The 57671-nt window shown below is 39.4% G+C and carries 50 protein-coding genes and 1 riboswitch (2 of these 51 cut by a window edge); of the genes, 1 reads left to right on the plus strand and 49 read right to left on the minus strand.

Annotated features, from left to right (window positions below; translation table 11 throughout):
- From ACLRYO_RS08415 to ACLRYO_RS08620, 42 genes are all read right to left on the minus strand, one after another.
- Positions 1–170, minus strand: the 5' portion of a protein-coding gene (locus ACLRYO_RS08415; RefSeq protein ID WP_004698446.1) for a lysophospholipid acyltransferase family protein. It extends 763 nt beyond the left edge of the window; only the first 170 of its 933 coding nucleotides appear in the window; its start codon is at positions 168–170; its stop codon lies beyond the left edge, outside the window.
- Positions 171–184: 14 nt separating this feature from the next.
- Entirely contained in the window at positions 185–706 is a 522-nt protein-coding gene (locus ACLRYO_RS08420) for a KdsC family phosphatase (protein ID WP_024061567.1), read from the minus strand.
- Positions 706–1677: a KpsF/GutQ family sugar-phosphate isomerase gene (locus tag ACLRYO_RS08425; RefSeq protein ID WP_278618545.1), complete on the minus strand. Its 972-nt coding sequence runs from the start codon at positions 1675–1677 to the stop codon at positions 706–708. Before ACLRYO_RS08425 ends, ACLRYO_RS08420 begins: the two co-directional genes overlap by 1 nt.
- An 11-nt stretch (positions 1678–1688) precedes the next feature.
- Positions 1689–2507, minus strand: coding sequence for a 3-deoxy-8-phosphooctulonate synthase (gene kdsA / locus ACLRYO_RS08430; RefSeq protein ID WP_278618547.1), 819 nt, complete (start codon positions 2505–2507; stop codon positions 1689–1691).
- Positions 2508–3239 carry a 3-deoxy-manno-octulosonate cytidylyltransferase gene (gene kdsB / locus ACLRYO_RS08435; protein ID WP_004695494.1) on the minus strand — a complete coding sequence of 244 codons (732 nt, stop codon included), beginning with the start codon at positions 3237–3239 and terminating at the stop codon, positions 2508–2510. It lies immediately after the preceding gene.
- Between the two features lie 44 nt (positions 3240–3283).
- Entirely contained in the window at positions 3284–4396 is a 1113-nt protein-coding gene (gene lpxK, locus ACLRYO_RS08440) for a tetraacyldisaccharide 4'-kinase (RefSeq protein ID WP_004695492.1), read from the minus strand.
- A gap of 54 nt (positions 4397–4450) precedes the next feature.
- Positions 4451–5755, minus strand: a complete 1305-nt coding sequence (locus ACLRYO_RS08445) for a 3-deoxy-D-manno-octulosonic acid transferase (protein ID WP_012864072.1) — start codon at positions 5753–5755, stop codon at positions 4451–4453.
- Positions 5756–5757: 2 nt separating this feature from the next.
- On the minus strand, positions 5758–7488 hold the full coding sequence (locus ACLRYO_RS08450; RefSeq protein WP_024061012.1) for an ABC transporter ATP-binding protein: 1731 nt from the start codon (positions 7486–7488) through the stop codon (positions 5758–5760).
- Positions 7481–8623: a lipid-A-disaccharide synthase gene (gene lpxB, locus ACLRYO_RS08455; RefSeq protein ID WP_278618549.1), complete on the minus strand. Its 1143-nt coding sequence runs from the start codon at positions 8621–8623 to the stop codon at positions 7481–7483. The genes ACLRYO_RS08450 and lpxB overlap by 8 nt, the downstream gene beginning before the upstream one ends.
- Positions 8623–9459 (minus strand): LpxI family protein, encoded by an 837-nt coding sequence (locus ACLRYO_RS08460; protein WP_278618550.1) that lies wholly within the window; start codon positions 9457–9459, stop codon positions 8623–8625. Before ACLRYO_RS08460 ends, lpxB begins: the two co-directional genes overlap by 1 nt.
- Positions 9460–9788: 329 nt before the next feature.
- Positions 9789–10601 carry an acyl-ACP--UDP-N-acetylglucosamine O-acyltransferase gene (lpxA, locus tag ACLRYO_RS08465; protein WP_004695481.1) on the minus strand — a complete coding sequence of 271 codons (813 nt, stop codon included), beginning with the start codon at positions 10599–10601 and terminating at the stop codon, positions 9789–9791.
- A gap of 20 nt (positions 10602–10621) precedes the next feature.
- Positions 10622–11047 carry a 3-hydroxyacyl-ACP dehydratase FabZ gene (fabZ, locus tag ACLRYO_RS08470; RefSeq protein WP_004695477.1) on the minus strand — a complete coding sequence of 142 codons (426 nt, stop codon included), beginning with the start codon at positions 11045–11047 and terminating at the stop codon, positions 10622–10624.
- The gene (lpxC, locus tag ACLRYO_RS08475) at positions 11044–11883 is read right to left on the minus strand and encodes a UDP-3-O-acyl-N-acetylglucosamine deacetylase (RefSeq protein ID WP_004695472.1); all 840 of its coding nucleotides are present in this window, start codon (positions 11881–11883) and stop codon (positions 11044–11046) included. The genes fabZ and lpxC overlap by 4 nt, the downstream gene beginning before the upstream one ends.
- Positions 11884–12146: 263 nt before the next feature.
- Entirely contained in the window at positions 12147–13049 is a 903-nt protein-coding gene (locus tag ACLRYO_RS08480) for a lysophospholipid acyltransferase family protein (protein WP_012864066.1), read from the minus strand.
- 6 nt (positions 13050–13055) lie between these two features.
- Complete coding sequence (lpxD, locus tag ACLRYO_RS08485) at positions 13056–14087, minus strand: UDP-3-O-(3-hydroxymyristoyl)glucosamine N-acyltransferase (RefSeq protein ID WP_012864065.1); 1032 nt, start codon at positions 14085–14087, stop codon at positions 13056–13058.
- Between the two features lie 30 nt (positions 14088–14117).
- Positions 14118–14645, minus strand: a complete 528-nt coding sequence (locus ACLRYO_RS08490) for an OmpH family outer membrane protein (RefSeq protein WP_012864064.1) — start codon at positions 14643–14645, stop codon at positions 14118–14120.
- A gap of 11 nt (positions 14646–14656) precedes the next feature.
- The gene (locus ACLRYO_RS08495) at positions 14657–15628 is read right to left on the minus strand and encodes a hypothetical protein (protein WP_156696969.1); all 972 of its coding nucleotides are present in this window, start codon (positions 15626–15628) and stop codon (positions 14657–14659) included.
- 29 nt (positions 15629–15657) lie between these two features.
- Positions 15658–16146: an OmpH family outer membrane protein gene (locus ACLRYO_RS08500; RefSeq protein ID WP_004695463.1), complete on the minus strand. Its 489-nt coding sequence runs from the start codon at positions 16144–16146 to the stop codon at positions 15658–15660.
- Positions 16147–16252: 106 nt separating this feature from the next.
- Positions 16253–18421 carry an outer membrane protein assembly factor gene (locus ACLRYO_RS08505; RefSeq protein ID WP_012864062.1) on the minus strand — a complete coding sequence of 723 codons (2169 nt, stop codon included), beginning with the start codon at positions 18419–18421 and terminating at the stop codon, positions 16253–16255.
- A gap of 176 nt (positions 18422–18597) precedes the next feature.
- Entirely contained in the window at positions 18598–22887 is a 4290-nt protein-coding gene (locus ACLRYO_RS08510) for a translocation/assembly module TamB domain-containing protein (RefSeq protein WP_156696968.1), read from the minus strand.
- A gap of 178 nt (positions 22888–23065) precedes the next feature.
- Positions 23066–24526: a TolC family protein gene (locus ACLRYO_RS08515; RefSeq protein ID WP_012864060.1), complete on the minus strand. Its 1461-nt coding sequence runs from the start codon at positions 24524–24526 to the stop codon at positions 23066–23068.
- Between the two features lie 42 nt (positions 24527–24568).
- Positions 24569–25828 (minus strand): MlaD family protein, encoded by a 1260-nt coding sequence (locus tag ACLRYO_RS08520; RefSeq protein WP_174892351.1) that lies wholly within the window; start codon positions 25826–25828, stop codon positions 24569–24571.
- Positions 25828–26586 carry an ABC transporter ATP-binding protein gene (locus ACLRYO_RS08525; protein ID WP_004695454.1) on the minus strand — a complete coding sequence of 253 codons (759 nt, stop codon included), beginning with the start codon at positions 26584–26586 and terminating at the stop codon, positions 25828–25830. The genes ACLRYO_RS08520 and ACLRYO_RS08525 overlap by 1 nt, the downstream gene beginning before the upstream one ends.
- A gap of 21 nt (positions 26587–26607) precedes the next feature.
- Entirely contained in the window at positions 26608–27369 is a 762-nt protein-coding gene (locus ACLRYO_RS08530; RefSeq protein WP_004695453.1) for an MlaE family ABC transporter permease, read from the minus strand.
- A gap of 30 nt (positions 27370–27399) precedes the next feature.
- The gene (locus tag ACLRYO_RS08535) at positions 27400–29382 is read right to left on the minus strand and encodes a SpoIVB peptidase S55 domain-containing protein (protein WP_156696966.1); all 1983 of its coding nucleotides are present in this window, start codon (positions 29380–29382) and stop codon (positions 27400–27402) included.
- Between the two features lie 12 nt (positions 29383–29394).
- Positions 29395–29679, minus strand: a complete 285-nt coding sequence (locus ACLRYO_RS08540; protein WP_004695449.1) for a biotin/lipoyl-containing protein — start codon at positions 29677–29679, stop codon at positions 29395–29397.
- A gap of 88 nt (positions 29680–29767) precedes the next feature.
- The gene (locus tag ACLRYO_RS08545; protein ID WP_156696965.1) at positions 29768–31108 is read right to left on the minus strand and encodes a phosphodiester glycosidase family protein; all 1341 of its coding nucleotides are present in this window, start codon (positions 31106–31108) and stop codon (positions 29768–29770) included.
- 227 nt (positions 31109–31335) lie between these two features.
- Entirely contained in the window at positions 31336–32721 is a 1386-nt protein-coding gene (locus ACLRYO_RS08550) for a rod shape-determining protein (protein WP_156696964.1), read from the minus strand.
- Positions 32702–33967, minus strand: a complete 1266-nt coding sequence (murA, locus tag ACLRYO_RS08555; RefSeq protein ID WP_156696963.1) for a UDP-N-acetylglucosamine 1-carboxyvinyltransferase — start codon at positions 33965–33967, stop codon at positions 32702–32704. Before murA ends, ACLRYO_RS08550 begins: the two co-directional genes overlap by 20 nt.
- 200 nt (positions 33968–34167) lie before the next feature.
- Positions 34168–35130, minus strand: a complete 963-nt coding sequence (glpX, locus tag ACLRYO_RS08560) for a class II fructose-bisphosphatase (RefSeq protein ID WP_024060969.1) — start codon at positions 35128–35130, stop codon at positions 34168–34170.
- A 59-nt stretch (positions 35131–35189) separates the two neighbouring features.
- Positions 35190–35834 carry a fructose-6-phosphate aldolase gene (gene fsa / locus ACLRYO_RS08565; protein ID WP_413084814.1) on the minus strand — a complete coding sequence of 215 codons (645 nt, stop codon included), beginning with the start codon at positions 35832–35834 and terminating at the stop codon, positions 35190–35192.
- A gap of 13 nt (positions 35835–35847) precedes the next feature.
- The gene (gene serS, locus ACLRYO_RS08570; protein WP_004695438.1) at positions 35848–37128 is read right to left on the minus strand and encodes a serine--tRNA ligase; all 1281 of its coding nucleotides are present in this window, start codon (positions 37126–37128) and stop codon (positions 35848–35850) included.
- Between the two features lie 125 nt (positions 37129–37253).
- Positions 37254–38207 (minus strand): cation diffusion facilitator family transporter, encoded by a 954-nt coding sequence (locus ACLRYO_RS08575; RefSeq protein ID WP_278618561.1) that lies wholly within the window; start codon positions 38205–38207, stop codon positions 37254–37256.
- A 152-nt stretch (positions 38208–38359) separates the two neighbouring features.
- Positions 38360–39646, minus strand: coding sequence for a guanine deaminase (gene guaD / locus ACLRYO_RS08580; protein WP_021147867.1), 1287 nt, complete (start codon positions 39644–39646; stop codon positions 38360–38362).
- 129 nt (positions 39647–39775) lie between these two features.
- On the minus strand, positions 39776–41125 hold the full coding sequence (locus ACLRYO_RS08585; RefSeq protein ID WP_024060965.1) for an NCS2 family permease: 1350 nt from the start codon (positions 41123–41125) through the stop codon (positions 39776–39778).
- 53 nt (positions 41126–41178) lie between these two features.
- A riboswitch (purine riboswitch) is annotated at positions 41179–41277 on the minus strand.
- A gap of 150 nt (positions 41278–41427) precedes the next feature.
- The gene (potE, locus tag ACLRYO_RS08590) at positions 41428–42747 is read right to left on the minus strand and encodes a putrescine-ornithine antiporter (protein WP_021147865.1); all 1320 of its coding nucleotides are present in this window, start codon (positions 42745–42747) and stop codon (positions 41428–41430) included.
- Between the two features lie 62 nt (positions 42748–42809).
- Positions 42810–44984, minus strand: coding sequence for an ornithine decarboxylase (locus tag ACLRYO_RS08595; RefSeq protein WP_021147864.1), 2175 nt, complete (start codon positions 44982–44984; stop codon positions 42810–42812).
- A 556-nt stretch (positions 44985–45540) separates the two neighbouring features.
- On the minus strand, positions 45541–47055 hold the full coding sequence (lysS, locus tag ACLRYO_RS08600) for a lysine--tRNA ligase (protein ID WP_021147863.1): 1515 nt from the start codon (positions 47053–47055) through the stop codon (positions 45541–45543).
- Positions 47056–47084: 29 nt separating this feature from the next.
- Complete coding sequence (greA, locus tag ACLRYO_RS08605) at positions 47085–47558, minus strand: transcription elongation factor GreA (RefSeq protein WP_004695428.1); 474 nt, start codon at positions 47556–47558, stop codon at positions 47085–47087.
- Between the two features lie 123 nt (positions 47559–47681).
- Entirely contained in the window at positions 47682–48668 is a 987-nt protein-coding gene (gene dusB, locus ACLRYO_RS08610) for a tRNA dihydrouridine synthase DusB (protein ID WP_021147862.1), read from the minus strand.
- Positions 48669–48762: 94 nt separating this feature from the next.
- Complete coding sequence (locus ACLRYO_RS08615; protein WP_004695423.1) at positions 48763–49530, minus strand: type III pantothenate kinase; 768 nt, start codon at positions 49528–49530, stop codon at positions 48763–48765.
- 9 nt (positions 49531–49539) lie between these two features.
- Entirely contained in the window at positions 49540–50514 is a 975-nt protein-coding gene (locus tag ACLRYO_RS08620; RefSeq protein WP_008715815.1) for a biotin--[acetyl-CoA-carboxylase] ligase, read from the minus strand.
- Positions 50515–50685: 171 nt separating this feature from the next.
- Between ACLRYO_RS08620 and ACLRYO_RS08625 the strand changes: the two genes are divergently transcribed.
- Positions 50686–52029 carry a threonine/serine ThrE exporter family protein gene (locus ACLRYO_RS08625; protein WP_012864044.1) on the plus strand — a complete coding sequence of 448 codons (1344 nt, stop codon included), beginning with the start codon at positions 50686–50688 and terminating at the stop codon, positions 52027–52029.
- A 53-nt stretch (positions 52030–52082) separates the two neighbouring features.
- Here ACLRYO_RS08625 and ftsH read toward each other — a convergent pair whose 3' ends face one another.
- The 7 genes from ftsH to ACLRYO_RS08660 all read right to left on the minus strand — a co-directional run.
- Positions 52083–54011, minus strand: coding sequence for an ATP-dependent zinc metalloprotease FtsH (gene ftsH, locus ACLRYO_RS08630; RefSeq protein ID WP_004695418.1), 1929 nt, complete (start codon positions 54009–54011; stop codon positions 52083–52085).
- 88 nt (positions 54012–54099) lie between these two features.
- Entirely contained in the window at positions 54100–54645 is a 546-nt protein-coding gene (gene hpt, locus ACLRYO_RS08635; protein ID WP_287507789.1) for a hypoxanthine phosphoribosyltransferase, read from the minus strand.
- A 23-nt stretch (positions 54646–54668) separates the two neighbouring features.
- A complete protein-coding gene (tilS, locus tag ACLRYO_RS08640; RefSeq protein WP_287507791.1) occupies positions 54669–55667 on the minus strand; it encodes a tRNA lysidine(34) synthetase TilS in 999 nt (332 codons plus the stop codon).
- A complete protein-coding gene (locus ACLRYO_RS08645) occupies positions 55636–56532 on the minus strand; it encodes a phosphatase (protein ID WP_287507794.1) in 897 nt (298 codons plus the stop codon). The genes tilS and ACLRYO_RS08645 overlap by 32 nt, the downstream gene beginning before the upstream one ends.
- Positions 56533–56629: 97 nt before the next feature.
- Positions 56630–57031 carry a S1 RNA-binding domain-containing protein gene (locus ACLRYO_RS08650; protein WP_012864039.1) on the minus strand — a complete coding sequence of 134 codons (402 nt, stop codon included), beginning with the start codon at positions 57029–57031 and terminating at the stop codon, positions 56630–56632.
- A gap of 69 nt (positions 57032–57100) precedes the next feature.
- Complete coding sequence (locus ACLRYO_RS08655; protein WP_004698500.1) at positions 57101–57433, minus strand: FtsB family cell division protein; 333 nt, start codon at positions 57431–57433, stop codon at positions 57101–57103.
- Positions 57434–57610: 177 nt separating this feature from the next.
- Positions 57611–57671, minus strand: partial view of an L-lactate dehydrogenase gene (locus ACLRYO_RS08660; RefSeq protein ID WP_287507797.1) — the 3' end only. The gene runs 887 nt beyond the window's last position; only the last 61 of its 948 coding nucleotides appear in the window; its start codon lies off the right edge, out of view; it ends in the stop codon at positions 57611–57613.

A 57671-nucleotide genomic window follows, 5' to 3' on the forward strand; every position in this document is an offset into this window, starting at 1 on the left:
ATATTCATGCCAATTTTAATATTATTTATGCCTCTAAGCTTTTGCTTCTTCGCTATTAGCCCATATACAGGACCTAAACAAGCGCCTATGAGCAAAATGAGCTTGTATGGTAGTCGACAAACAAGCCAACTAATGCCTTTAACTAAATGGTATTGCCATTCGTTATTCATTCTGCCCACCTCCTTTATTGTCCATGAGCATGGGCCTCTCGCGCATAATCTGCAACAACAGAATCCCATAAACCTTGATTCTTCAGGATATATTCTACAGCCTCTCTAACAGCACCATGTCCACCATTGACGGTAGAAATAAATTTAGCTATTGATTTAACCTCTAATACCGCATTATTTGGTGCCATCGGCAAACCTACGAGTTGAAGAGCTCCTAAATCATTAAGATCATCACCCATGTAAGCAACCGAAGCTAAGTCGATTTGATGTTTTTTACAAAGAGCTCTTAATGCTTCAGTTTTATTAGCATGCCCCATAAGAAGTTCATCAAAATGCAATTCCTTTGCACGGCGCTCTACCATAGGAGATACACGAGCCGTAATAATTGCTAACTTTATCCCTGATTTACGAGCCGCAGTCAAGCCTAAACCATCTTTTACAGAAAAGGCTTTGAGCTCTTCTCCAGTCGATGTATAAATTAGAGTGCCATCTGATAAAACTCCATCAACATCGAGAACAATCCATTGAATATTCATTATACAATGCCTCTACGCAATAAATCCGTAATGTGAACAATGCCAAGACATACATTATTAGTATCAACCACAGGTAATACGGTGATAGGGCGAGGTTGATTTTTCTCCATCAAATGAAGCGCTTCTGCGGCCAATTTATCCTTTGTAATCGTACGCGGCATAGACGTCATCATATCCTCTACGGGCCATTCTAAAAAATTGCTGCCAGAATCAAGTCCACGTCGAACATCACCATCAGTCACTAGACCTAACAAATGTCCTTCTTCATCAATAACATTTGTAGCACCTAACCCTTTTTCTGTCATTACAAAGAGTGCATCACGAACGGTAGCCCCTTTAAATACTGTTGGATTATCCTCGCCACCATGCATGATATTTTCTACAGTCAACAATAATTTGCGACCTAAGGAACCACCTGGATGGAATACAGCAAAGTTTTCTGGAGTAAAATGATGGCGTTCCAATAAACATACCGCTAACGCATCACCTAGTGCTAGAGCAACAGTAGTACTTGTAGTAGGTGCTAAACCCAATGGACAAGCTTCTTGTTCTACCTCTGCCAACAATACAATATCAGAATTTTTTGCTAATGTAGACTCTGGTTTCCCTACAACACAGATTAATTTAGCTCCTATGCGGCGCAGAGACGGCAAAATACTAATGATTTCTCCTGTTTCACCACTATTAGAAAATGCTAACACTACATCATCTTCAGTAATCATACCAAGATCACCATGCACGCCTTCACCAGGATGCATAAAAAGTGCCGGTGTCCCTGTACTAGCCAAGGTAGCCGCAATTTTACGACCAATATGACCAGATTTTCCCATTCCTGTACATACTACACGGCCCTTACAAGCCAAAATCATATTTACAGCATTTACAAAATTGTGATCCAAACGAGAACTTAACTCTTCAATAGCACGAGCTTCCTCATGAAGCACCTGTGCCGCTTGTTCTAAAATAGTCACAAATACCGCCCCTAACCTTTTACGATTTTATCAATAGCTACTAAATCACGAAGCACATCTTCGAATTGATCTAAATACAACATATTAGGACCATCAGACAATGCTTCCTCAGGATTATCGTGCACTTCAAAGAATAGCCCATCTACACCACTAGCCACAGCCGCACGTGCCAAATTTGGTACAAATTCACGGTTACCACTAGATTTAGTCCCTGCACCACCTGGTAATTGAACGCTATGAGTAGCATCAAAGATTACTGGATAGTCGAAAGAACGCATAATTGGGAAGGATCTCATGTCAACTACGAGATTATTATAACCAAAGCTAAAACCACGTTCGGTAAGCATAAGATTTTCATTACCTGTTTCTTTCATTTTATTAAGAACATTTTCCATGTCCTTAGGAGCCATGAATTGACCTTTTTTAACATTTACGCATTTACCAGTTTTAGCAGCGCCGTAAACAAGATCAGTTTGACGGCATAAAAAAGCTGGAATTTGTAGAATATCTAATACTTCAGCTGCAGGTTCAATTTGCTCGATAGAGTGAATGTCACTGACAACGGGCACATTGAGTTCCTTCTTAATAGAAGCAAGCATTTTTAACCCTTCCTCAAGACCTGGTCCACGGAAGGAACTAAAGCTAGAGCGATTAGCTTTATCAAAGGAAGCTTTAAAGATATAGGGAACACCTAAACGTTCGCATATCTCTTTTGCTCGTTTACCGATAGCTAATGTGCGGTCATAGTCCTCAATAACACATGGACCTGCAAGGACAAATAAACCCTTGCCGCCACCCACAGTAATATTTTTAATTTGAACTGTTTTCATTTATTTCTCCTCTTGCTCGTAAATTGCATTAACACGAGCTAAGTCTTCAGGTGTATCAACACCGATAAATCGTTTATTTGTCAAAATAACACGAATTGTATAACCGTTCTCTAGAGCACGTAATTGTTCTAGAGATTCTGTTTGCTCCGCCGGAGTTGGCTCCATCTTAGCGTAGTTTAATAAAAACTCTCTACGATATGCATAGATGCCAATATGTTTTAGTGGCGGACGCACAAAATCATGGCGAGGATATGGGATTAAAGATCTAGAAAAATACATCGCATCATTACGATTATTTAAAATGACCTTTACCGCTGATGGCTCCTCGTACTCTTCCTCTAATAAAGGAGTAGCTACTGTGGCCATCTGCAAGTTTGGATCTTCCTCAAATAGACGTGCCAAGTCATCAATAAGATTTGGATCAATCATCGGTTCATCACCTTGGACATTGATAACAACATCCAAGTCTGTATAATGACTCGCAACCTCTGCTAATCGATCCGTCCCTGTAGGATGATTAGGATCTGTCATCATAACAGTTCCCCCAAACTGTTGTACTGCAGAATATACGCGGTTATCATCAGTGGCTACAATTGTACATACTGTCTTTGTAGCTTGTGATACCCTTGCATAAACCCGTTCAATCATAGGTTTACCTGCAATATCAGCTAATGGTTTGCCCGGTAATCTTGTAGAACCATAACGCGCAGGAATAACACATCCAAACTTCACGATAAAACCCCATTTCTGTTATTCGTGTATCTTATTATTATACACTAAATCTCTAAATTTTCTATGAATTCTTGTTTTCCAGAAACAAATTCAATTCCTATAGATAGCACCAGAATCGGTATTTTCAAGTCTTCAATTGCATGCAACTGACTTAACTTAACTGCATCCTTTTCTGTAATGCAAATAGCATCAGCTTGATGAGCAAATGCTTGTTTCCAAATCTCAACTACATCATCATTTGAAAAGTCATGATGATCTCCAAATGGCAAGGTATGAACAACGTTATACCCTACATCAGTTAACGTTTGTGTAAAGGATTGAGGGTTTCCAATTCCACTCACAGCCATAATGCGTTGTTCCTTGTAAGCATCTACAGAAGCCCCAACAGAACCATTAGCCCACTCATCTAAGGTGTACATAAATTGCGGCTTATGTGTTGTTTCATAGACAGGTATATTGGGAATCATCTGAGTTAATCGCTTTCGAATGCCGGATACAATACCTGGTGCTACTTGATCAACCTTAGTAAGAACGATAATATCCGCACGCTGTAAACCACTAAGGGGTTCACGTAATAGTCCCCGTGGCAATACATGTTCATAGCCAAACGGATTGGATGCATCGATTAGTACAATATCAATATCTCTTGCTAGTGCACGATGTTGAAAGCCATCATCCATAATAAGACAATCGGCACCTAGCTCATTAATAGCGATTTCTGCAGATTTGGAACGTTCACGTCCAATGATTACATTAGATTTTTGTAAAACCTTAGCCAGTAACCAAGCCTCATCACCACTGATAGATGGCTCTACAAGCATTGTTCCGTCTTTAGAAATAATAATATTTTTGTTATTATCTTCTGCACGGTATCCACGACTAAGAACAGTAGGATGAAGGCCCTTCTGAGTAAGCACATCACAAATAAATCGCACCATCGGTGTTTTTCCAGTACCACCAGCCGTAATGTTGCCAACGCTGATTACAGGCACTGTAACTTTCGTAACGCCTTTACCCTCATCAAATCGAGCATTGCGTATTGATACAGCTTTCTCATAACCTTTACTCAAAAGGCCTAAACTGGAGCGAGCTATATCACCTAATACGGATTGATCTTCACCACTAACGATGGATTTGAATAATGCTTCCCCACTCATAGGTGACGCCTCCTATTATGTAATACAGTAAACTAATCTACAAATTTAGTCTTACTACGGAATAATTTGATGTTTCTCAAATAGCAAACGTAACTCTTGTGTATTACGCCGCGTAGCACCACGATTTTCTTTAATGATATCCAGGCAGTTTTGCCCCATCTTTTTAGCCAAGTCTCTATCCTTACATAAACGCAAGACCATAGCGGTTAACTCTTTTCCATTCTTCACTTGCTCACAAGCATTTCGAGAGTTTAATAAGGCGAAAATTTCTTTAAAGTTAAACATATGAGGCCCAACCAAAATTGGCTTACCATGTGCAGCTGGTTCCAAAATATTATGGCCTCCAGTTTTAACAAGGGAACCACCAACAAAGATAATATCGCCTAAGCTATACAGTCGGCCAAGTTCACCAATGGTATCTAAAACGACAACGGGAATACCTTCATGAACAGGCTCCTTCATATCGCTACGACAAATAGCACTCAATTCATAACGCTTTGCAATATTTTGCACATCATGACCGCGATAAATTTCACGAGGCGCAATCAATAAACGAGCTTGTGGATACTCTTTCAATACTTGCTTGAAGGTTTCAAAAATAGCCTCTTCTTCACCTTTGTGAGTACTACCTGCAATAATGATAGGATGATTATTTCCAAAGCCAAATTCATCGAGCAGAGCTTGTTTTTCTTCATATGATACGGTGGCATATGTTTGATCGTATTTCATATTACCTGTTACGGTAATATCAGGTGTATGAGCACCTAAACTTTCAATATACGCCGCATCAAATTTGGACTGCATGCAGAAACGCTCAATAGAACGTAACATTTCACGCGTAAAAGCACTGATATACTTATAACGTTTCATACTGCGATCTGAAATGCGTCCATTAACCATCATAACTGGAATATTTTCCGATTCGGCGATACGCAAGAAGTTTGGCCAGATTTCAGTTTCTACAAGTAAAATAGTAATCGGCTTAATAATATGTAAAATTTTACGAGTTAAATATGGTAAATCAAGGGGAAAGAAAATAATTCCTTCTGCTTCAGGAATGATACGATGAGCCATAGCATGACCAGTAGCAGTAACTACAGACACAACTACAACAGCTTCTGGAAACTCCTTTTTGACTTCTTTTACCAATGGACTGGTAGCCACAATTTCCCCTACAGAAGCGGCGTGAATCCAAATAGCACGACGCCCTTCAATTTTCTTTAATAGTGAAGCTGGCATATAGCCTGCACTCTGTTTGATACGCTCATAAAATCCATCTTCAAAGGCAAGTCGGTATAAAATAACCGGAATCAAGCCAATCCAATAGAATATGAGCAATACGTTATATATCCAGTACATGGTTATCCTTTATTGGAGAATTGAACGGAATAAAGATGGTTGTACAATCCGCCGTCAATAGCTAATAGCTCTTGGTGAGTCCCCTGCTCTACCAAGCGGCCTTGATTGAGTACAACAATTTGATGAGCATTTTGAACAGTGCTCAATCGATGGGCAATAACAAATGCCGTACGCCCTTTCATAAGGCGATCTAACGCCTCTTGTACAAGTTTTTCACTCTCCGTATCTAAAGCAGATGTAGCTTCATCTAGAATTAAAATACGAGGGTCTTTTAAAATAGCGCGTGCGATGGCAACGCGTTGACGTTGTCCACCAGATAATGAACTGCCTCGTTCGCCTACAATTGTATCGAGACCATCAGGCATCTTCTCAACGAACTCAAGTACGTTAGCCGCTTTAGCCGCTTCATACACGTCTTCATCAGTAGCATCTAAACGGCCATACAAGATATTCTCTTTAATTGTAGCATTGAATAATACGGTTTCCTGTGGTACAAGACCAATTTGTTCACGCAAGGATTTAAAAGTAACATCTTTTATATCGTAACCATCAATTGTAATAGAACCACCTGTTACATCATAGAAACGTGGTAATAAGTTAGCGAGAGTTGTCTTACCTGCACCAGATGGACCAACGAGGGCCACACTTTCACCAGCCTTAACAGACAAGGTAAAATGTTCTAAGGCAGCCTTTTCTCCATCATAGGAGAAAGAAACATCATTAAACTCCACATTGCCGGTAATAGCAGGCAATGTAATAGCATCAGGTTTCTCCACAACATCTGTTTTAGTATCTAAAATTTCAAATACACGATCAGCAGCAGCCAACGCCTTTTGAATATTACCATATACTTGACTCAAACGTTTTACAGGATTTGACAAGTTAATAGCATAAATCAAGAAGGCAATCAAAGAACCTGCAGTAATAGCACCTGTTACTACGGAGTAACCACCGTACCAAAGGATGACCGCTACAGCGATTGCCGCAGAAAACTCAACCATTGGGCTTAACAAACTAGTCAATTTAGTAGCTTTGATAACTGCTTTAAAATTGCGATCATTTTCATCTTCAAAGCGCTTACGCTCAAAATCTTCACGAGCAAAGGATTTTACAACGCGAACTGCACTAATTACCTCTTGTAAAAGTGCCGTAATATCAGCTACACGCCCTTGGACATCATGCCCCGCCACGCGAAGCTTCTTACCAAAAACATTGATAATCACTAAAACTACGGGAACCGTAATAAAAGTAACTAACGTCAATTTCCAGTCAATGAGAAGCATGGACACCAAGGAACCGATAAGTGTTACAGATTCAGTGATAAAAGAAATCAAGTTATCTACCACCGCCGTTTGCAATGCAGCTACGTCATTTGTAAGATTACTCATGATAACGCCCGTCTTACGACGATCGAAATAGGATAAGCTTAATTTTTGTAGATGATTAAAAATAGCCTCACGTACATCGATAATCACGCGCTGTCCGATGTAGGACATGTTATAAGTTTGACCATAGGTAGCAAAGCCACGAATTAGGAAAATGAGTATAATAGCACCTACAATAAGGTTCAACATAAACATATTCTTTTCATCTAATACTTGGTCTACTACATTCTTAATTAGCCAAGGTACTACCAAATAGGCAGCAGCAGCGACAATCATGCAGAATACTGCAAAAAGCATTCGCTTATAATAAGGCTTTACAAAGTATAAGAGCCTAGAATAACTATTCATTACATTTCTCCTTACCGAGATTATATACAAGATGTGCTACCCGTTTTACTGCACCCGGTTCACCTAATTTATGACGTACTTCGCGCAATTCACTGCGCATAGCTTCATTTTTCTCTACATCACTAATCAATGGTTCTACCAAAGACACAATCGCTTCTGGCGTGACAGCATCTTGTAATAATTCAGGAATGACTTCTTTACCAGCTACAATATTAGGTAAGCCCACATGTGTTACATTTACAACCATCTTACCAATACCATACGTAATTGGAGATACGCGATACAATAACACCGTTGGCAATTCCATCATAGCCGTTTCTAATGTAGCGGTTCCTGATGCAGCAAGGCACACATCACAAATCTGCATCAAGTCATATGTATGGTCTTCCGTAATCGTAACAGGCACTTTATGAGCATCGATAAAAGCTTCTAGCTCACTTCGATCAATTGTATGCGCTCGTGGCAAGAAGAATTGAATATCTTCATGCTTCGCCATCAATTGCTCACCACTTTTTAACATCGTATCAAGCAAGGATAAAACCTCTTGTTTACGACTGCCCGGCATGAGCAATACCTTTTTAGCCTCTTTACGAGCCCCAAAGTATGCTTCGGCCGCATCCTTAGTCATCGTAGGATGTACGATATCGAGTAAAGGATGCCCTACAAAATCTACATTACATTTATACTTGCGATATGCTTCAGCTTCAAATGGGAAGATAGATGCTACTTTAGTTACATACTTACGGATTGTATTACCTCGACTACTATGCCATGCCCAAATCGTTGGAGCAATATAATACAAAACAGGAATCCCCAGTTCATGAGCCACCGCAGCTAATTTCATATTAAAACCTGGATAATCTACACAAACGAGAATATCTGGTTTTTCCTTCATCATGACACATTTCAAGTACGTGCGCAGCTTAAAAAATTTTGGCAATGATTTCACAATCTCTACAATACCAATGACACCAAGGTTCTTAATGTCATAAACGATACGAACACCAGCGCGTTCCATCAGGGTGCCACCCATACCAAACATCTCTACAGAAGGATCTATTTCTCTCAATGCATTGGCTACACTTGCCGCATGAGTATCGCCGGAAGCTTCACCGGCGGAAAACATGACTTTCATTATGTATCCTTTCTGGAATTTACAAATTCTTGGTCTACAGCACAGATAACAATACCATGACGATCTGCCATATTAAGCACATCTTGTTGTTGTACGAAAATAGTCTTTTCCGCTTCTACAGCTAGCACCTTACAACCGCTATCAATCATAGACATGAGAGTTTTTATGCCTACTGCTGGCACATCAAAGCGTACGTCTTGATTTGGTTTTTCGGTTTTAACGACAACCGCATCTCCACGACCGAGTTCGCCACCTCGTAAGATACACTTATCAGTCCCTTCAATGGCTTCAATAGCCATGGCCGCCTTATGCTTAACAACAACGGTTTGACCTATATCAAGGGCCCCCATTTGTTTAGCTAATTCAAAACCAAAACAAATGTCAGCCCATTGCTCATCTGTAGGTTGTGCTTTTGAAAGCACTCCTACCTTTGGCATAAATGGTTTCAAGTATGCTGTTTGATCTAATACTTTAAAGCCTTCTCGTTCGATTTCATCAACGATGGCAAGCATAATCGTATCATCTTTACGATTTTTGAGCCGCTTTAAAACGCCTAATGTTTTTAAATCAGGAAATGTAAGGCCTTTAAAGAGAATCTCTTTAGTGACTTTTCCAAGCATAGTTAACTCTTGAACCTCTTCTTTTTTCAAGGTTTTAAAGATTTTACCTAGTTTAGCAACACCAATATCATAGAAAGCATCAGCCTCAGCCTTTAGAGCTGGGTCTATATCAGGTACTACACCGATAACAACCACCTCGTGGCCCAATACATGAGCGGCACGCATGAATTCTACAGGCAAAACACCAATGCCCGCAATTAATCCTACCTTTGCCAAGACTATACCTCCTAGATGACCTCACGGCCTATATATCAATTAGTAATTTCAAGTTCACTATGAAAATGCCTAAAAATAGACATAATCATATACAATATATTTTACTATAAATAGCTACTTTTTACCATTAAAAAGCCAAGGTTTATGCCCTTTTCTTCATCATTTTATTAAAATTTCCTTATTACTTTTAACTACTAAAACATCTACGAATATATCTATAAAAATATTTTTATAATTATGAAAATATAATGCAAATTATCATTAATATAAAACTCAACCAGTTATAATGTACACAAAAAGACCTCGTACATTGTACGAGGTCCTCATAATTAATCGCGACGAGTACGCATAATTCCCCTATCGGCATTGCGTAAGAAGCGTAATAAATTTTCAATTTCTACGGAAGAATCCAATTGTAATTCCATTTCTTCAATCGCCTTAGATAAGCTGAATCCAGAACGATAAATAATACGGAATGCTTGTTTCAAATCACGTCGAACATCTTCGGAAATTCCTGCACGAGATAAGCCTACAGAGTTTAGACCGATAACACGTGCTGGTTGACCATCGGCAATCACGTAAGGTGGGATATCTTGTACCACCTTAGCCATCCCGCCAACCATTGCATTACGACCGATTTTAACAAATTGATGAATACCTGCAAGGCCGCCAATAACCACGCGATCTTCAACGATAGCGTGCCCTGCAAGACCAGCACAATTACTCATTATTACATTATTACCAACGATACAGTTATGAGCCACATGTGTACAGGCTTGAAGTAAACAATTATTGCCTACACGTGTTTCTTCACCTTCACCAGTAGCGCGGCTAATAGTTACGAATTCACGAATAACCGTTTCATCGCCAATATTACAATAGCTTTTTTCGCCTTTAAATTTTAAATCTTGCGGTTCCAACCCAATAGATGCGTTAGGATAAATTTCACAACGCTTACCAATGGTTGTCCAACCACCAATTACAACATGTGCACCGATTTGTGTGCCATCGCCAATCTCGACATGTTCGCCGATAACAGCGCCAGGACCTACGATTACATCTTTGCCCAATTTAGCATTTGGATGGACTATGGCTGTACTATGGATGTTGGATTCCGCATTTTCCATGCCTACAACTATCACTACAATCACTCCTCATTCTATTATACAAGGGCAAACATGTATTCACCGCTAGCGCACAATTTGTCGCCAACATAGGCACGGCCTTCAACCTTGCCCATTTTACCTTTAATTTTAACAATATCTACCTCCATGCGAACTTGATCGCCAGGTTTTACAGGATGGCGAAAACGCACTTTATCAATACCTGTAAACATAGGAGTAAGACCACGATTTTCCTCAGGGTACAATAATGCAATACCACCAACTTGAGCAATAGCTTCAGTCAATAATACACCTGGCATAACTGGGTTTCCTGGAAAGTGACCTTGGAAGAACAATTCGTTGAATGTAGCATTTTTAATACCCACAGCACGTTTCATAGGTTCTAACTCAACAATACGATCAACCAAAAGCATTGGGTAACGATGAGGTAAAATTTCTAAAATATCTTCGTGATTAAGAATCATGGCTGTGTCTCCCTTATTTCTTCCATTATACTGCGAGCCAATCTTGAATTTAATTCATGACTCGATTTCAAAGCAATTACATGGCCTTCAATCGGTCCTAACAAGAATAAATCCCCTATAACATCTAATGCTTTATGGCGAACTAATTCATCCTCAAAGCGTGGTATAGATAGACATTTCTCATCATCATAGACTAATGCATTATCTAGGCTACCGCCTTTTGCAAGCCCCATGGCCTGTAATTGTTCCAATTCCTTCATAAATCCGATAGTCCTAGCCGATCCAATGTGTGCTTTGAAATACTCAGGCGATACTTCAAAATCACATTGTTGTGTACCAAGCAACGGATGGCTGTTAATTGATGTAAAAGTCATGCGATAGCCATCATATGGCAAAATCACAATAAAACGATCTCCATCATAAACAGCATGAGATCGAGTCACTTTGTATATATGACGCGACGCTATTTGTTCTTCAATGCCAGCCTCTTCAATAAGATTGACAAAAATAGCACTACTACCATCACCTACAGGAGGTTCTGGAGAATCCATTTCAATATAACAGTTATCAATATTCATAGCACTGAACGCTGCCATCACATGTTCAACAGTAAATACCTTTGCTTCACCATTTTCCAACGTGGTAGCGCGCATAGTGTTCGTCACATTATCAATGTGTGCTCGCACAGAAGGATGCCCTTCAATGTCCGTGCGGACAAACACAATTCCTGTATCTTCAGGTGCAGGCTTAAAAACCATATGTACTGGTTCACCGCTATGAAGGCCAATCCCTTGATATGAAACAGCCTTTTTTATTGTTTGTTGTGGCTTACTCATAAGAATGTCCTTTCATAATCCGAATTCACGTTTACTATACACCAATATGTATTATACCCTATTTGCATAGGGGTTACAAGAAATTTACCATATATTACGCTAATTGGAAAGACTATTCTTAGTCTTTAAAATTTTAATAGATTATTTTTAAACACTAAATTATAAGTTACAAAATAAAAAGAGATTTCATCCATGCTAATAGGAATCAGTTTCATCTTGGATATTCCACAATCGCATAAACAAAATCTCTTTAAAATTATTAACTATTGAAAAACATCAGGTGGTGTATCTATTTGTTCACCATAAAAACGACGAGTCCATTTCCAACGGTTATGAAGCCAAAACCAATCTTCAGGATATCGCCGAATATAATCTTCAATAAACTCATTTAGACGAGTTGTTGTTACCGCTATATCACGCTTTTTATCATCTGTGCGTTCCACATAAATTGGTGGATGCGCTTCAATCTCATGTTTCTCAGAAAACGGACTATAATGTATGGTTACAAAAATAATGGGCACATCTTGCATACGAGCCAATACAGCTGGTCCCGCAGCCGTCAATGTTTCATAACCAAAGAATGGTACAAGAAGGCCATCATCACCAGGGTCCTGATCCATAATAAGGCCTAAAAATGCACCTTTTTTTAGTTCATTAATCATTTCACGAACACCTGTTTTATAGGTCACATGTTGATGCATAATCCGACGATATTCATTGATAAACTTATCGGCATCACCATTTTGTTTCATAGCCACAGAAATCAACGGATACCCTTCAGAAGCAAGAACGGCACCTAGGAGTTCCCAGTTACCACTATGAACAGCGGCTAAGATTGCACCTCGACCATTTTCTAAGGCATCATCTAAGTACTCTCGATTAATAAACTCCACCATATCTTTGTATGCACCATCTTTAATTTCAGGATAGCGCAATACATCAATAATCATACGGCCAAAGCGTGTAGTGCTAGCTTTCGCAATACGTCGAGCTTCTTTAGGATCATCTGTAATATTACAGAATAAAATTTGGCCTATCGCTAGGCGCTTGCGTTTAGGTGGCACCACTAACCACGCAATTTCACCTAGCAATGTACCAATAGCATATTGCAAACCTTTAGGTAATAAGCAAATAAAGGCACTAAAGATTTTCATAAACCTATACATGGATTATTAGCTCTCCTTAAGCTGTGCTTTCAAAGCGTCAATTTCTTTTTGTAATTGTTTTACAGTTTTCACCATTTCTGGCAAACGATTCTCGTAAGCAGCCAATTTTAACCATTCTTTATGAGGTCTCATTGGATACCCAGCCATAACAGAATTAGATGGTACATTGCCAGTAATTCCTGTTTTACCTGCAAATTGTACATTATCTCCAATTGTAATATGACCAGTACAGCCTGTTTGTCCTGCAAAGATTACATGGTTACCACATTTTGTACTACCTGCAATCCCAACCTGTGCAATCAAGAAACAATCTTCTCCAATCTCAACATTGTGGCCAAGGTGAACAAGATTGTCAATTTTTGTACCGCGACGTACCAAGGTAGATCCCATTGTAGCATTATCAACAGTAGTGCAAGAACCAATTTCTACATCATCTTCAAGAATAACATTGCCTACTTGAGGAATATGCGTATGAATACCATTTTCTGTGGCAAAGCCAAAACCTTCACCACCGATAACTGCTTTAGCACGCAATACAACGCGTTTACCCAAAATACAGTTCTCATGTACGATAGCACCTGCATAGATATCAGAATCTTCCCCAATTCGTACATTATGACCAATATATACATAAGGTCGAATTGTTACATTATCACCGATAACAGCATTATCATTAATAACACAATAGGCACCAATAGCTACATTTTTACCAAGTGTAACATTCTTGCCAATAATAGCTGTACTATGCACTTCACGGGGAACTACAACAGGTGGATGGAATACTTCTAGCACTTGGGCGAATGCGGCTTTTGCATTATCAACTACGATTTGTGCCATCGGTGCATTTTTTACTTCCGATTCAACGATAACAGCACCCGCTTGGCATAATGCAATATGTTCAACATATTCACCTATTGCAAAAGTTATGGATTGTTTTACTGCTTGCTCAAAGCTACGTGTCTCAGTAATGACAATAGACTCATCCCCTATAAGTTGACCGCCTACTAAATTTGCGAGTTCCTGTAAAGTTTTTTCCAAGGCAAACTCCTCCCCCGTGATAATCTTCAATTATTGTGCAGCTTCAGTTGTACTTGTTGCAGCTTGATCTGCTTGTTGTGCATTTTGCTGAGCATCTTGTTGCTCTTGGGCTTTAGCTGCATTTTCAACTTCTTTGATTTGGTCGTCAGAAGCTTTACCCATTTTTGTAATCAAATCATCAGTTACATCAGAGCCACCGCCAACAACAGCGCCTTTCTCAATAATAACATCAAGTTTTTTCTCTTTCACAAGTTCATTGATTTTTTGTTCTTGATATTGACGATATTCTTGCGCTTTTGCATTCGCAAAGGCATTTAATTCTTGATTCGCTTGATTAAATACATTTTGTTTAGATGCTTCATCGGCAGCAGCAATTTTAGCATCTAATTCCGCTTTTTTAGCATTGATTTCTTTAGTAATTTCAATACCTTTTTCAGTACTGTTTGCTACTTTCACGCTATCAACATAACCAACATTATTAGAACCACAACCACCTAAGATAGCCATAGAAGCTACTAAAGATGCACCTAATACTAAAGATTTAATACGTTTATTCATAATATAACTCCTTATTGAACTCGATAGGACGCCTTCACTGCATCAGTAATATCAAGCCCTTTAATATTACCACCATCATCGATGATGACTAAATCTAAATGTTGTTCCTCCGCAATAATTGCTACGCGCATACGAACATCTTCTAAAATGGCCTCATGAAGTGCACTCACTTCAGCTTCTTTATCTGAAAGCTTTTTTGCCCATGTATCATTCCACTCTTGCGCCACAGGCAGGTTATTATTAGCAATGATGGCTTGTGCTTGTTGTTGTACCATGGAGTCTCGTTTCTCAGCTAATTCCTTCTGTAGGGATGCAGCGTATTGATTGAGCTCTTCCTGCCCTTTTTGTTGCATTGGAGCAAGCTCAGCCTGTACCTTTGCTTTAATTGAATCCACATCGAAATCCGATGGTTTTCTCTTAGCTAATAAGTCCTTTAATCTTTCTTCTTTTTTAGCTTTTTCAGCCATAGCCGCTGCTCTTTGTGCATCATCTATATATACACGTGCATCATAGGTATATAAGTCTAGTTGAAGGTTTACGATTTCCAGATCATATTCATTAGTACTAACCTTTAACTCAGCTAAATACTTTTGAGTCAATTCATTGCGTTTCGCATTTAATTGCTGATTTAGTTCATTCTCTTTTGTTGCAATACGAGTTTGCAATTCGACCGTAAGAGCATCTGACAAGGTTGAATCCAGTGCAAGCGTTTTCAACTGTTTATCTTGTGTCTCTGACTTGGCATTTAAGGCTTGTTGTTCAAGTTCATATTGACGTTGTAAAAGTTCCAGTTCATTTTTGGCTTGTTTATAATCCTCATAGGATGGATTAAACTCTAGTACATCATCAATGCGTACAACACCTATTGACATACCATCAGGACCCTGTTGGCGATTTGTTACAAAACCATAGGCCCAAATCATAGCACTTATTGCAGCAACGAGAAATATGACTAGTCCTATATATCGTTGTTTCCCGTTCATTGTCGTTCTCCCTTACATAGAACTACAGTTTATTTTTTTGCATCAGTAGCTAGTTTTTTCAATACTTGATCTGTAATATCAACACCACCGTATAGTACAGTGTCTTTAGTCATAACAACGCTAAGACCTTTAGCATCACCAACCGCTTTTGCAGCCTCCATAGCTTTATCTTGAACGGATTTAGCAATTTCTTGATCTTTTTTAGCTAGGTTTTGACGAGCTTCTTCAGCAATTTTTTGTTTAGTAGCATCATCTTGTGCTGCATCAATTTTAGCTTGCGTTTCTTGTTGTAATTGGCTTTGATAGCTCATATATTCTTGAGCTGCAGAGATATAAATTGGATTATCTTGAGACAACATACGAGATGTATCGATAACCCCAATAGTACTAGTCCCACTATTACTACTAGGCGAAGCCATTTGCGTATAAGCTAACGCACCAATACCAACAATAAAAATAGCAGCAATGACGATGGAAAAAATCTTTACATTCGCCTTGTTGTTCATCATTCGCATCATAATAGAGTGCCCTCATTTCTTTAAATCACTGCATCAAAGGATGCCATATAGAGATATTGGTGAAAGCCTCTTTAAAAAGAGGCCTTCACCATATACATTTACAATATTAGAATTGTGTACCGAAGCTGAAGTGGAATTTATTTTTGTGTTTACCCACACCATAGTCAAGTTTAACAGGACCAATTGGGGTTGTAATACGAACACCAGCACCAACGCCATAGTTAAAGGATTTTTTGCTGTTATACCATGTAACATTTGGTGCATCCCATGCATCACCAATATCACCGAATAACACACCGCTAACTTTCTTAACAATTGGGAAACGGAATTCCAACGTAGCATTGTACATCTTTTTACCACGGAATTGATCATCTTCATAACCACGTAAGGAATCAGCACCGCCCAACGTGAACAATTGGCTATAAGGAGCATCACCTTGGATGAAACCAGCACGTGCACGGAATGCCAATACATTCTTAGCACCCAATTTCTTGTACATACGAGTTTCAGCTGTGAATTTGTAGAAGTCGAAGTCACCGCCCAAGCCATGACCAGCCCATTGTGTAGTATAAGAAATACGACGACCACGAGTTGGTTCATAGATATTATCACGAGAATCGTATACTTTTTGCCATGTTACGGAGTTAATGCGACCGAAGTTATTTTTTACATAGTTGTCAGATGCGAAGTTATAGGAACCATTATCCCAGTTTGTACCTTTACCCGCATTTTTATCATAACGGAAGCCAGAGCTATCATCATCATCCCATTTATAAGAATCTTTACGGGATTCTAATGTCAAGTAATCACGAGTATATTCCCCAGTTTGACGTCCGAACGAAATATTAAAGCCACGAGATTTCTTATTGTATTCTGCTACTTCATTACCATCTTCATTGTAATCTGTGTATTCATCTTCGCGGTTGAAGAAGGAGAAGCCAAGGGATGTACCTTTGCTATCGATCCAAGGTTTCAAGTAGGAGATTTGGTAGTTCTTATATTTTTTCTTACCACCGATTTCCCAGTGAACTTTAAATTTATCGCCAGTACCACGGAAGTTATCTTCACCGAATTCAACGATACCCATCAACCCATCAGATTTAGAGTAACCAGCACCTAATGTGATGGTACCAGTCTTATGTTCCAATACATCGATTTCAATAATTACATTATTTGGATCTTGTTCACCTGGCAACATACGAACGTTTACGTCATCAAAGAAACCTAAGTTATATACGCGTTCTACAGAACGACGTACCAAGAATTTATTAAAAGGTTTTCCTTTCTTTTGAACAAATTCACGAGTAATAACTTTATTGCGAGTTTTCTTGTTACCTGCTGGAATGATATCTTCTACGATACCTTCAACAATGTGTATATGAAGTACGCCTTGGTCATCTACACGGACACCATCAACGTGTGCTAACATATAGCCATCACGAGCATATGCAGCATTAATACCTTGGACTTTTTGCCCTACAGATACAGAGTTAAGAACTTGACCTGGTTGAATATCCATGAACTTAGTCAATACTTCGGAGGAATATACAGTATTACCTTCAAAGGAAACGCCAGTAGTAACTGGATTTACGGTTACGGCAAAGTCCAATTTTACGCCTTCAGGCACGGAAGTAAATACAGGATTTACTTCAGAGAAGTACCCAGTATTACCAAGATTAGTTACATCTTTAAATACGCCATCAACAGATACGGCATCGCCAACTTTTTCAGTTAAAATTGGCAACAAATTTGCTTGCTGTTCAGCTGTAACGCCAGATATAGATAAACCGGTAATCAATTTACCTACGTAAGGATTAACAGATTCTGCACTAGCAGATGTGACATATTGTGCTTCTACTGTTGTAACAGCTTGAGTTTGGCCATTTTCAGCAGCCTTATCAAGATCAGTACCACCAGTAGTTTTAGATACCATTTTTACTTGTTTATCATCAGTTTTTAAAGCAGCATTATTGACTGTAACAGTTCCATCAGAACCTTTTACTACAGTGCCGTCACTAGATATAGTCGTATCACCACGAGCAGCTAAGATAGCTGCATCAGTTTCATCTTGTATAGTTGTAGTAGTTGCATCAGCATTATAAACAGCTTGTGTAGTAGCTGCATCATTTGCTGTAGCAGCATTAGTCGTCGTTGTGCTATTTAAATCTGGAGTATAGCCAGCTTGTACCTCAGCAGCAAATACACTGCCTGTCCCCATGACAGCGGTCAACACGGACGCTGCAAGCATACTTTTATAAGCTTTTGGTTTAAACATAAATTCCTCCTAGAACTCATCCCCATAAAGAGTTTACATCTTATTTATAAAGACTAATAAATCTTTATCATTATAGCATAAATTGCTTGGAATGAGTACTATATTAAACAAATTTTATGAAATTAATATGACTAGAATGTGCATACCTAAGGGGTTTACACATTCTAGCCATACTCTTAAAAGCTACGTGTCCAACGACCACCTATATAATTGTTCCCTTTTGATGTATGCCATCCCGTGAACTTAAGGTTTCGTTTAACAGAATATTCTATACCATATTTATTTTGTTTGTTATTAATACCTTGAGAATAAGTCAACATGACTCTCGGTAATACATATTTACCGATTTCAATATTATAATTACTTGCCGTATCCCTATTGGTTGGCTCATCGGGATCAATTGACCCTGTTGTAATATTGATGCGGTCTAACCCAAGTGTATTTTGTAATGCATCTTGTACATAGCCAAAAGCAAACATTTGAAGCCCTGCTGTAGCCACAGCATTCACATCTTCATTTGTCAAAGTACTACTATTTGAATCTGCACCGCGGCCGAAGGTCAACATGGAAATGATTTGCTTTCTAGACAATGTAGGATTAGAGGACAATGATAAGTCCATATGATCCACTGTCCCTTTTACGCCAAGCATAATAGTGTAATTACTTACATTTGTTTCAGCCTCTAATTGTAAGTTTGGTAAATAAGAGCCACCTACGAAATGGGCATTCCCTTTTGTAATATTAAATACATGGCTCAAATACTTAAACGTGCCATTTCTAACATCGAATTGACCACTAGCAGTTGGATTTTGTAAGGATCCACCAAAATGAACATCGCCACTGATAAACATGTTGTATAAGGTGCGATCATATAAGCGTACTCCTTTACCAGCATGAACAGTAACATCCACCCCCATATCTTTGGTACTTTCACTAGATTGTAAGGAAAGAGGAATTTTGAATTGAATCTTTTCAAGATTTAAAGTACCAATAAGGGTCGGCAATCCATCTCGGTCAGCAATATAAAGTTCACCATTCAACGGTCCTCTTACATATTCACTGCGAACCTCTAAGTCTTCTAGCTGAACTGCCGCCTTATAATTAGTAAGAGTATGTCCAGACCAATTTACTTTAGCAGCCAAACCAGCTGAGCCTTTGCCCATATTAATACGGGATTGGAAATCACCTTGTTGACCAGAGAAAATTAAGTCACCATCAATACCAGTAATTTGATTTTCTACACTTGACAATTTCATCGTACCATTACGTACCGATACAGTACCATATGCTTCAGGCTGATCAATAGTGCCTGTAATGTGAACCGTGCCTTTTAACGGACCTGTTGCCTCCTTAACACTAGTTGTAAGAAGAGGGATAACAGCCATATCTGCTTCGTTAAAATCAATAGTTACATCCATAGATTTGCTATCATTTGCTGGAATATACCCAGATGTAAAGATTGCCGCTAATGGAATCTTACCATAGACACTTAGCTTATACCCACTTTTGGCACCTTGAATTCGTTGAATCTGAATAACTTGATCTTGCATTGTAGCCAATACAAAACCTTCATCAATACCAACACCATTAAAGGACCCCGACTCTATAGCACTGGATAATTCTACTTTAGGATTCTTAGTTTCTCCAGTGATATTCACAACACCAGTCACCCAACCAGTAGCTTGAATATCCTTACCTATAAGTGGCAAGAACGGTACTATATCAACATCCTTTAATGCAACCTGTAAATCTGCTTGACCATCAAGATCCATCGTACCGCCTATTGCAATAAGACCGTCCCCAACAGGTAGTTTCAAAGTTGTAACTTTAAATTTACGATTAGCAAAACTTGCATTGATAGTTGCATCACCAACAATTTTTTCATCAATACTTACATCATTAATCTTGCCTGTTACATTAACACTTGGATTGTCGCGTGTACCTCCAATTTCAACAGAACCATTTAATTTACCATCAATATGTTCGTTGGACCGGTCTAGCAAGTTTAGTAAATTCTTTACGCTACCATTAGTAACATCTAATACACCAAATAATTGTCTACTGTCATCAAACTTCATACCACCTTTAACAGCATAGCGACCACCATCGGCTTCAGCAAAGGTGAAATCTTGTACATTTACAACCGATTTATCTGCATAAACACGACCATGAATATCGTTCAATAATTCTCCATTAACTGATAAGGCATCAGATGAAATATAGCCATTGAATTGAGGGTTATCCATAGATCCAGTAATTTGCCCTCGACCAGATACCAACCCATCAACTTTGTAACCCGTATTAATGAGCAATCTGCCCATATCAATATTTTTACCTTCAAAATCAACATTAATTACTTCTTTAGATACTGTACCTCCACCTGTGATAGTTGCACCATAACCTTCAATATCAAATCTATAAAGCTCTAATATATCATTCTGATAGTTATATTTTGCAAATGCATTAGTCACGAGTTTTCCATAAGCAGAACCATCCCACAAATGAGCACGACCTTCTATAATCGGATTTGCAGCCGTTCCTGTAATATGATTGTCTGTTTCAAACCAACCCGTAATAGGAACATCTGTAACAGTACGAATCACATTTTCAATACGAGCAGCCCGAGCCCTAGCATTTAAATCTAACGCATCCGTATCAAGATTATACCAACCATTAACATCATAGCCCCCATCGCCATCACCAATATGTCCGTTGATAATAGTGAGAATATGGTTATCTAGCTTAATATCACCATGGATATTATTGAATCGAGCCCCTTTATAATGTACCTCTTGACCCCATACAGTGCCCGTTACATTTGGATTATCTACTATGCCTTTTATCGCAAAAGAAGTATTTAAGGTGCCATCAACATCTTGACCAATAATAGGACTTAATGCGGTCAACGGCAATGCATTACCTGAAATAGTGGCATCTACGTTACCATTCTGGATATAGCCATACCCGCTAAGCGTCCCATCCCCCATAGTACCTACAACGGTTATGTTTGTACGATTATCAGCATGCGTAAAGTTAGCTTTTACAGTATCAACCACAACGCCGTGAATACCTATTTGGCGACCTTCAACAGCGCCTACGGCATCTGTAACTTGATTATTTTTTCCTAAAATACGAATCTCACCATCGATATTACCTGTAATCGGTGTGGTCATATCTTTTGTGAAAGTGCCTAAAGGTAAATCTTGAGTATTTATAATAGCATCAAAATCCCCTGTATCAGCTACATATTGACCCTTAATCTTTGCGCTACCTTCACCTATAGACAAGTGCGCATCATCAGTACGAACTAAACCGTTATCATATACGATATTCCCTTGTAAACGATCAATATAGTAACCTTTATAAGAAATACCATCACTAGCAATCGTTGCATCTACACGAGGGGCTACTGTCGTACCACCAATATGTGCACGCCCACCTACAATGCCAGTAACACCGACATCTGTTATCGCTTCTAAAGCTACTTTATCGGCTACAACATTAAGATTTAAATATTCTTCCTCTTTACCCAGTGTAACTAATCCATTGATCTTTGCTACTTGATCATTTACTCTCCAAGAACTACGACTAATAACGATTTGATCATTATTAAGCATAATGCGACCCGTACCATCGGTAATATTATAAATTGTATTACCCCGTTTATAAGTGCCGGTTAAGCCTTTAAAGCCTACATTACCACTCATGATATATTTGCCATCTTCACTTTTAAGATTTAAATGTATATCTTGTAATTTACCACTCGTTACAGATAACTCCTTACGAAGTGGAACAAAACGCATAATACCAGCTGTATCAATTTCGTTAGCTTGTACAAAGAGATCAAAATTAGATACATTGTTCATATCAATTTTGCCATTCATGGTAATTGCGGAACCATCTACATCCGCAGTAAAGGCGCCTTTAGACATTCCACTCATATTAAGCGCCATAGTCCCATCAAGATTTTCTACATTTCTCTTTATTCCATCTTTAGTACGTAGAGCTACACGACCATCATTAATAGTTACAGAGCCATCAAAAGTACCCGACTTATTTGGATCGGATGGTTTTACTAACTTAGTTATACTCCACGACCCATCAGCTAGTTGCCATATATGAAAATCTGGCGTCTCGACGATTACACTAGAAATAGCCGTAGCCCCTGATGTGTTGCCACCAATAATCTTCGGTAAAGAAGATAATTTAACTCCTACAGCTACCTCTTGAGCAGTTCCAACTAAATGTCCATCTCTATCTTTGATAATCACATCTGTTAGAACAACATCACCATTCCAATTAATTCGGAGAGAATCATAGTCTATAGAACCGTTTATGACATTATTTACTTGTTCTTTAACCATAGGTGCAATGTAAGTTTGAGCCATAGGATTAATGCTGGCACCAACAATACCAGACAAACCTAAAATCGCTGCACCGATAAGGAGCCACTTTTTACGGGTCATAATGATACTCCCATACACATTATGAATAATATAAATATATATACTAATCTTACCACAGACACAGTAATAACTATAGTATTTTCAGAGTGAATTTTATAAAACCTATCAGGAACACTCATTGTCTATAATGTTCATTACAAGAAAAAAGACGACCAAAGTCGTCTTTTTAAAGATCATATTATTGATTGCCGCCTAGTTTTGACAATTGTTCAACAGCACCACTATTAGCGATAACTTCAGCACCTTGACCTACAGATGTAGACAATGGAACGCCTGTTAATTGTTCAAGAGCCGCAATGCTAATATTGTAATTGTAAAGAGCTTCTACATAGTTATTACGAGCTGTTGTCAACTTAGTTTCTGCATCAAGTACATCAAGGTTCGTACCAACACCTGCACGGTAACGAAGCGTAGCAATACGGAAACTTTCTTGACCTTGTGCGACTGCAGTTTGTGTACTTTGAATTGTTTGTTCAGCAGCTCGTAAATTCAAGTATGCTTTTTGTACAGCTAACAATACAGCATCAACAGTTGCCAAGTTAGCTTCTTTTGCTTGTTCAAGTTGTGCATTTGCTTTTTTAATAGCATTTTGTGTTGCACCACCATCCCATAAGTTCCAAGTAGCACTAGCGCCAACACTCCAGGACTTTGTGCTTGTACCAAAGTAACCATCTGGATCACCATAGCCACGACCAGCTTTTACAGCAACCGTAGGCAAATAACCGGCCTTAGCAGATTTTACAGCTTCTTCTGCAGATTTTACATCAAGAGCTGATTTAACAAGAGCGGAACGATGAAGCATAGCATATGCTTTCGCTTGCTCCAAGGTTACATTATATGGTTTATATTGTAAATCACGCTCTGCTGTAGTAATAGCTGTTTGTGCAGGGTATGCAATAACTTGATTTAAGTTCGCCTCTGCTAAATTTGCAGCATTTTGCGCTTTTACAAGAGATGTTTGAGAATCATCAAGATTTGTTTTAGCTGCCAATACGTCGGAGCTCGCCACTAAACCAACATTATACTGTGCCTCTACATTGGTTACATGACCTTGATAATCTTTAACAGCTTGTTGTGCTACATCTACCATATTGCGGCTCATAATCAATGTATAATAACCGTTAAGAGCATCATATTTTGCTTGTTGTAAAGCCTCTTCATAGCTAGCACCAGTACCTTCACGAGTATAACGTGCAGAATCAATGCTCGCATCAAGTTGTGGATTGAATACAGGCGCACTAATGGAGAAGTTATGACTTCCAGATTTGCCACTACCTGTGTCACCGCCCGTTTTTTGAGCACTCCAACCATAACTAACACTTGGATTCTTACCAGCTGCTACTTGGCTTACTGCAGATTTAGCAGCTTCATAACCCCATTTAGTTTGCTTAGCTGTACGATTATTAGCTAATGCTAAATCAACCGTACGGGCTTCGTTTAAAGCTAATGTACGTTCATAGGTTTTACTGTCTAAAACAGATTTTTCTGCTAATTGCTTTTGTGTTAATTGAATAGCTTCTTTTTGATATTTGCTTAATTGGTCTCCGTTGTTAACGGATGTAGTTACTACATCAGCCGCGAATGCACCAGTAGTAACTAAAGAAAGCATTACACCTAAGGAAAGAACCTTTTTATTCATAATATGTACCTCCATACTCATATAGAGTAAATGTGTTAGTCATTAGAATACTTGTTTAATACCGAAATAGGTACCTCCATTCGTAGAACTGAACGGTCTGGTCATTTGAATAACGCCATAGGTATCTTTATGCAAACGTATATCACTACGAATACGATATTTACGATGATTAAGGTCATATAGCGCGGCTGATAAGGACACAGGACCACGGAGGTTATAATCCACCCCGAGACCCAATTCACTTTCAAAAATACCACCACGCACCAACCATTTAGAACTAATAAATCGACCTGCATTCAGATCAAAAGTAGTATCATCACCTATATTAGAAAGGCCAATTTCAGCCATTCCTTTATTGTTAAAGGCACGTACTCTACCATTGACACGGAATTCATTATCCGTTGTGTTATACAACAAATCTACAGATGGTTCAATCTTGGTAAATGACTTTTTTTCAGTCATACCAACCTCTACACTATTTCCATTTACATCCGTTTGGTACGCCTTTCCGCCCATCAGTTTATTGATGCGAGCTGAAATCTGTGCCGTATTATGTAAAGTCTCTTTAATATTTTCTTGTGCCTTAGGATCTGTTACAGTCGATTCCATGGTACGAGCCATATTATCTACACGATCAGTAGTTTGTTTTAAATTAGTTAAAATAGCACGCATATCATTACCTGCATTACCATCAGCATTAAATTGCTGTGCTGCTTGATTTAGTTGAGCCGTTACATCCGCCATATTTTGTGTAATAGCTACCGCATTATCAGCCATCACCGCTGTAGATTGCAAGGAATATTTAAGTGCACTTTGAGTTGCAGGATCACCAATAATACTATTGATAGACTGTAGCATCTTCTCAGTGCCATCCATTAACTTTTGCGCACTCTGCATGGCCTTATCCACAGCATCAACGCCTTCACCTTTAACGGAGTCACCATCCTGTAAATATACTTTAGACTGTCCTGGTGAAATTTGAATAAATTTATCACCTAAAAAACCATCTGACCCCAAGGAAAACATCGAGTCACTTGGAATCTGCGTTTTTTCATCAAGCTTCATCTTAACCACAACGCCACGCGGTGTAATTTCAATATCAGAAACAGTCCCGATGGCCACGCCGGAAAATTTAACCTGATTCCCATTTTTTAGGCCATTTACTTGAGTGAAATCACCTGTAATTGTCATTTGCGGTTTAGCCCAAATATCGATACGGCCTACAAATAGTATGCCTGCAATAAATAGAACTATACCTATTATTGTAAAAGCCCCTACCTTGGCCTCCGTCGTCCACTTCATTATATATCTCCCATCGCAGATTCGTTAATCGGCTCTGCTTCACCATGAATAAATTGTTGTACCTTCTTATTTGTAGAATTCTTAAATTCTATTGTATCAGAAATTTCTACAAAATGCCCCTGATCGAGTAAAGCTATGCGGTCAGCAACATAAAATGCTGACTGCATATCATGTGTTACCACGATAGAAGTACAACCGAGCCGATTCTGCATCCCCTTAATTAGCATACTAATCGTACCTGATGTAATAGGATCTAACCCTGATGAAGGTTCATCATAAAGAATTAAACTCGGATCTAGTGCTATAGCACGAGCTAAGCTAACCCGCTTTTTCATACCACCAGATAACTCATTAGGCATATATGACTCATATCCCTTTAAACCAACCCAATCAAGTCTTTCTGCCACAATGCGTTTGATTTCGTCATCCTTTAACTTCGTATGTTGACGCAAACCAAAAGCTACGTTCTCACCTACCGACATAGAATCAAACAAAGCTGAATATTGGAATACCATCCCCATTTTTCTTCGTACTGTATTAAATTCATCTTCAGATAATGTAGTTATATCTGTGCCATCTACGATAATCTGCCCTGATGTAGGACGTTGTAAACCTATTAATAAGCGAAGCAGTGTACTTTTACCACTACCACTGCCGCCTAATATAACTAACGTCTCCCCATCATTAATAGTGAGATTAACAGAGTCTAAAATCACACGTGACTCATAGGCAACTACAACATTGCGTAGTTCAATCATAAATCCCTCTAAAAATATCTACTAAAATAACAATGTAGATAAAAAATAATTTAATACAAATACTAGAATAATACTAGTTACTACAGAACTAGTAGTGGAAAAGCCCACAGCTTCTGCGCCCATTTTAGTTTCCATGCCCTTATAAGCACCTACCAATGCAATGACAGCACCAAACACACTAGACTTTATAAGACCTAAAGTGAAGTCTGAAATGGTAGAAAACATTTGAATAGAGTCTAAATATGTACTAGGCGCCAAACCCTTGATAACAGTGGCTACAAAGTAACCACCGGCAATACCGATAACAACACCATAAAATGCCAAAATTGGCACCATAATCATACACGCTACTACACGTGGTACCACGAGGTAACCAACAGGGTCAACAGCCATAACACGTAGGGCATCAATTTGTTCTGTTACCTTCATTGTACCAATTTCAGCCGTGATGGCGGCGCCAACACGGCCGGCTAATACTACACCAACTAAGATAGGGCCCAATTCACGGCCCATAGCTACAGCCATAAGGCCACCTACTGTACTTTGAGCACCATAGGTAATGAGTACATCTGTAATCTGTAAAGTCATAACCGCACCAGCAAAGAGCAAAGTTAAGCTAATAATAGGCAAAGAGTCTACCCCTAGGTGAGCCATCTGCTGAAATACATGCCACAGATTAATCATTTTTAATTGTTTTATTGTTTGCCACACTAATAATGTAGCACTACCCATCTGTGATAGGCCGTTTATGACGACTCGACCTATCGATTCTAGCCAACTCAACAGTGTCTCCCTTTCCCTTACAGTTTCAACTTATTCAGGTGTATTTGTTTCACCAGCATTAGCCTCATCTTTTTTATTAGTTTCTTTCGACTCTTTTTTAGGGTCCTTTTTAGACTCAGCTTTATCCGTTTTATCTTTTTTAGATTGATCTTCCAATTCTAACTTGCGTTCCATCTTAATCTGATGTTTCGCTTCTTTGACGCGTTTTGCTAATTCTTTATCACGATCAGCGGGCTTCATTACATGAATCGTAAATTGACCATCACCTTGCACGATGTACTCAGTATCAACGGCAGTCTTTTCAGGTTTCTTTTCATCATCCTTACTAGAACTCAAATCTTCTTGACCTGTTTTTTTCTTTACATCCCCTGGCATAGGTTTTGATTCCACATCTTTAAGTTTAGCCTTTTTAACAGATTGAGAGCCATCTTCATCAACTAAGCTAATACCATCTTCCAAAAATTCTACAACGATTTGATTATTTGTATCAGTCTTTTGAATCTCATCATAAAGCTCATCGAAATCTTTATGAACTTTCAAACGGCGTAAAATTTCGTCTGTTAAATTATACTTTTGTTTTTCCAATACGTATGGCAATGGAATCTCGCCACCGCCACGTACCTCTAAAGTATATTTACCAATAGCTTGATCTTCTGGGACCTTAAAGAAGATTTGTTTAATAACCTTTTCGCCGCGGAACGGTTCTAATGTTACATCTACTACAATAGTATCCCCAGGAGAAACTACAGTAGACGAAGCAGAAGCATCTATAAGCTTGGCTGTTTTCTTATCTTGCGTTACGTTTGTTTCAACCGAAATATCCGAAATTTCATAGTTGATGAATCGATTGTTCATAAGCACATCGATAACATTATAAAATTCATCAACTGCTTTTTCACTAATGGAATCAGAGCTGTAGAACATATTTGTCCGCGTTAATGGCTTATGTTCTTTCCCTTTTGGCGTAATAGTATAAGAAATTGTAGCCGTACCAGAACCACTGCGATCCAATGTTTTATTCAACATATTGTATAAGGCTGTAGCTGCTAAAGTTGGTGTCATTTCACCATCTTCAATAACCTTGACGGAACTAGTTCTATCACGGCCCATATCAATATCCTTTAAATGGAATCGCAATGGAATACCTGGCGAAATCACGCCTGATACACCTGCAATACCGGCACCTCTATCTTCAGTAACAGAACCAATCTCTTTACCCATAGAGCCAAGCTTAAAGGCAGCATTATAGCTTTTTACAACGGTAAAGATACTTGCATTGTGCATAAAATAGTTAGAAGAACCATGTTTTAAGAATGGATGACCAAAGGCAACAACCTTTTCACCATCTACATGAGTAACAGTACCAATAGCGCCCAATTTAAGGTCACCATCAACTAGCAAAGCCGCTACCGAGCCACCAGCTTCTAAAGGTTTTGCAATTTCATCACCACTAGCACTTGCGGTGTCATATGTTTCATATTTATATTGTGGTAACTTCGATTTAAAGTATTCCATTGATGCCGCATCGAAGCCATACGCCATAAGTGGAGTGCCTAAAGGAATCAATTGTGTATCATCCCAAGGTTTAGATAAGTTTTTCTCATATGGTATATTCCATAGTTTGACCATATCCTCAATAGGAGTAATCATACCTATCGTACCATCCGCAAACCCCCAGCCATAAGCAACAGCCCCAACAAGTTTACCATTTATATATACAGGGCTACCACTCATACCATGCGCAATGCCACCAGTTTGATCCATAACGGGTCCGGAAAACTTGGCTAAAATAAGATGACCAGATGGTCCCTTATCCTTCATGACACCCAATACCTTTACATCAAAGGTGGAAATAGTATCCCCTACGATTACAGTTTTTGCAATACCTTCCATACCTGTTGTTACATCATTGACAGGCATAAAATCAATAGCCTGTACAGTTGTAAGTGAAGTACAGAAGAAAAGCGCCAGTATCGCTTTTCTATACCGACGCCAAGAATGAGAAAACTTCATTCCTTCTCTCCTTTATTTACTTTCTACAGTGACAACGATTTGATCACGAGAAACGTCTGAACCCACTGTAACATTAACCGCCGTTACAGTACCAGTTACAGTAGATTTAGCAGCAGCCATAGGACCAGCCAATGTCTCTACAGTCACCAATGTTTGGCCTTCTGTTACAGAAGTACCAACAGAAACTGTAGAAGCAACTTTACCTGTTAATACACTTTGGTATGATACAGGGGCCGCCATTACAGAGCTAACACTTAAAATGCCTAATGCAGCTAAAGCTAACACTACTCTTTTCATAACGATCCCTCCTTTTACAAAATTAGTTATGTATTTATAGTATACTAAATTATTAGTAATATTTCAAACAAAATTGTATGCAACGAATCTATTTTATAATTACTATATCCTCATAACTCATAGGTGCAGAAGATTTGTGTACATAATCATCATTGATAACTATATCAATGCTACCTTGATTTGATAATTCAGCGCCATCAACAACACCTAATTTAGACAATAACTGAGCTCCTTCTTTTTGAGTCACACCTACAGATTGAAGTTCGGATTTATCAACTGTTAGCACAACTAAATCATGTTCCTTTGTGGTTCCAATGAAACTACGACCTTTGTTATTAGATTCATCAGCTCCTACATAGCGACCGCCTTTCATCACCATAGTGCCCACTTCTAAACTAGCTCCACCGGTAGTACTAACTTGAGCAAGTTCTTCTCTATTTTGAATCGTAATAGGTGTTCCAACTTTTAATTTTCGTAAAGCATTTCCAGATTCGCCATGACCAGACAATACATATTGGTTTTCCCCAATTTTAGAATTTCCCTTTTGTTTACTAATAACCTTGCCATTAGCTACAGTCACTTCATAACCATATTCATTGGTCTTTGTAGAAGGACCATAAGTTGACGTATAAAGGGTCAAGGCATTCTCTTTACGAACCGTATCAACGGAGGTGATTACAAAACTCTCATTCTTTGTTTTAGCTTGAAGCAAAGGTTTTTTCTCTTCTATAAAGTATCCTCTATTAGGCGTATATCGTAACGTACCACGATTAGAAATACGCTCTAAATCAATGGCTCCATCACTCGCCACTGAGTAAGGTCGTTCAAAACTGCCCCCTTTTACCTTTGCTCCAATGATAGCTGTATGAGCTTGAGTAACAGAAGATAATGGTTTACCTTCTGGAACATGCGCCACCACCATAGGTGAATCATTATCTACGGTCAATGCAAAGGCTTGAATTTTCCCTTCAGCTACGGTGTTATTAATTTTGCTATACGTTACAGATTTATTTACATCTTTTGTAGTCTGTTGCGCATAGCCAGAAAATAAATCCACTACTATACGCGAAGGCTTTTCTAATGCAAACTCATGATGTTGTACATCCTTATTCGCTGTTAATGTTACTCGTAAGGCCCCATTAACCGGTTGTAAGCCAATGCCTTTAAGAACTCCCGTTTTTTTATCATTTTGTGATATGGGGCCAGTTAAAGCATTTGTAGTGCCCCCTAAGTTCAATGTAAGAGCATGTGTTTCTTCATTATAGGATTGAGTCCAAGATACAGGCATTTCAGATACATCTAAAACAATTCGGCTTGTACCTTCATGATTAGATACGCGCACCCCTGTTAAATTACCGGCCTCAGCATGAGGAACGGTACTACCCAGTAGACCTAAAACAGCAAAAGTCATATACAGATATCGTTTCATCTTTAATTCCTCTATAGCTACAAACCATAATAATGGCCTTATATCATTACATCAATTTTACGCAATATACTTTTACTATAGTATACAGCATAAAGATGAAAAATTCAAAAAATAAACGAAAAACGAGGTTACAGTCTAAAGATACTCCATACATAAAATAGAATAACTGTAGACCATAACCTCGTCAATTTAAGCTTACATCATCATGGTATATTATTGTAACTATATTATTGTAACTCATCTAATGTATCACGAAGCTGTGACATTTCATCTAATGCCTTTGCAACACCTTTAATCACTGCATATCTTGGAGATTCTACAAGGTATGCCGCGATTCCAATAGAACGTGTAATAACACGGTCTAATCCATCGATGAGCGCGCCACCACCAGTAAGAATTATGCCATGATCGTTGATAGCGGCCACAAGTTCCGGTGGAGTTTTTTCTAGAATAGACTTAACGCCTTCCAAAACATTCATCACTTGTGCTTCTAGAGCACGTTGAATCTCTAAAGAATTCACCGCAACCATCTTTGGTAATCCAGAACTTGAATCTCGTCCTCGTACCTCAATCGTGCGCTCCTTTGCACGGCGATCCACAGTCCCTACAGAAATTTTAATTTTCTCTGCTGTTAGCGGACCAATAACCAAGCGTTTCTTACGACGGATATAGCGAATAATAGATTCGTTAAAAGAATCTCCACCGATGCGAAGTGATTCACTTACAACTACACCCGTATCACAAAGAACGGCAATATCCGTAGTGCCACCACCAACATCGACAACCATCGCCCCTACGTGCTCAGCATCATTGAGACCAGTCCCCATAGCAGCAGCCAATGGTTCTTCAATAAGGACTGTCTTTTTTGCACCAGTTCTGAGTAAAGCTTCCAAAATAGCGCGTTTTTCAACTGGTGTAATGCCCGACGGAACACATACAATAATACGCGTCTTCATCAATCTAGAAGCAGGTACAACGGAGCGAATAAAGTACTTCAACATGAATTCTGTCATATCATAATCTGCAATAACGCCCGCTTGAACTGGACGGATGACGGAAATCCCTTTTGGAGTACGGCCCACCATAGAACGTGCAGCCTCACCTAAAGCAAGAATATCACCAGTTTTATCATCCCGTGCAATATACGCAGGTTCATCTAATACCAAGCCTTTACCCTTCGCAAAAATGAGGATATTTGCAGTCCCTAAATCAATTCCCAAATCGAAGTTTAAGGATCGATTTAAACGACTCATAAAATCCCCAACTTGCTCAGGTCGAACTAAACGTTTTAATGTCATGGCTGGTGTTGTTTTAGCAATCGCTACAGTCTCACGACTACGTCGTTCAGCACGGCGCATTTTTGTAACTTTAATCATGGTCTCACGCATATTGGAGGCCAAATGATTAGCTTGCTTTGCCACGCCATTTGAAAGCTTAGTAGACTTACGTTTTGTCCTTCTCAATGGTTTGCGTGTAGTACTCACTTTCGAATTTTCAACCTTTGCAGCACCTAAGTTCTGTTGCTCGTTGTATAAAGCCGGCCCTTTAGAGCGCCGGCTTCTTTTCTTTTTATTTTGTTTTGGCTGTGTACTCTTATTCGTCAACCCGAACAATATCAGCACCTAACCTTTGCAATTTACCTACAAAATCATCATAACCTCGGTCAATATGATGTAAACGACCGACTTCTGTTCTACCTTCCGCAGTCAATGCAGCACATACAAGCGCCGCTCCAGCACGCAAATCAGTAGCATTTACTATAGCCCCATGTAAGCTTGGCATACCTTCGACAATAGCTTGACGATTGTCAATGTCGATATGCGCTCCCATTTTACGAAGTTCAGCAACATGCATAAATCGGTTTTCAAAAACAGTTTCTGTTACTGTACTAGTGCCTTCCGCAATCGTAGTAAGAGCCATAAATTGAGCTTGCATATCTGTTGGAAATCCAGGGTATGGCAATGTTTTAATGTCCACAGCTTTAATGCCTTTACCACTACTGATAACGCGAATACCGTCGATTTCTTCCTCTACTGTTACACCAGCCTCCTTTAATTTAGCCACTACTGGTTTTAGATGTTCTGGCAATGCGTTTTCCACAAATACATCACCACCTGCCATAGCAGCTGCGATTAAATATGTACCAGCTTCAATGCGGTCAGGAATTACTGTATGAATAGCACCGTTTAATTGAGGTACACCTTCAATACGAATCACATTTGTACCAGCTCCGCGAATATTAGCACCCATAGCATTTAAGAATGTAGCCAAATCAACAATTTCAGGCTCTTCTGCAGCATTTTCGATAACGGTTTTACCTTTCGCCATAGAAGCAGCCATAATTACATTCTCTGTAGCCCCCACACTTGGAAAATCCAAATAAATTTGAGTCCCTTTAAGTCCTTCCGGTGCATGAGCATATACGTAATCTTCAGTAATTTCAATTTTTGCACCTAATGCTTCAAATGCTTTTAAGTGAAGATCAATGGGGCGTGCACCGATAGCACATCCACCAGGCATTGAGATTTTAGCCTCCCCTTTACGAGCCAAAAGTGGACCCATGACAAGGAAGGATGCACGCATTTTACGTACAAGTTCATAAGGAGCTTCCGTAGCAGTCAATGTAGAAGCATCAAAAACAATTTCACCATCTGCATTATTACGAGCGATTTTAACCCCCAAAGACTCGATAACTTGGCAAATCGTGCCTACATCTTCTAAATTTGGAATTTCAAGCAATTTACTAGGCGTTGATGCTAGCAAAGTACCGGCAATAATAGGGAGCACTGCATTTTTAGCACTACTAACACGTACACGTCCTTCCAACCGATTGCCACCTTGAATGATTAACTTTTCCAACAGAATTCCTCCTACACTTTATATCGTTCATCTTGTATAAGCTACAAGACCTTGTATTTATAACGTCATATACTAAATGTTATTATACTATTTTTCGATATATCTCATCAAGAGAATAAGAGAAAATACAAAGAAAAAAAGCCCTGAATATATCTCAAAAATTTATGTCCAATTTTTGAGTATATTTCAGGGCTTTATTCTTATTTTGCTTTTAATGTTTTAAGTTTATGATCCATATGCACGGTATCAAGGAAGCGAACCGTACCAGTTTTAGACCGCATTACAATAGTATGCGTACGCGCACCACCTGGAAAATATTGAATTGGATTTAATAAGTTACCACGTGTAATGGCAGTAGCCGCAAAGATAACATCATCAGTACGAACTAAATCATTTAATGTGAGCACTTGGTTTACATCGGCAATACCCATTTCATGGCAACGACGAATTTCTTCATCCGTTTCTGGTTTTAAGCGAGCTTGCATATCGCCGCCTACACATTTCAAGGCTGCAGCCGCTAGTACACCTTCAGGTGCACCACCAGTACCTACAACCATGTGTACCCCAGAACCTTCGATACAACATTCCATAGCTGGATTAACATCACCATCAGAGATGAGCATAATGCGAGCCCCTACTTCACGAGCTTCTTTCATCAAGCCTTGATGACGCTCACGATCAAGCATAACCAACGTGATTTCATCTACATTACGTTCCATTTTAGTCGCTACATTTTTGATATTTTCGGTCAAAGATTTCGTAATATCGATAGCACCTGCACCGCGAGGACCAACACAAAGTTTCTCCATGTACATATCTGGTGCATGTAACAAGCCACCTTTTTCTGCAATCGCCATAACTGCAATAGCACCATTTTGACCTTTAGCAATCAAGTTTGTCCCTTCAATAGGATCAACTGCGATATCTACTTCTGGTCCGCCAGCGCCTACGTGTTCTCCGATATAAAGCATAGGAGCTTCATCAATTTCGCCTTCTCCGATAACTACCGTACCAGAAATGCGAACAGAATCAAACGCTTGACGCATAGCATCTACAGCAAGACCATCGGCTGCATCCTTTTGCCCACGGCCAAGCAAACGACCGCTACGCAAAGCTGCGGCTTCAACGACACGAGCAAATTCCAAAGATAATGTACGATCCATAATGGGCCTCCTTATAAGTCCTCTATGTATTGATATGACTCTTACCTAGAGTCTCTAACTTATTGATTAGCTTGTTTCCAATCTTCCATAAATTTTGCAAGTCCTGCATCAGTCAACGGATGTTTCATAGCTTGCATGAGTACTTTAAATGGAACAGTTGCAATATGAGCACCTGCTTTAGCACATTGAATAATATGCAACGGAGTTCTCACACTTGCAGCAATAATTTCAGTTTCAATTTCATGAATAGCGAAAATATCTGTAATATCTTGAATCAATGTAAGACCATCCATGCTGATATCATCAATACGACCCACAAATGGACTCACATAACTTGCACCTGCACGAGCAGCTAATAAGGCTTGGTTTGCAGAAAAAATCAAAGTCACATTCGTTTTAATGCCTTCTTTTCTCAAAATAGCAACGGCTTTAAGACCTTCTGGAGTCATAGGAACTTTAATAACCACATTAGAGCCTAATTTCACAAGGTCATGTGCTTCCGCCACCATGCCTTCAGCATCAGAGGAAATAACCTCTGCGCTAACAGGTCCATCAACAAGGTTTGCAATTTCAGAAATAACTTGTTTCAAATCGCGTTTAGCTTTCACGATAAGCGATGGGTTTGTAGTTACGCCATCAATAAAACCAAAATCATAGGCCTCTTTAATCTCATCAAATTCTGCTGTATCAATAAAGAATCTCATAAAATGCCCCCTCTTATTTAGCCGGTGAAATCACTTCAACGCCACCCATGTATGGCACGAGAACTTTTGGAATTACAACGGACCCATCGGCTTGTTGATAGTTTTCCAAGATAGCAGCTACTGTACGCCCTACTGCAAGGCCAGATCCATTTAATGTATGAACAAATTCCGGTTTACCCTTAGGTCCACGACGGAATTTAATATTAGCACGACGAGCTTGGAAATCAGTCATATTAGAGCAAGAGGAAATTTCTCTATACTTGCCTTGTGCAGGCATCCACACCTCTACATCATAGGTTTTAGCAGAACCAAAGCCCATATCACCTGTGCACAGAGTGATAACACGGAACGGTAATTCTAATAAGCGCAATACTTCTTCTGCATTATCTGTTAATGTTTCTAATTCTTTGAAAGAATCTTCTGGTTTAGCTAATTTAACCATTTCAACTTTGTTAAATTGATGTTGTCGAATAAGGCCACGAGTATCACGCCCCGCGGAACCCGCTTCAGCACGGAAACATGCGGTGAATGCAGTATAGTATTTAGGCAATTCCTCTTCGCTCAAAATTTCACCACCGTGATAATTAGTCAATGTAACCTCAGCAGTTGGAATCAAGAAATATTCCGTTCCCTCTACATGGTACATATCTTCAGCAAATTTAGGCAATTGCCCAGTGCCCGTCAAAGTTTCACGTGTTACCATATATGGAGTCATCATTTCAGTATAGCCATGTTTATCTACATGAAGATCCACCATGAAGTTGATAAGAGCGCGTTCCAAACGAGCCCCTAACCCCTTATACACAGTAAAGCGAGCTCCACTCATTTTGCCTGCACGATTGAAATCAAGGATATCGAGGCTTTCACCTAAATCCCAATGAGCCTGTACATCAAAATTAAATTGACGTGGTTCGCCCCATTTGCGTTGCTCCACATTTTCATCTTCATCGGCCCCTACAGGAACAGATGCATCACACATATTTGGCAACATCAATGCCGCATCGCGCAATTTTGTTTCCACTTCGCGAATACGGTTATCAAACTCAGCAATCTCATCGCCTACTTTTTTCATTTCTGCGATTTTTTCATCAGCATTTTCTTTGTTGCGTTTTAATTTGCTAATTTCTTCTGTTACAGAATTGCGAAGCGCTTTTAATTCTTCTACTCGACCGATCAATTGACGACGTTCATCATAAGCGGATACAAAGGTTTTCAGATCGCCTTTTGTATGACGATTATCTAAATTTTGTTGCACTAAATCAATATTTTCACGGACAAATTTTAAATCTAACATACTATAAACCTCATTTTCCAACTATGTTACGCACAATATATTCAATACGTTTAAGTATACCATATATTGGTGTATTTATCATTAAATTATGTGCTATATACTAGACTTCTCACCAATATTTTATATTATTCATCCTCTTCTTCATCTAGCAAATAATCTTTTGCCATCCATTTACGCGTGCCTGTAAAAGAAATGGTCACCCATTTTTCCGTTGGGTTACCGCCGATTTCTTGGTCAATTTCATTGCGAATAGCATCAATTTCAGCAATGGTTTGATATGGAAAACTTTTAGGAACTAAAATATCAATTTCAATGATTCGAGTATTGCCATATACTTGCACGCTCGTCACATAATCTTTAAAATTATACTTTTCCATAAATCGATCCATAATTTCTTGCACTTCATTATGCAATGAAGTTGGTGCCCATCCTAATATTTGTTTCATGGATGGCACAATGATACGAAATGCAGAGGGTATCATCTGTACCGCTAAAATAATTAATACAATAGGGTCAATATAAGTAGCCCATCTAGCATATTCAGTACTTTCTAGCATAGTAGCTACAACGAAACTAATCAAGATAGCCGCTTCTAACAAAGCATCGACATACCAGCTTACATTATCAAATTTAATCAAGTTAGACTGCAAACTTTTATTAATACGACGTACATAAAGATAGTAAGCAGTATCCGCAACAGTAAAGAATATAGCATAGAAAATAGCTGGCCCGAAGTCTACGTGACGTCCACCGCTTAACAAATCCGTAATACCGCTGGATAACGCGTACAGCACGATAAGCAAAATAAAAAAACCTTCCACCGCGAGTACGAGAGGTTCAAATTGCCAATATCCGAACTGAAAGCGCTTACTCGTCTCACGAGCCACTAATTTGGCCGTCATGAGCATCATAATCTTAATAACTACATCGACAAAGGAGAATACACCATCTAATAAGACCGCACTCGACCCGGTCACAATCCCCATTATCGTACCGCTCACAGCCACCAAAGCCATAAGCCCTACGGATTGCATCAGCAGTTTCTGTTCAATGGAGCGCCTTGCCCCTAATATATCCATTGAGCACACTCCTTTCTGACTTATATACATCTTTATTATACACTAATCATCGAAGTGTATAAAATGTATTACAAAAAGTCCACCGTATACCTTATGCACGGTGGACCTTCAATAATCACTAACATATGAACTTTTATTCTATTATATGATAGCTACATAGCCATCGGAGGCTCATCTAACAATTTACCGGCTACATATCTCCCAACAATATGGCGATCATCACCTATATATAGCCACCGTTCCAGACGTTCCTCTATACTCCGTTCATTCGGATCAAACAATTCATGATCATCGATAACAAGAGCATCAAATTCATAGCCGGTTTCAAAGCTACCTACGTCACCAAAGAATTGTCCGCCTCCCTTAGTCGCCATATAGAAAGCTTCCGGTAATGTAAGCGATGCATAGCTGGCATCCACCTCGGCCCACTTCATCTTTGACAAACCCACGGCTTCGGTCAAAACCTTAGCCATACTGATGTCATGGCCTCCTGAAATGTCTGATCCCAGTGCAATGGAAATACCATGATTCAATAATTTTCGTATAGGTGCAATGCCGCTGGACAAATTCACGTTAGAATACGGACAGTGTGCCACCATCGTCTTCGTTTCATGCATCCGCTCCATTTCTTCATCGCTCAGATGAATACAATGAGCCATGACCGTCGGCACTGTACCCATCAGACGATGTTCACAGTATACATCCGTATAACTGGAGGAATCCGGATGAAGTGAATGAACCCATTCAATCTCACCATGATTTTCAGATAAATGCGATTGAATTGGCACATTATACTCCACCGCTAAATCTCCGAGACCACTCATCAGGCGGCTCGTACAGGATGGCACAAAGCGAGGGGTTACAATAGGTCGTACGAGCGGTCCAAACTGTCGAGCCTCTTCAAGCCATACTCTCGTATCATGTAAGGACTGGTCCGTATCCTCAATCAGATAATCGGGACTGTTCCGATCCATATTAACCTTGCCTACAAAAGCGGATAGGCCGGCTTCTGAAAGCAACCTCATCAATAGCAATGTGCTTTCTTTATGAATAGTGCCAAATAAAATACTGCGCGTTGTACCGTAACGCCATAATTCGTTAACAAAAGCGCTATATACCGTCTTTGCGTAGTCTAAATCCGAAAACTTCGCCTCCTCCGGAAATGTATACGTTTCAAGCCAAGGCAGCAATTCTTTATCCATGCCAAGGCCTCGATTGCAAAATTGAGGCGCATGAGCATGGGTATCGACAAATCCGGGAATAATTAAATTATCCCCGTAGTCCTCAACCGGATACGACTCAAATTCGGAGGGAATACTTTCACCACAATATGCGATACGACCGTCACGCACAATCATATAGCCGTTTGGAATCACTGCAAACTCCGCTGGTCGTGATGTATAAATAATATTACCTTTTACTATATAAACGGAATTCATCGAATAATCTCCTCTTTTCAACAATACCGCTTAACCGTAATATACGTACGTCAACTACAATGAACTATAATTGCTCGATGCTACTCTCTCAACAATAAAAACACATATAACAATCCCGACTCTCACAGCTTATATAGCAAAATGTATGATGAAAGCAATGGTCATTACATACATAACAGGATGGATTTCCTTACGACGTCCTGTAATAAGTTTCACCAATGTATAAGAGATAAAACCGAAGGATAAACCTTGCGCAATACTGAAGGTAAGCGGCATAAGAAGAATCGTTAAAAATGCAGGCAACGCTTCCGTAAAATCACCGAAGTCGATATGCGTCACTTCACTCATCATAAATACACCTACGATAACGAGTACCGGAGCTGTTGCTTGAGCAGGTACCAATAAGAATAATGGCGCAAAAAACAGAGCGATTAAATATAATATACCCGTTACGCATGCCGTAAGACCCGTACGTCCACCATCGGCAACAGCGGCCGCACTTTCAATATAGGAAGTTACCGTAGACGTACCGATGATTGCACCGGCCGCGGCACCTATAGATGTACATAGTAATGCATGATTTAACCGTTTAAATTTACCGTCCGCATCAACGAGATTCGCTTTTCGCGTGACACCGATAAGCGTACCGATGTTATCAAACATATCTACAATTGTAATAGAGAAAATAATAGACAAAAATCCATATTTAATAGCACTCATCACATCCAATTGAGCAAATGTATCCACAGGAAATGGCGGCACCAAGTTGAAAATATCCGCACTAGTTTCAGGGACCTTTGTATAACCGAAAATCATGGCCGCAACAGTCGTGATAATCATACCCAACAACAAACCGCCCCTCACCTGCTTGGCTAAGAGCACACTGGTGATGAGCAAACCGGCCAATGTCAACAATACCGCAGGATCCTGCATATTGCCAAGTGTTACGAATGTGGCCTTATCCGCTACGATAATATGAGCATTTTTAAATCCGATAAAAGCAATAAAGAGACCTATACCGACACCAATAGATGTTTTAAGTACCTTGGGAATACCGTCGATGATAAGATTCAAAATACGCGTTATTGTCAAAACAATAAAGACAGCACCGGAAATAAATACGGCACCTAGTGCGGTCTGCCAGGTCAGTCCCATCGATCCGCATATGGTATAGGCGAAGAATGCGCTAAGTCCTAGTCCCGGAGCGACGATAACCGGAACGTTCGCTACTAAACCGATTAAAATTGTCGTAAATGCGGTCGTCAAAATAACTGCCGCAACCGTACTTTCATGAGGCATACCGGATGCAACCAGCAAATTCGGTATAACCGCTAAAATATATACGGAAGCGATGAACATAGTTATGCCCGCAAAAATCTCGGTACGCACATTCGTACCATGCTGAGACAGCTTGAAAAATTTATCAAGCCAGCACCGGTCCTGTCCGTGTCTCACACTCTCATTCGACATCGAATTCATCTTACTTACCTCCTAACTTAAAGAGAAGAAAATAAATAAAAACGACTACAAGAGCATCACAAAATAGCTCTTGTAGTCGTGAATATCGGTTCCCGCTAGAAAGCCTTGACCCATCATGTCAAGGGTATACAAGGTATAGTCTTACTATGAAATTATATATATCAATTGTATAAAATATGTACCGAACAAATATGTCTTAGTTTAAGTATAAAATTATTTTTATATACTGTCAATAATAAATAATAAATAATAAATAAACATCCTAACAATGCGCCTCCCTCAGGAGGCGCATCGTATAAAGACTATTTCCCGAGATTTCGTTCCAAATCAAATCGGTCCGATACAAAGCCGTACAAGGTCCAGCCCGCAAAGGTTACAATGGCACCATATGTCATTGCTTCAAGACCGGATGCATATAGCGCATATAAGCTATAAATGGAGCCAATGAAAGCGATAAAGGTTGTCCCCTTCAATTCGCCGCCACTGCGGCCCGTAGCTTTCATCAACACGATGATAGCCCCCATCGACAAGAGGTATGGAATGATATTCGTTACAACCGCTAAATTAACGAGCGTTTCAAACTGTTCACTCAAAGATGGACTGATTGTCATCAAGCTGAGGAAGGATTGAATGATTGTAATCGTTACCATACCAACTACAGGTGCATCTTTAGATGTAATCTTGCTGAATAATTTAGGGAAATATCCTTCGTCCGCAGCACCTTTAAATACATTGGCAATGGTAAACTGCCATCCGAGTAAAGATCCGAAACACGACATAACCATAAGACCCATAACGATTTTACCGGCTACACCGTTAAACATGGATGCAAAGGCCAAACCAAACGGTGCATTACTGTTAACGAGTTCATTTGCAGGAACAATACCAAAGATCATATTGGTGGATACGATATAAATAACTGCAACCCCTAATGTACCACCGAGAACTGCTTTCGGTACATTCTTTTCAGGATTATCTACGGCATCCGCATTTGCACAGGCGGACTCAAGGCCAAGAAATGCCCATAAAGTCATAGCGATGGAATTAGTTGCCGCTTCGCCGAACGGCATATTATTAACATTCCAGTTCGCCACATACATATCTGTTGAGAAATAAGCCCAACCGACTGTACTGATTACGATAACCGGTGCAATAACACCCCATACCGTAAAGCTGGATACACGTCCCGTGATGCTGGCACCACCGAAATTCAACGTCGTCGCCAACCACAATGTGACAATCGTATAAATACCGGTCAACAACGGAGTCAACGTAACATCTGCAAAGGTCGCCGCATAGCCTACGGCTGAAATAGCGATAGCAATATTGGCGATTAAAAGAGACACGCCATACGTATAATTCGCCATGAAGTTCCCCGCCTTGCCAAAGGAATATTCGGCATAACCGCCCATACCGCCGCCTTTACGACTGTACATACCGCACTTTGCAAAAGCATAGGCCAAACACATGGAACCTACAGCTGTAATCAGCCATGATACGATTGACAATGATCCTACCTGCGCCAATTTTGTAGGCAGCATGATAATACCTGAGCCCATCATATTTACAGCGGTCAAAATTGTAAGCTGCAATACGGACATCTTATTTTTGCCTGTACTCATAGTTACCTCCTTTTATCTTGTGTATTGTACCGCCGGAAAACCTCCGACGGTACACAGAGGAATTATTTTTCAAATTCTTTTTTCAACACATAACCGAATGCTTTCTTCGTTCCATCCGGCTGTTCCGTAATGTATACGCCTTGAATTTCCGGAGCAAATCCAGGTAATTTGTTGATGCCTTCTTCCAACGCCAAGAAGTAATCACAAGCAGTTTTTGACCAACATTCGCCCGGTTGTACGCACAATACCCCTGGAGGATAAGGAAGCGCACCTTCAAGAGCGATGCGCCCTTCCGCTTCGCTCAACGGTACAAGTTCACCTTTGCCGCGCTGGAATTCAAAATTAGCTTCCTGAGGATTCATAACATATTCCGGGAAGTAATCATATAAGAACAATCGTTGTTGCAAGATACTTACATTCCGGTCTTTATAGAAGTCATGCATTTCCTGACATAGCTGACGAATGTGATATCCCTTGTATTTATCCAAGTGGCTGTAATAAATGGACGGCAATACATCTTGCATAGGTGCATCAGCTTCAATCAATTGTTCAAATCGGACAAGTTGCGCCACTAAATCATCCATCTTCGTCTTTGTTTCCGCCGGTGTCATCAAGAACAGAATGGTATTCAAGTCACATTTTTCAGGAATGATTCCGTTTTCACGCAAGTAGTTTGCAAGAATATTGGCATGAATACCGAAATCTTCGTATTCACCCGTTTCCACATTAATACCCGGTGTAATCAATTGAAATTTACAAGGATCTATGAAATATTGACCTTTGCCATAGCCTTTAAAGGAATGCCATTTCGCATCCGGTTCAAATGCGAAGTAATCCACATCCTGTGCCATTTTCTTTGTGTCGCCGTCTTCCCACTTTTTACCATGTACAACCGGTGGTACTAACGGACGTAGATATTTACAGTGTTTCAATACGGCTTTACGAGCTTCGATAACCGTTTCCACACATTCAATCCATAATTTTTTACCCGCTTCGCCTTCATGCATTTTTGCATTTACGTCAAGGGCTGCAAACAACGGATAGAACGGTGATGTAGAGGCATGCATCATAAACGCATTATTCAAACGTTTATGATTTACATAGCGGTCTTGCCCCTTAATATGCTTATCCTTCTTATGAATCTGAGATGTCTGTGAGAAGCCCGCCTGCTGCTTATGAACGGATTGAGATACCAGGATACCAGGATCATCAGGACCAAGTTCCAAAAGCAACGGACTGCAGTCTTTCATCATAGGGATAAACTGTTCATAGCCGACCCAAGCGGAATCAAAGAAGATATAATCACAGAGATGTCCGATTTTATCGACTACCTGACGCGCATTATAAATGGTCCCGTCATACGTTCCCAATTGAATAACCGCCAACCGGATAGGCCGCTTTGCCTTTGCTTTCTTAGGATCTTTTTCAGCAATCAGCTTGCGAATATATTTTTCATCAAAGCAATGTTCTAAGATACCGCCGATGGACCCGAACGGATTACGTGCCGTTTCAAGATATACAGGTGTTGCGCCGGACATGACGAGCGACCCGTGACAAATCGATTTATGATTATTGCGATCGTATAAAACAATGTCCCCAGGAGTAAGTAATGCATTTAACACGACCTTATTAGAAGATGATGTTCCGTTCAATACAAAATATGTTTTGTCCGCATTATACACCTGTGCAGCATGTTGCTGAGCCTCAACTGCGGAACCTTCATGAATCAGAAGATCACCTAACTTAACGTCCGCATTACAAAGATCGGCGCGGAATACATTTTCTCCGAAGAAATCATAGAAAGCACGTCCTGCAGGATGCTTGCAGAAGAATTGCCCCCCTTGATGCCCCGGGCAGTCAAATTGAGAATTACCGTCCTCTACGTAATTTGCCAAGGCCTGGAAGAATGGCGGTAACATAGATGCTTCATATTTTGCAGCAGCCGCTTCAATCTGTCGTTTATATAAATCAAAATTTGTAGTTGATCCGTCGATAACACGTTCCACCTTACCGATAAAAGGAGAAATATCTACAGACTTATCAAACACAACCAAGAAAACCGGTATACCAAAGGATTGTACCAACTCATTTTCAAGTACATCTGTATCGGACTCGCTAATGACGATGGCCCCCACATCGGTAAAATCAGTTTGACTAAGCTCCACATTTGTACGCCCTTCCATAGAACCGAAGTAGAATTGCGCCTTATGAGAGAAAGCAATTTTTAAATGTTTCATGATGTGTTTCCTCCTAAATTATGTTAACAACGATAATTTAAAGAATATAACTTACACATAGGGTTGATTTATAAAATTTATTAATGAATTCACCTTTACTAAATACACCTCCTTGTTTTAAAGGTAATTCACGTATCTATATTTCTATCTTAACATCTGAATTTTTCATTTAAAAGTGTTTAATTATACACATATATCATAATTATACATTGTGCATGATTTAAATGTATAATCTATACTATTACAGGTATGTGTAAATTTAATCACATATATCTCTATAATATTGGAAAATCAACGATAAATACTATATATCCATGTTCTTTTATTTCATCACAAAGTAAATCAAAATTTTTTATGTATATCATAATGTAATCATAGATAATCCGTACACCATTTTTATATTGTATATCTAATCACACTTCATATATTTATTAATCAACATTATAAGAGTTGATAAAAGCCCGTATCAAAGTGTTTGATACGGGCTTTATATCGATTTTTTTTGTATGCTAAACAGCAAAAAGCTCACCACCATACACGGTAGTGAGCTTTAGAATTAATCTTCTTCAGCTTCAAAATGCTTAGGAGCTTCTGGTTTCATCAATGGGAACAATAATACATCTCGAATAGATGCAGAGTCTGTTAAGAACATAACAAGACGGTCGATACCAACACCAAGACCAGCTGTTGGAGGTAAACCGTATTCAAGAGCTGTAACGAAGTCTTCATCCATGCGGTGAGCTTCATCATCGCCCGCTTCACGTTCTTTTAATTGATCCAAGAAACGTTGTTTTTGGTCGATTGGATCATTTAACTCGGAGAAGCCATTTGCCAATTCACGACCATAGATGAAAGCTTCAAAACGTTCTGTAGCCAATGGATTTTCACGACTTGCTTTAGCAAGTGGAGAAATCTCTTTAGGATGACCATATACGATAGTTGGCTGAATCAAGTTTTCTTCTACATAATCTTCGAAGCAAAGATTTAAGATTTTACCAATACCATCATTTTCTGTGTATTCTACATTTAAGCGATCAGCAATAGCACGAGCTTCTTCTATAGTTGTGACTGCATCAAAATCTTCACCAGTGTATTTTTTTACACCTTCAGCCATTGTGATACGATTCCAAGGAGGAGTCAAATTAATTTCTGTACCTTGGTATGTAATTTCTTGTGTACCAAGTACTTCTTGAGCACAGTAGGACACAAGATTTTCTGTTAAGCGAATGGCATCCTCTACATCGCCATAGGCTTGGTACGATTCGATAGTAGTAAACTCTGGATTATGACGATTATCGATACCTTCGTTACGGAAGCAACGGTTCATTTCGAACACGCGGTCCATACCACCAACGATTAAACGTTTGAGGTACAATTCTGGTGCAATACGCATATAAATATCGATATCAAGCGCATTATGGTGAGTGATGAATGGACGTGCAGCAGCACCACCAGGGATAGCATGCATCATCGGTGTTTCCACTTCCATGAAGCCATCACGCATCATGTATTCACGAATTTTAGCAACGATTTGAGAGCGTTTTACAAATGTATCACGTACTTCAGGATTTACAATCAAATCAACATAACGTTGACGGTAACGAAGTTCTGTATCCTTTAATCCATGCCATTTTTCTGGTAATGGACGTAAAGACTTAGATAACAATGTTAATTTGTTAACTTTAATGGTAACTTCACCTGTATGAGTTTTAAATACGTGACCTTCTACGCCGATGATATCACCTATATCAAGCATTTTAACGTATTTATAAGCCTCTTCGCCCAAAACATCTTTACGGAAGTATACTTGAATATCACCAGATTTATCACGAATATTCGCAAATGCCGTTTTACCATGGGAACGGATTGTCATCAAACGACCTGCAATAACTACAGGCTGGCCATCATATTTCAAGAAGAAGTCTTCTTTAATATCTTTTGCGTAATCTTTTACGACAAAACGTTGGCCAAATGGGTAAATACCATCAGCTTCATATTCGGCTAATTTATCGCGGCGAATTTGCATTTGCTCATTCAGCTCTTCTTGTATATTTTTAATTTCTTCACTCATGTTATCGCCTCTTTGTCGGTAATTGTAAATTATTGGATTGCTAACACTTTGAATGTTACAGGACCATCTGGTGTGGAAACCTCTACTTCATCGCCCTTACGTTTTCCCAAAATAGCTTTACCTACAGGAGATTCATTAGAGATACGATTGTTAAATGGATCCGCTTCAGAGGAACCAACGATAACATATTCCAATTCATCGTTGTACATAGTGTCAAGTACAGTAACTTTACTACCTACAGATACAACGTCACCTTTTACAGATTCATCGATGATCTTCGCAGTGTTAATCTTATTCTCTAACTCTACAATATGACCTTCAATAAAAGCTTGTTCATTTTTTGCATCATCATATTCAGAGTTTTCACTGATATCGCCATATTCAATAGCAGTTTTAATACGTTCAGATACTTCAATACGGCGTACAGATTTATAGTACGCTAATTCTTCTTCTAACTTCTTTAAACCTTCGGCGGTGAGTAATGTTTCTTTTACGTCTGCCATGGGTACCCCACTCTTTCTACATATAAATAATAAGAAAAAGTGTCATAATAAGATGACACCTTATCTCTTGTTTCTAAATTATCTCAATCATTATATAAAAATACTATTTATTTGTCAATCTGACTACCCTTCGGACAGTATTTTGCGATATGATTCTAGCTCATTGTGAAAGCTCGTTACAGTATGAATTGTATTCACTCGATTGCGCCAATATGCAGATTCCGGAAGTCCCTTCATATACCAGCCCGCATGAGTGCGTATCTCCTTAACGGCCATACTTTCACCTTTGTATTGGCATAACAAGTCAAAATGCTTTAATAACATATCTAGACGCTCTATATCGGTCGGAGCCGGCAATACTTCACCAGTGGCTAAATAATGATGAATACGACCAAAGATCCAAGGATTCCCCTGTGCACCACGGCCTACCATTACAGCATCACAACCGGTTTCATCAAGCATTTGCTTAGCATCTTCAGGATTCACAATATCACCATTGCCAAGTACGGGTACAGATACCGCTTCTTTCACAGCCTTAATATAAAACCAGTCCGCATGTCCACTATACATTTGCTCCTTTGTACGCCCATGTACGGCTATAGCAGCCACACCTGTAGACTCAATGCGTTTTGCAAAATCCACAACATTAATAGAGTCACTATCCCAACCGATACGCATTTTTACAGTAACAGGTACATCAACAGCCTCAACAGCGGCTTCTGCAACACGCGCCGCTAGATCAGGATTTTTCATAAGTGCCGAACCATCGCCAGAGGTAACTACCTTTTTTACAGGACAGCCCATGTTTATATCTACAATATCGGCACCCGCATCGGCCACAACCTTAGCCCCCAAAGCGATTGCTTCTGGATTAGAGCCAAAAATTTGCATGGATACAGGACGTTCTGCCTCTTCAATGCGCAATAATTCATGAGTACGTTCATTCTTATATTTAATACCCATAGCACTGACCATTTCGGTACATACCAAGGCTGCACCTTGTTCTTTGGCCAGTAGTCGATACGCAATATCGCTAACCCCTGCCATAGGCGCTAATATGGCTTGACCATCAATTTTGACAGCCCCAATTTGCCACTGTTTATTATTCATATAATTCTATTTCCCTTAATAAAAAAGGTACAGCATAAGCTGTACCCGAATGTACACTACTTCGTTACCTATACGTAACTATATTATAGTAGCATTATTTATTTCTTTCGTAAATAAGGCGTAAGCCTTCTAATGTAAGCATAGGTTCTACATGGTCAATGCAGTCTGTAGCACTGCTAATAAGCTGTGCCAAACCACCTGTAGCCACTACAGTTACATGATTCCCCATTTCCGCTTTCATACGAGACACGAGGCCTTCTACTTGACCTACATAACCGTAGAACATACCAGATTGCATAGAGGACACCGTATTTCGACAAATGACTTGCCCCGGGTCTCTCACATCGATACGAGGTAGTTTGGCCGCCCGTTGGAATAAAGCCTCTGCAGAAATTGTTACCCCTGGAGTAATAACCCCGCCCATATAATCGCCATTACCTTGTACCGCACAATAAGTTGTAGCCGTACCAAAATCGATGATAATTAAATCGCCCTTATAAAGCTCATGTGCTGCTACAGCATTTACAATACGGTCAGCCCCTACTTCACGAGGATTATCATACTTAATAGCGATGCCAGTTTTAGTACCTGGACCTACAATAAGAGGATTTACATTAAAGTAGCGCAAACACACGCGCTCTAATGTAGGCATTAATGGTGGTACAACCGAGGAAATAATGATAGCATTAATATCTTTTACATCAACCTTACGGTCGTGAAAGAATAAGTTCATCATCAGCATGCCATATTCATCGGTGGTACGGACCCGATCTGTGGAAATACGCCAGTGACCCACAAGTTCTGTCTTGTCGTATACACCGAGAACAATATTGGTGTTTCCCACATCAATTACTAATAACATTAATGCCTCCTATTTACGCGGACGAATTGATACGTCCCCTGCCACAATACGTTTAATTGTCCCATCTGAGATTCTTACTAATAAATTACCATCTTCATCAATATCTGTAGCCACCCCTTCATAGGTATTGCCAGGAGCACGCACTTCAATTTCTTCACCGAGAGTAACAGATAATTGCCGCCATTCATTAAGGGTTTCGTCAAAGCCACTATCGAGCACTTCATAATATTGATGTTCTAATTCTTCTAATATAAGTCTAAATGCTTCTGTGCGCTCAATATCAATATCTTCCATCGCAAGGGATGTAGCAATTAATTTTAACTCTTCTGGTAGTTCTTCTTGTTTTGTTTTTACGTTGACCCCAATGCCCATTACAATATGAGAAATTTCTTCCATAGAACCAGACATTTCTGTCAAAATACCTACTAGCTTACGACCATTCACAAGAATATCATTAGGCCACTTTATCCCCGCATCAGTGAGCCCCATCTTATGAAAGGCCTTTGTTAAAGCCACTGCAGCCATCAAAGTACACTTTGGAGCCTCTACAGGTGGAAAATCAGGACGTAAAATCAAGCTAAACCACAAGCCTTTGCCAAATGGAGAATACCAACCGCGAGATAAACGCCCACGACCAGCAGCCTGTTCCTCAGTAACCACAACCGTACCTTCTTCTGCACCTTGTTGAGCTAAACGACGAGCTTCTAAGTTCGTAGACTCCGTGGTATCCATATAAACATATCGTTTACCAAATACATCTGTTTTTAAGATTTGTTTCATTGCCAAGGGGCTCAACAAATCAGGTTCTTCCAATAATCGATACCCTCTCTTGGTATAAGATTCAATTTTGTAGCCTTTTTGACGTAACGCCTTGATATGTTTCCAAATAGCTGTGCGCGAAACATGGCAGGCTTCGGACATATCTTGTCCCGATACGAAACTACCTTGGTTTTGTCTCAAGAATTCTAGCACTTCATCACGCATAGTTTAGAGCCCCTTTCTTTGTCAACCTAGGTTTACAATTCGATTGTACAAGTGTACCTTGTAAAATGCAAGGATTATTTAAAATAATTAATGTTATAATGTATATAGTATAAAGGTATACATAAAAAAATAGATAACAATAATGCTATCTATTATTCTTCGGAGAGATATATGAAACAGTTTACATTAGAAGAGAAAAATCAAGTTTTAGAGAACCCTTTTATCCATATTCATCGAAAACTGGATGTACTACTCAATATAGGGAAGTTACTAATGGAATGTGGGGCAAATACAAATCGAATCATTGAGGAAATGCTAAAAGCCGCAACATTTATGGGAATTCCTCATGATTACTTAAATATCCATATTTCATATACCACTATTATGGTCAATCTATTACACAAAGAACGATCCATAACAGTCTTCAGAAAAACACCGGTTCATATTCCGAATATGGCTATGATCAATGCCGTATCAAAGCTCACATGGCGCGCCTTTGAGCGACATTACTCACTAACGACCTATGAACAACTAATTGCCAAACTGGATACAACTATACCAACGTATCCAAACTGGATAAAAGGACTAGCTTGTGCACTAGGTTCGGCAGGTCTTGCATACCTTTACAGTGGCGATATTATCGCATTCATCGTTACCATCATATGTTCTAGTATTGGTTATTTTACGCGCACCCTATCAGGCAGATTAGGGCTTAATGAATATGTAGGAATCGCATTAGGCGGATTTGGTGCCATGATATCGGCTTACGCTTTTTATAGTCATGTAAATAATGAATCCTTACTATATGTACTCGTTTGCTGTACCTTGTTCATGATTCCTGGGGTACCATTGATCAATTGTGTCATCGATATCATTAATAATCATATTTTATCGGGTATGACACGCGCTATTAGAACATTACTCATCGTGGGTAGCATGACTTTAGGTATGGCCATGGCACTCTACTTTAGCCCTGCACCAGCATTTAATTTTGTTGATATTAAACCTCATGTTATTTCCATTGAGCAAGTTATCGGTTCTTTTACAGCTGCAGCTGCTTTTGCGGTACTTTTTAATGCTCCTGTCAGACTATTAGTATCCATTGGTATTGGTGGCGTACTATGTGTATGTATTCGCAATATACTATCCGTAGAATTAGGATTTTCTACACCAGGTGCTACCTTTATTGGTGCTGCCATTATGAGTATTATTTTTGTAAAAGTTTCTACTTGGTTAAAAACATCTAGCACTATCATTATCGTGCCGTCTGCCATCGCATTAATGCCCGGTATACTGTACTACCGATTTCTCTTCGACATGTTACACATCAATGCATTAAATGATGCTAGTCTAATCCTTATGATACAAAATGGTGTAACTGGCACATTTACAACTATAGCTATAGCAATCGGTGTAGCTATACCAAATGTTTTAGCACAAAAATATTTGCAAAAACTAAAAGAACAACGCATGACAGAACTTCTTGCCACACGTCATATAAACGATGGACAGTAAAAAAGAGCTAGCCTTCTAAAAAGGCTAGCTCTTTTTCATTTGGACAAAATCCATTATTTAATTTCATTAGATGATGCTTCACTAGGATCTGCTACAGTACTAGTTATTTCTTTAGCATCAACACTCTCTGGTACTACGCTACCTTCTACTTCAGAAGCTACTTTAGGCTCCTCAGCTTCAGGTTCTTTTGTTGTACCATATTTGTAAAGATTATCTACCGCTTTCGCATCGATTGTTTCCTCTTCTAACAAAGCATTTGCCATGTCATGTAAGAATTTTTCATTATCGCTAAGAAGTTTTGTTACATCTTTATAAGCTTCTTCTACGATACGATGAATTTCAGAGTCGATTTTCGCAGCGATTTCTTCACTATAGTTGCGCTCATGGCCTAGGTTTTTCCCCAAGAAAATTTGTTCTTGTTGTTCACCGAACACGATAGGGCCAAGCTCATCACTCATCCCCCAACGCGTTACCATAGCGCGAGCAGTATTAGTTACGCTTTGCAAATCACCTGAAGCCCCTGTACTGATTTCGTCTAAAATCAAGGCTTCTGCAATTCGACCACCAAGAGCGACTCGAATATCTGCTAATAATTGAGATTTTGTTTTGTAATTTTGTTCCTCAGTAGGAAGCATCATAGTGTAACCACCAGCTGCACCACGAGGAATAATCGTTACCTTATGAACAGGATCTGCATGAGGCAATAGATGTGCTACGATAGCATGACCAGATTCATGGTATGCTGTTAATTTACGATCCTTATCGCTCACAATATGACTGCGGCGTTCAGGTCCCATGCTAACTTTTTCACTGGCTTCTTCAACTTCAGCCATAGTAATTACTTTTTTGTTAAGACGAGCCGCCAAAAGAGCTGCTTCATTTAACAAATTGCTCAAGTCTGCACCAGTAAAGCCTGGAGTTTTCTTCGCAATTATTTTCAAGTCTACATCATCAGCCAAAGGCTTATTACGAGCATGAACTTTCAAAATTGCTTCACGGCCGCGTAGGTCTGGACGACCTACAATAACTTGACGGTCAAAACGACCTGGACGTAAAAGTGCGGGATCTAGAATATCTGGGCGGTTTGTTGCAGCAATAGTAATAATACCTTCGTTGGCACCAAAGCCATCCATTTCAACAAGCAATTGGTTTAATGTTTGTTCACGTTCATCGTGACCACCACCAAGGCCGGCACCACGTTGGCGACCAACCGCATCAATTTCGTCTATAAAGATGATACATGGGGCGTTCTTTTTTGCTTGTGTGAAAAGATCACGCACACGAGAAGCACCAACACCAACAAACATTTCTACAAAGTCAGAACCAGAAATCGTAAAGAATGGTACACCTGCTTCACCAGCAACGGCTTTAGCAAGTAATGTTTTACCTGTACCTGGAGGTCCTGCTAATAATACACCTTTCGGAATTTTAGCCCCGATAGTAGTGAACTTGCCTGGATCCTTCAAGAATTCTACTACTTCTTCTAATTCTTGTTTTGCTTCTTCAGCGCCAGCTACATCTTTAAAGCTAACCTTTACATTGCCTTCACCCATCAATTTAGCACGGCTTTTACCAAAGTTCATCACTCGGCCACCGCCACCTTGAGTTTGTTGCATGATGAAGAAGAACAATACAACCAAAATAATAATTGGAATAGCAGAACCTAACAAGCTCATCCACCAAGCTGGTTGCTCAGGTGGAGCTGCAGTAATTTCTACGCCATTATCTTGTAAAGTTTTGATTAACGTTTCATCAGTTGGCGCATAAGAATTGAATTCTGTTCCATTTTTTAGTTTACCTTTAATACCATGATCATTGGTAATCGTTACGGACTCAACCTTTTTCTGTTGTACTTGTTGAATAAATCCTGTATAACTGAGTTCAGATTTATTCGCACTTTGACCAGAGAAAGCGTCAATGGCGATAACGAAAGCGGCAATGATAAGTAAATAAAGGACGATATTTTTTGTAAATCGACCCAAAATATTACCCCTTTCAATAATAGTTTAGTGGCATAAACGAATTGAGTACATCTCATTGAGAGATGCACTCATATATTATATCATATTTTTAATTTTGATACATTTCTTCCTTTAAAATACCGATATAAGGTAAGTGACGATATTTTTCTGCATAGTCTAAACCATAGCCGATAACAAAGTAGTCAGGGATGACAAAGCCCACATAGTCTACTTCTACATCCATTTTACGGCGTTCAGGCTTATTCAACAACGCTGCAAGGCGTACACTTTTAGCTCCACGAGCATGTAAATTTTCTAGCAAGTAATGTAATGTTGTACCCGTATCTACAATATCTTCTACAACGAGTACATGCTTTCCTTCTACAGAGCGATCCAAATCTTTTAAAATTCGAACTACCCCTGTACTAGTTGTACCGCTGCCATAGCTAGAGCAAGAAATAAAATCGAAGCTTACATCCACATTCTCATCGATAGAGCGAGCTAAATCTGTAAAGAAAACGATAGCACCTTTCAATACACCTACGAGAACTACGGATTCCCCTTTATAGTCAGCACTGATTTGACGACCTAATTCAGCCACACGAGCCTTTAATTGTTCCTCTGTATATAAAATATCTTTTGCATCTTGATGCATCTATATGACCTCCGCGATTCATATTAATGTTTGCAATATACCTTTATTGTATCACATTGAGCACTTACTTTTATACTTTTAATATTGAAAGTTTTCCCTTCCCCAGTGTTAACAATGTCGAGTAATTGCTCTTGATGAGCAGTGGTAAGCTTGATTTCAGGATCAAAGATGCTCACCAGTCTTTGCCACAATCGACGTTGGATAGCCAACGGCTTCTTACGTAACCCCCTACGAGATATAAACGCGCCCTCATCAGAGATAGTTACTAACTCATTAAATGCCGTATCCGTTAATTGGGAGATAAGTATTACATCTTCACGTACAGAATTCCCTAGTCTTACGACAGTATTAACAACGTTAGGATTAATAGTTTCTAACTCAGGTATAATGCGATGACGAATTCTATTTCTTTGATATCGCACATCCTCATTTGTCCTATCTACACAGTAAGAAATATCTTTTTCTTTCAAATATAAAAGTAGTTCTTCTTTTGTGACATCTAACAGAGGTCTTACTACTGGAATACTATAATCATTACTAACAACGGCCATGCCTGTCAAACCATTAAGTCCAGTCCCTCTAATGAGATGTGCTAAGATTGACTCGGCTTGGTCATCTTTATGATGAGCTACTGCAATATAGTCATACCCCTCAGACTGTGCTATATCGGTTAGCCATTGATACCGAACTTGGCGGCCTATAGTTTCCTCTGATAGCTTTTGAGCTTGACTCAATTTAGGCACGTCAAAAGTCGCCGTATAAAATGGCAGTCCTAGTGCTTCCACTTGATTTCGTAACCATAGAACCTCATCCTTACTTTCAGAACGAATACAATGATCTACGATGGCAACTCCAAGCTCATATACTGTATGGCGATGTGTAGCAATATCTTGCAATAAATGCAATAAAGCCATCGAATCAGGACCACCAGAACAAGCTACCAAGATACGACAATTCTCAGGAAATATATCATGTAATTTTAAAGTGTGATTAACGGTTCGAATGAGTGCTTTCACATTCACGGGCCATCGCCTCCATACCATCTTGGTCGCTCACAAATACATGAGAGACCTCATAAGAATCCATAAAGGACGTTAAAATCTCCGCACCAGCAACGATAATGTCGGCACGACCTGCCGGTAAACCTTTCACTTGTAATCTCTCATCGCGGCTCATATAGCGCAATTTCATAATGATACCTTCTACAGTTTCACGGCTCAATTTATGACCTTGCACCTTTGTACCATCATAGTGGTCTAAGCCTAAATCAATAGCAGCCAAGGTTGTTAGAGTGCCACCAATACCGATAAATTCACCAAATTCACCTTCGATCATCATCGGGTCCCAGAGAAATCGTGTTTCCTCCCATACTCGTTGAGGCCCTTCATCAGACATAGATTGAAGTCGTACAGCCCCCACAGGATAGGAACGGCTCCAGTACACTCCATTTTTGTTACCTAATGCAAGCTCTGTACTACCTCCACCAATATCGATGGTCGTATAATGACGTCCATCCTTTAATTGATCTCCTAACGCACCATTAAAACCATAAATAGCCTCTTCAGCACCAGATAAAATTCGCCACTCCATGGGACAGTATTCATTAATACGTTCCATAAATGCAAGTCCATTAGCCGCTTCACGAACAGCACTCGTAGCAAAACCAAAGTAATACTCAGCACCATATTGGCTTGCTATTTTTTTTATATCTGTAAAAGCTTGATAGGATGCTTCCATGGATTCAGCTCGCAAGGTACCATCTGCATTTCGTTGACCTAAACGAGTAGTCCACAACTGCTTAGGCTCATAACGCCACTCGTTATTCTCATAGGTAGCCAATAATAAGCGCACCGAATTAGAGCCAATATCGATAATTGCTAACTTCATAATCGCTCCTTACATATAAATAGATTTCTCCTAATACTATTATAGCGTTAATACTCTATACATAAGTAAAGAGATGGCTAGATGCCATCTCTCACTATTAATCTCGACGACCACCTCGGCCTCCGCGTTTTCCTTCGGTATTGCGTTTTAAATCGTGTAATCGTTCATTACTATCGCGCAAGAATGATTTCATCTTCGCTTCGAAAGACTCTATACTTTGTTTCGATTGAACACGATGAGGACGTTTTTCTTCGTCCATACCCTCTTTAGGTTGTGTTTGACGAATCGAAAGGCCAATTTTATTACCATCAATGGATAAAACCTTAACCTTTACCGGATCCTCAACCTTTAAAAGAGTATTAATATCTTCGACATACCCATGAGCTACTTCAGAAATATGAACTAACCCTGTTTGTTTTTCTCCTAAATCAACAAATACGCCGAATTTTGTAATACCTGATACGGTACCATCAATAATGTTACCAACTTCGATTGCCATGCAACCTCCTAATTAATGCGGAAACCTTAAACTACAAACTGATGAAAAGAAAAAATAATAGAATACACTCTATTTTACATATGGTACTTCACCAGGTTTTACCAATCCTAGCTCCTCACGAGCAACCCCTTCTATGGTCTTTGGATCTTGTAACCTGGCCTTTTCCTGTTCTAACTCTTCATTTCGCTGCTGTAACTCTTGCAATTGTTGCTCTATATGTTGTTTTTCTTGATATACAGCCACCAAGCGATAAGCCTGCCCTAACAGTAACAGCACCATAATCCCTATGCCAATTCGCTTGATCCACATGAGGATAATACGCTGATCCTGTGCTTTGCGATTAGGACGAACCCGTTTGCGCGGCCTTTTTGGGCGTTGTACATCCATAGTGTCCTGAGTCATAATGTCCCCCAAATATTCATCATCTGTATACTGTCATTTTTAGATTATACCACATAACAGAGCTTGGGACTAAAGAAAATTACAGATATTTCTCATTAAGAACGGTAACATAAATCCGTATAAATTTAAAACTCCATATGCAATGTAAACTTTCTATATACAAAAGTAAACATCCACTTACATAGACTCAGCCTTTACAACATGTTCACGAATGACAGCACAAGAAGTTTTAAATAAG

The sequence above is a fragment of the Veillonella parvula genome (genome assembly GCF_047241225.1).
GTDB lineage: Bacteria > Bacillota > Negativicutes > Veillonellales > Veillonellaceae > Veillonella > Veillonella parvula_O.

Coding starts and splice junctions, on each gene's coding strand:
- kdsA (WP_278618547.1), bottom strand. CDS start 2,507: ATGAAAACAGTTCAAATTAAAAATATTACTGTGGGTGGCGGCAAGGGT.
- ACLRYO_RS08500 (WP_004695463.1), bottom strand. CDS start 16,146: ATGATGCGAATGATGAACAACAAGGCGAATGTAAAGATTTTTTCCATC.
- ACLRYO_RS08655 (WP_004698500.1), bottom strand. CDS start 57,433: ATGACTCAGGACACTATGGATGTACAACGCCCAAAAAGGCCGCGCAAA.
- ACLRYO_RS08645 (WP_287507794.1), bottom strand. CDS start 56,532: ATGAAGTTAGCAATTATCGATATTGGCTCTAATTCGGTGCGCTTATTA.
- ACLRYO_RS08445 (WP_012864072.1), bottom strand. CDS start 5,755: ATGTACTGGATATATAACGTATTGCTCATATTCTATTGGATTGGCTTG.
- greA (WP_004695428.1), bottom strand. CDS start 47,558: ATGGCAGACGTAAAAGAAACATTACTCACCGCCGAAGGTTTAAAGAAG.
- ACLRYO_RS08625 (WP_012864044.1), top strand. CDS start 50,686: ATGAAACAGTTTACATTAGAAGAGAAAAATCAAGTTTTAGAGAACCCT.
- lpxC (WP_004695472.1), bottom strand. CDS start 11,883: ATGAGTAAGCCACAACAAACAATAAAAAAGGCTGTTTCATATCAAGGG.
- ACLRYO_RS08480 (WP_012864066.1), bottom strand. CDS start 13,049: ATGTATAGGTTTATGAAAATCTTTAGTGCCTTTATTTGCTTATTACCT.
- ACLRYO_RS08540 (WP_004695449.1), bottom strand. CDS start 29,679: ATGAAAAGAGTAGTGTTAGCTTTAGCTGCATTAGGCATTTTAAGTGTT.
- ACLRYO_RS08595 (WP_021147864.1), bottom strand. CDS start 44,984: ATGAAACATTTAAAAATTGCTTTCTCTCATAAGGCGCAATTCTACTTC.
- ACLRYO_RS08585 (WP_024060965.1), bottom strand. CDS start 41,125: ATGAATTCGATGTCGAATGAGAGTGTGAGACACGGACAGGACCGGTGC.
- serS (WP_004695438.1), bottom strand. CDS start 37,128: ATGTTAGATTTAAAATTTGTCCGTGAAAATATTGATTTAGTGCAACAA.
- ACLRYO_RS08515 (WP_012864060.1), bottom strand. CDS start 24,526: ATGAATAAAAAGGTTCTTTCCTTAGGTGTAATGCTTTCTTTAGTTACT.
- ACLRYO_RS08490 (WP_012864064.1), bottom strand. CDS start 14,645: ATGAATAAACGTATTAAATCTTTAGTATTAGGTGCATCTTTAGTAGCT.
- hpt (WP_287507789.1), bottom strand. CDS start 54,645: ATGCATCAAGATGCAAAAGATATTTTATATACAGAGGAACAATTAAAG.
- fsa (WP_413084814.1), bottom strand. CDS start 35,834: ATGAGATTCTTTATTGATACAGCAGAATTTGATGAGATTAAAGAGGCC.
- ACLRYO_RS08505 (WP_012864062.1), bottom strand. CDS start 18,421: ATGTTTAAACCAAAAGCTTATAAAAGTATGCTTGCAGCGTCCGTGTTG.
- ACLRYO_RS08575 (WP_278618561.1), bottom strand. CDS start 38,207: ATGGATATATTAGGGGCAAGGCGCTCCATTGAACAGAAACTGCTGATG.
- glpX (WP_024060969.1), bottom strand. CDS start 35,130: ATGGATCGTACATTATCTTTGGAATTTGCTCGTGTCGTTGAAGCCGCA.
- lysS (WP_021147863.1), bottom strand. CDS start 47,055: ATGAGTGAAGAAATTAAAAATATACAAGAAGAGCTGAATGAGCAAATG.
- potE (WP_021147865.1), bottom strand. CDS start 42,747: ATGAGTACAGGCAAAAATAAGATGTCCGTATTGCAGCTTACAATTTTG.
- lpxK (WP_004695492.1), bottom strand. CDS start 4,396: ATGAGTGGGGAAGCATTATTCAAATCCATCGTTAGTGGTGAAGATCAA.
- ACLRYO_RS08545 (WP_156696965.1), bottom strand. CDS start 31,108: ATGAAACGATATCTGTATATGACTTTTGCTGTTTTAGGTCTACTGGGT.
- ACLRYO_RS08620 (WP_008715815.1), bottom strand. CDS start 50,514: ATGCGTGATGAAGTGCTAGAATTCTTGAGACAAAACCAAGGTAGTTTC.
- ACLRYO_RS08525 (WP_004695454.1), bottom strand. CDS start 26,586: ATGATTGAACTACGCAATGTTGTAGTTGCCTATGAGTCACGTGTGATT.
- ACLRYO_RS08450 (WP_024061012.1), bottom strand. CDS start 7,488: ATGAATAGTTATTCTAGGCTCTTATACTTTGTAAAGCCTTATTATAAG.
- ACLRYO_RS08535 (WP_156696966.1), bottom strand. CDS start 29,382: ATGAAGTTTTCTCATTCTTGGCGTCGGTATAGAAAAGCGATACTGGCG.
- ACLRYO_RS08615 (WP_004695423.1), bottom strand. CDS start 49,530: ATGTTATTAGTAATTGATGTGGGAAACACCAATATTGTTCTCGGTGTA.
- lpxB (WP_278618549.1), bottom strand. CDS start 8,623: ATGAAAGTCATGTTTTCCGCCGGTGAAGCTTCCGGCGATACTCATGCG.
- ACLRYO_RS08520 (WP_174892351.1), bottom strand. CDS start 25,828: ATGAAGTGGACGACGGAGGCCAAGGTAGGGGCTTTTACAATAATAGGT.
- ACLRYO_RS08510 (WP_156696968.1), bottom strand. CDS start 22,887: ATGACCCGTAAAAAGTGGCTCCTTATCGGTGCAGCGATTTTAGGTTTG.
- fabZ (WP_004695477.1), bottom strand. CDS start 11,047: ATGATTCTTAATCACGAAGATATTTTAGAAATTTTACCTCATCGTTAC.
- ACLRYO_RS08495 (WP_156696969.1), bottom strand. CDS start 15,628: ATGAACGGGAAACAACGATATATAGGACTAGTCATATTTCTCGTTGCT.
- dusB (WP_021147862.1), bottom strand. CDS start 48,668: ATGAATAATAAACAGTGGCAAATTGGGGCTGTCAAAATTGATGGTCAA.
- ACLRYO_RS08420 (WP_024061567.1), bottom strand. CDS start 706: ATGAATATTCAATGGATTGTTCTCGATGTTGATGGAGTTTTATCAGAT.
- ACLRYO_RS08650 (WP_012864039.1), bottom strand. CDS start 57,031: ATGGCAATCGAAGTTGGTAACATTATTGATGGTACCGTATCAGGTATT.
- guaD (WP_021147867.1), bottom strand. CDS start 39,646: ATGAATTCCGTTTATATAGTAAAAGGTAATATTATTTATACATCACGA.